This window comes from Variovorax sp. Soil_C_33 (assembly GCF_057656935.1).
This window is the reverse complement of record NZ_JBDGJK010000002.1, coordinates 106,641-161,100: the sequence shown is the minus strand read 5'-3', so window position 1 is coordinate 161,100 and position 54,460 is coordinate 106,641. Positions and strand designations below refer to the sequence as shown.

Sequence of the window (54,460 nt, the reverse complement as noted above, 5' to 3'; positions counted from 1 at the left end):
TCATCAAGGCCTGCGGCAAGGCCGACGAAGTGATCGTCTACTGCTTCAATCACGCGGCCGAGATCTGGTGGCGCGGCATCGAGAACAAGCTCACGCGGCCGCAGAACCTCAGCGTGTTCCGCGTGCCGACGGCCGCCTCGCAGTCGCTCGCCGCGCTCGCGCAGCGCTCCATGCAGCTGCAGGCCACGATCCAGGAAGGCGCGCTGATGCTGGGCGACGGCACGCACAACATCGACATCGAGCTCGTGCGGCTGAAGTAGGCGGGATTCGGTTCAGGGGGGCGGCATCATCGCGCCGCACTGCCAGCACTGCTCGAATCCGCCTTCGATGAGTTCGCCGCAGCTGCACTGCCAGCGCCGCTGCGGCCGGTGCTGCAGCTCATGGAGCAGGCGTTCGGCCAGTGCGAACTGGGATTCGTCCTCGATCCAGATCTCGGGCAGGCACTGATCGGGCGGCAACTGCCCGGCCGCGGCGCCCAGGTATTCGCGCTGCACGGAGGCCGCGACGCCGTCTTCGCGCAGCGCATGCACCCACAGCGTGGCGATCGCCAGGTTGGGGGCTTGCACGAGGCGGCGCATGGGTCTTCCTTCAGCTCGGCGCGTCGGCCGGAACCGGGTCGTCGGGCCAGACGTGCTCGGCCTCGCGCGCCCGCTCGGCGTACTTGTTGAAGCGCCAGGCACTGTCCTGCATCGTGATGCGGCGCCAGGTCGAGCGCTTCTCGCCCGGGGTCATGGCGGGCCAGTGCTGCACCTCGTCGAAGCTGCGCCCGCAGCCCTTGCACTCGTCGTCACCCTGGCTGGTGGAGCAGATGGCGATGCAGGGCGTGTCGGGCGTGCCGAGGTACCACGCCAGCCAGGCATCCCAGGCCTGTGCGGGGAAGCCGACCTCGTCGACCTCGTCTTCGTGATGAAACACCATCAGCGCGTAGACCTCGGCCAGCGCGCGCAGCTCGGGCGCGAGGGTGATGCCATCGGGCGAGGGCTTCTGCTCGCGCCAGAAGTTGATGGCGGCCTCGATGTCGGTGATGTGGATGGCGGCCATGAGGACGGAAAAAAGCGAGCGGGCATCATAGTCCGGCAAAGTCCCGAGGCGGTCGAAGGTTATGCGGCGCTACAAAATCCATAGCAACGGACTGCCGAGCAATGCCACATGCAGACGTTTTTTCTTTGAAGCGCGGGGAAATTTCGGTTGCCACGCCGGGGGTCTCGATGCTTTAATCCGGGCCACGAAGGGGAGTAGCTCCCGTCCGCTTTCGCGAAGGCGGATATCGTCAGGTCGTCAATACGAAGCACACAACACTTCCGGCCTGACGGGCAGCCATGCGCGCTGCCGAGCAAGACCTTCGATTTGAACCCGTGCAGGTTTGATCGAAGCGATTGCAAGTTCCCGGGGCCACCCGGTCCTCATTCAGTCGCTTCATCCGAGCTGCTCGGGATAGAGCAAAACGAACAGAGGACTTTATGGAACAGTTCATGGCCCCCGAATTCTGGGTCGCCGTCGGTCAAATCATCATGATCGACATCCTGCTCGGTGGCGACAACGCCGTCGTGATCGCGCTGGCTTGCCGCAAGCTGCCGCCGGCGATGCGCACCAAGGGCATTCTCTGGGGCACGGCCGGCGCCATCGTGCTGCGCGTGATCCTGATCTTCTTTGCGCTCACGCTGCTCGCGATTCCCTTCCTGAAGGTGGTCGGCGCCCTGCTGCTGGTGTGGATCGGCGTCAAGCTGCTCGCGCCCGACCATGACGATGCGCACAGCAACATCGCCGCCAGCGACAAGCTCTGGGCCGCCGTCAAGACCGTGATCGTCGCCGACCTGGTGATGAGCGTGGACAACGTGATCGCGATCGCCGGCGCCGCTCAAGGCGCGGGCCAGGGCCACCAGATGCCGCTGGTGATCTTCGGCCTGCTGGTGAGCATTCCGATCATCGTGTGGGGCAGCCAGCTGGTCATCAAGCTGATGGACCGCTTCCCGATCATCATCACGCTGGGCGGCATGCTGCTGGGCTGGATCGCGGGCACGATGGCTGTGACCGACCCGGCCGTCAGCAATCCCGCCGCCTGGACCTGGGTGCCGAAGCTGCCGCAGACCGACACGGTGCGCTACATTGCCGGTATCGGTGGTGCGCTGCTGGTGCTGGCCATCGGAAAGTGGGTTGCCATGCGCAAGCCGAAGCCCGAAAGCACCGCCACGGCCTGATCTCGCAAGAAAGAAGGAGCACCCATGGAAAAGATCATTCTTTATGTCGACGACGCGGCCTATGCGCGCGAGTTTCTCGCGAAGCTGTCGCCGGCAGCGGTCGGCACGGGTGCCCGGCATTGGGTGCTGGTGGCTTGCGCGCCGCGCATGACGCACCGCATCAGCAAGTGGGTGAGCCACAGCGCGCGCGAGAACTGGCGCGCCAAATGGTTCGCCAAGGTGCAGGAGCAGTTGCTGCCGGCGCTGCGGCTCGAAGGCGGCCAGGTCACGCCGGTGCTGGCCAAGGGGCCGCTGGCCGAGCTGACCCAGCGGCTGAAGCTGGAGCACGGCGCGGCCCAGGTGATCGATGCGCGGCGGCCGAAGATCGGCGTCGACCTCGAGCCCGTGGCGCCGGACGTGCCTTCGCCCGGCCAGTCGGGCTGGGCCGTGCCGGGCGCGGTGCTGGGCATGGGCGCGCTGCTGGTGCTGGCCAACGAGCTGTCGGAATAGGGCCCTGCCAGCGCCCCGCGTCCGACGCATGCGACTTCTCATCAAATGGCTGCTGAGCGCGCTCGCGCTCCTCGCAGTCACCTACGTCTACAGCGGCGTGCAGGTGCCGAACTTCACTTCGGCGCTGATCGCCGCGGCCGTGATCGGCCTGCTCAACATGTTCGTGCGGCCGGTGCTGGTGGTGCTCACGCTGCCGGTCAGCATCGTCACGCTGGGACTCTTCCTGTTCGTGATCAACGCCCTCCTGTTCTGGGCCGCCTCGGGGCTGCTGTCGGGCTTCCATGTCAACGGCTTCGTGGCCGCGCTGATCGGCTCCCTGATCTACTCGCTGCTCGGTATCGTCATCGAGGCGGCGCTGGGCGGCCTGTTCGCCAAGCGAGTCATTTGAGCGGCGCTTCGGCCGCCTGCTCCTTCACCAGCACCTCGACCGCCCGCGCGCGCGTGTCGATGATCGACGCCTCGTAGTGATCGATGGGCACGCCGCCCTGCCCCTCCGTGCTCTTTCGCATCAATTCCTGCGCAGCCTTGAGCCGGTCGCGCGCGCCCGCGTAGTCGAGCACGGCGACATTGGCCTCAGCATCGGCGCGCACCGCGCGCAGCGTGTCGTTCTGCGCCCCATAGAGATTGGCCAGCGTGCGCCAGCCGGTCGCGTCGCGCGGATGCTGGGCCACCCAGTCGCGCAGCGGCGCGACCATCGGCGCCGGATTGCGGGTGGCGACGGCCGCCTGCGCGGCGAGCAGCATTTCGGGGCGGTCCTTGGCCTTGGTATCGAGCAATGCGGCCGCCTTGGGGGCATCGCTCGCCGCGAGTTCGATCTCGGCCGCGAGCAGGCGCGCCAGGCGCGAGGCCGCAGCATCCTCTGACGTCCGCGCGACCAGCCGCTGCGCCAGCGCGCGTGCGGCCTTGAAATCGCGCAGCTCGTTGGCCGACAGCGCCGCCGCGTAGAGCGTGCCGGCCTGCTGGGCCGGCGAGCTGCGCGCGAATTCGCCGGCGCCGGCAGCGTTGACCCACAGCCGCAGCACGTCGACCCCGGGGCGTGAAAGCACCCGGGCGCGGGCGGCGATCATCGCGTGGTCCATGACGAGCTGCATCGCGTGCTCCGCGCCCGGCTTGAACTGGAAGCGGCCCTGCATGTCCGAGATCCGCTCGCTGTTGAGCGGATGGCTGCGCAGGTAGGGATAGGAGCCGTTGTCGTTGAGGCGCGAGGCGTACTGCAGCTTTTCGAACATCGCGGCCGCGCCCTGCGGCGCGAAGCCGGCCTGCGTCATCACGCCGAAACCGACGCGGTCGGCCTCGCGCTCCATGTCGCGCGAGAAGCCGAGCTGGCTCTGCACGAAGGCGGCCTGGCTGCCCATCATCACCGCCTGCCCGGCATCCGGATTGCGGCTCTTGCCGGCCGCGATCATGCCCAGAATCATGCCGGCGAGCAGCAGCGGCATCTGCCGGCTCTGCTTGGCCATGATGCGCGAGATGTGGCGCTGCGTGACGTGCGAAAGCTCGTGCCCGAGCACGGTGGCGAGCTCGTCGCGGCTGCCGGTGGCCGAGATCAGCCCCAGGTGCAGCCCGAGATAGCCGCCCGGCAGCGCGAAGGCATTGATGCTGCGGTCGCGCCCCAGCAGCACCATCCAGGCGAAGCGTTCGTCGAGCTCCGGCGTGAGATCGCCGCGGGTGCGCGCCGCCGCCAGCAGGCGCTGCCAGATGTCCTGCACGTACTCGACCAGGACCGGGTCGTCGATGTAGTCGGGGTCGCGGTACAGCTCGCGCGCAATCTGGTCACCGAGCCGGCGCTCGGCGCTGGCGGTCATCTCGCCGTCGCCCATCCCCGGCAGCAGCTGGGCCTGCCCCAGGGGCGGCAGGGCGAGCTGGGACGCGATCAACAGGGCAGCGCACAAGCTCCGCAGCCGAGGCTTCGGCGGTCGAATCGAAAGAGAGAAAAGAGTCAAGCGCGGCATTCCTCGTCAATGGCTCGGCCTCGTATGATGCTTCACTCTACGGAACGTTCATCCATGAGTCCACTCACCCATTTCGACGCCCAAGGCCAGGCCCACATGGTCGACGTGGCCGCCAAGCCGGCCACCCACCGCGTGGCCGTGGCGACCGGCCGCATCGAGATGCAAGCCTCGACCCTGGCGCTGATCGAATCGGGCACGGCCACGAAAGGCGACGTGCTCGGCATCGCGCGCATCGCGGGCATCCAGGCCGCCAAGAAGACCAGCGACCTGATTCCCTTATGCCATCCCCTGGCGCTGACCCGCGTGGCGGTGGCTTTCGCCATTGCCGAGGGCGGGGTGCCGCAGGTGGCCTGCACCGCCACGGTCGAGACCGTCGGGCCTACCGGGGTCGAGATGGAGGCGCTGACGGCGGTGCAGGTGGCGCTGCTCACCATCTATGACATGTGCAAGGCGGTGGATCGGGGGATGACGATCAACGGGGTGCATGTACTGGAGAAGCACGGGGGGAAGTCGGGGAGTTACGTGGCTGACGAACCCTCGGCGGGCTGAAGCAGCCCTATTCGGACGGATCGTCCACCGGCTGGTTGTCGAGCCAGCGGGCGTACTCGCGTGGAAACGCCTTCTTGAAACGCATCGCCTGCGCCAATGCTTCGTCATTCAGACCGAGCAGCATGGCGCTGTCGATCAGCTTGGTGATGACACGTGGCTCGGGCGAGAAGTGAAGAAGGTGTTGCGCCAACGCATGCACCTCGGCCGCGTTGGCGGCGCTGACCGGCGTCAGCATGAGCTTGGCGAACTTCACCTGGTTCGCGAACAACCAGGAGTCCCGGAGCTTGGCCAAGGTATCGTCGCGCCAGGCCGGGAGGCGCTCCTCGCGTGCAAGGTAGATCTGGCTGATGCGGGTGTAGTCCCAGGCGGCGTAGCCGACGGCCACCATCAGGACGCCCGCAGCAGCCAACGAAGGCCCTGCATTCCGCTTCAAGCGTGCTTTCTGCAATCCAGACCATAGAAAGCCCAGGCAGAGCCCGAAGACGAGTTGGAAGGGCCCGTACCAAAGCGGGTACTCGAGCAGGCTGTGCAAGACGATCGTGCCGAGCAGGCCCCACGCCATGAGCCGCGCCGGATCGGTCTCGCGCCAAGGCCGTGCGGCCAGCACCAGCCAGCCGAAGCCGCCGCAGATCAGCAGCGCTGCCGGAATCCCGAGCTCGACTGCGAGATGGAGCGGGAGGTTATGGGCGTTATCGAGGATCTCGACGAAGCGCGAACCGCCATAGAGCGTGCTGTAGTGCGCAAAGCTCAGCTCGCCCCAGCCCCAGCCTGTCCATGGACGCTGGGCGATAAGGTCGACGACGTTGCGCCAGAGCACCAAGCGGCTGTGCGCATCGGGCGCGCCTTCGCGCAGACGGCGCATCATGCTCTCGACCTCGGAATTGGCGAGCAGCGGCAGCAGCCAGGCGGCGGCGAAGTAAGCGGGGATCAGGGCCAGCAATAGCAAAGGGTGCGGCAACTTGTAGTCCGCGGCTTCCCCGTTCGAGCGATACCGTTCACGCCAGGCAAGAAAAGCGGCGGTGCCGCTGATCAGCAGAAACTGCAGCAGCCCGGTGCGCGAGGTGGAGGCGGCGGCTGCGAGGATCAGCACCAGCAGCCCGGCCGGCAGCAGCGCAACGCGTATGCGGCGGCCGCTTGCCGAATGCAGCCAGAGCGCGGCGATCAAGGCCATGCTGATCAACGTGGCGAACTGGTTGCGCTGGCGCAGGTTGCCATAGGCTTGGCCCAGATCAGGCGAGGTGGTCCAGGGAACCAGCGGCTCGGCGAGGCCGTAGTACTGAAGCAGGCCAAGGACGGCGCTGAGGAGGCCGGCCGGGAGCAGGCCCCAGGCCAGCGCCGAGGGCCGCGACGCCGAGGCGCGTGCCAGCCCGGCACCCACGCAGGCTGCCAGGCCGACGACCGCTACGGCGACAACCGCGGAGATATCGAGCGTCGGGTTGTCTGATCGCCTCATCAGGATCGACACACCGGCCAACGCCAACCAAAGCACCACGCCCCGCGCGGGCAGCGCTATAGGTCCTGCTAGCAGCAGCAATGCCGCACAGCTCCATGCCGCCAGTTGCTGCCAGACGTTGGCCGACGGACCGGCGGCAAATGGAAAAAGAAAAGGCAGCGCGATCAGCGCGGCAAGGGCGACGGTCGAGGTGACAACGGGTGCGGGCGCGTCCGCGCGAGCGGCAGCTGGCGTCATGCGCGGAATAGTACCTGCAGGAAAAAGTACACGAATCGCACGTTCAGAGTCGACGAACGGAAGCGGGTTGCTGACAAACGGGCAAGTCAAAAATCGTTGTATTGGTGACAATTTGTGACCATCGTAAACGTTGCGATCAAAGGTCATCACAGTGCAAAACGCTTTCCAGCCTCGTTGCCGCCAGCCAGGCTTCACGCTCATCGAAGTCATGATCGTGGTCGCCATCGTCGCAATACTTGCCGCGATCGCCCTGCCCAGTTACCGGGACTATGTGCTGCGCGGCCGGCTGGTCGACGCGCACAACGGCCTGGCCGCCATGCGGGCCGACATGGAGCGCTTCTACCAGGACAATCGCACCTACGACTCGGTCGGCACCACCTTCATTTCGCCCTGCGAGGTCGATGAAACCAAGCGCAAAGTTGGCACCTTCACGCTGTCTTGCGACGGCGACCCCACCGCCACTGCGTTCAAGCTGAAGGCGGAAGGCAGCGGCACGACCAGCGGCTTCACCTTCACCGTTGACCAGCAGAACAACCGTACCTCGACAGTCACTGGTGTATCGGGCTGGAGCGGCTGCACCAACGATTGGGTCAGCAAGAAGGGCGGCTGCTGATGCACGCTCGCCCGGCACGCAACCGACGCGCGACCGGCTTCACGCTGATCGAGCTGATGGTCACTATCTCCATCCTGGCGCTTCTGGCGATGCTGGCCATGCCGGCGTTCTCGACCTGGATTGCCAACAGCAAGGTGCGCACCATCGCCAACGCCTTGCAGGATGGCTTGCGCACTGCGCAGACCGAGGCCACGCGCCGCAGCCGCCAGGTTGTGTTTGCGCTGACGGACGACAGCAATCCCAGCGACGGCTACACCGCCAAGGCGAACGGCAAGTACTGGGCAATCAACACCATCACGCTGACGGACAGCGGCGAGACCGCAGCCTTCGTGGAGGCCGGCGTGCTCGCAGCGGCCGGCGCCAACGTCACCATCACCGGCCCGGTGGCGGTTTGCTTCAACTCCCTGGGCCGATTGGTGACCAATGCGTCCCCCGGCGTCACCAGCGCCAGTTGCACAGCCGGCGACTCCACCTATCTGGTGGAACTCGCCGGTGCCGACCGGCCGCTGCAGGTGCAGATCAAGCTCGGCGGCCAGGTGCGCATGTGCGACCCGGCCCGGACCCTTTCTGCCACTCAGCCTGATGGCTGCACCGCCTCATGAAATCCGCTCCTCGCAACCCCGCCGCGCACAGCCAGGCCGGTATCGCCTTGATCGAGGTACTCGTGTCGATTCTGCTGTTCTCGCTCGGCATCCTGGGCCTGATCGGGCTGCAGGCGCGCGCCATCAACTTCTCGGTCGATGCCGAGGATCGAAACCGCGCCGCGCTACTGGCCGACGAATTGGCCAGCACCATGTGGCTCAACAAGACAGTCGACCTGCCCAGTGCGGAAAAGGAAAAGTGGGAGGACAAGGTGGAAAGCGCCCTGCCCGGCGCCAGCGCGAGCGTGACCCCCAACGGCGGCACAGCCACCATCAGCATCAGCTGGCGCGCGCCTAGCCGCGCCGCCTCGGCGGCCGACAGCAGGCTCACGACCCAGGTGGTGCTGCCATGAAATCAACGCGCCCCTTCCGCCGCAATCCGCTGCAGCGGTCGCAACGCGGCCTGACCCTGGTGGAACTGCTGGTCGCCGTGGTCATCGGCCTGGTGGTCACGCTGGCCGTGACCAGCACCATAACCATTGGCGAGGCGCACAAGCGCACCACCACCTCGAACAACGACATCGGCCAGGCGGGCGCTTATTCGGCCAGCGTGATCGATCGCGCGCTGCGCAGCGCAGGCTCGGCTTTCACGCAGGCGTGGAGCGCAGGCGGAGTGTTCGGTTGCAAGCTCAGTGCCGATCGCGCCAACGCAGCAATTCTGCCGCGCACGGATGCCGATGGCGCCTTCAAGGCCCCTTTCGCCGGTTTCCTGGGTGATCTTGCCGGGCAGAAGGACCTGCGTGTGGCACCGGTCCTGATTGGCAAGGGCCAATCCAAGTCAGGCTCGGACGTGTTGATGGTCATGGGCAGCAACGGTGCGGCCGGCGACGTGGCACGCCCGAGCGTCGGCAACGCCGGCGGCGACCAACTCACGCTGAACACCACCATCGGCCTGCTGAAGAACGATCTGGTGCTCGTCAGCCAGAGCGGCAAGGCGGACTGTCGACTGGAGCAGGTTTCCTCGGCTGCGACCTTCGACGACAACTACACCGACAGACTCAGCCACGAGTTCGGTCGAGGCGGATTGCCCTTGGCTGGCGACTATCACAACGCTTCGAACACTACGGCACTCGTGAGCGTAGCGGACGGCTCGGGCTATCTCTCGGCACTGGGCAAGCCCGACAACATCCAGTTCCTGCTCTTCGGTGTGGGCGACAACCACACGCTCTTCAGCTATGACCTGCTGCGCACCGGGGGCACCGACGCGCCACAGCCGATCGCGGAAGGCGTCTACGGCCTCTACGCGCGCTACGGTCTGGACACCAATCTGGATGGCAAGCTCGACACCTGGGCCGCGCCCGACGCGACCGGCTGGGACGTCGCCACCGTGATGAAAACGCCCGCGACCGCACGCCAGATCGTGGCCGTGCGCGTTGCGCTGGTGATGCGCAGCACTCTCTACGAAAAGAGCAGCACCACCAACGTCAAGGTGGATGGGGAGGAGGACAAGAGCTTTGTCGCCCCATCAAAGCTCACCCTGTTCACCAGCCTGGACGCGACCTTCCAACAGGACGTGCCAGTCACCGACCGTCACTACCGCCACCGCGTCGTCGAATTCACCGTTCCGCTGCGCAACATGCTGTTGCTGCCAACCACATGACCAAGCAATCCCTTCCCAAGGCATCGCGCGAGCGCGGCGTGGTGCTGCTGTTCTGCCTGATCGTGCTGGTGGTGCTGCTGTCCGGCGGCGTCGCAGTGGTGCGATCGATGAACAGTTCCCTGTTCAGCGCCGGCAACCTCGCCTTCAAGCGCGACCTCGTCAATCGGGGCGAATTGGCAGCCTCGACGGTGCTGACGCAATTCAAGAGTGGTGCGCTGGCCGCGGTTGCCGACACGTACACCAACATGCCAGCCAGGAACTACAGCGCCGTGCAGTTGGTGGCCAATGACCGGGGCATTCCGCTGGTGCTGCTCAAAGCAGGTGCCACGCCTACCGGCAAGAACGTCGCTGGCGTCGATTTTTCGCCGACCGGTGCCGACATCAAGGACGACGCCGCTGGTGTCACCATCCGCTACGTGATCGACCGCCTGTGCAGCGCCACCGGCGAGCCCACCATCACCACCACCAACACGCCGCCCGTTTACTCCACAGCCAATGTCCACTGCGTCTCCGTTCCGTCCGACACCGACTTGATCGGCGGCGATGCGCGACGCGCCGGCAAGGACCTGGGCAACGCATTGGCGCTGGTCTATCGCCTGACAGTCCGCGTGAGCGGCCCGCGCGACACGCAGGTGTTCCTGCAATCGTCCTTTACCAATCCTCTCGAATAGCCGGGGCAACGAGCCATGAATCACCCTTTGTCGCCGCACCCGAGCCTGGGCCGCGCCGCGCGTGCCACCATCGTCTGCGCGGCCTTGCTCGGCATGCAGAATCCGATCCCTGCCGCCAGCCTGGCCGATCAACCCTGGGCAGCCACCGCCGACGTGCCCGGCAATCTGGCGCTGGCGCTCTCGGTCGAATGGCCCACGGCCTCGCGCACGGCCCACACGGCCGCCTATTCGAGCGCCAGTGAGTTCAAGGGCTACTTCGATCCCAACAAGTGCTACACCTATGTTTATGACGCCACCAGCAACGGCGTGACCAAGGCTGACAACAGCGCCACCGGCAACAAGAGCTACTTCCAGCCGGCCGGCACGGCCACCAGCCATACATGCACCGGCAGCAACGACAGCAAGTGGAGCGGCAACTTCCTGAACTGGGCTGCCACGGCCACCATCGACCCCTTTCGCTGGGCCATGACCGGTGGGCGCCGCGTAGTCGACACAACCACTGATACCATTCTTGAAAAAGGCTGGCATTCGGGCCAGGGCCTGTTTGACGACCGTGACCTGCCGGTGAGCGAGATCGCAGGCGCCACGCCCTTCACCGGCGCCAACCAGTTGACTATCAAGGTCAATGGCATGGGCTTCAAGATGCGCCTGACCGCCAACCCGCGCACGCTCAAAGGCGACTACTACAACAACACCGCGCTCAGCGGCAGCCCGACCCGCACCGTAGCGGCCGATTCAGCCGATCACAACTGGGGTTCGACCAAGCCGTTCTCGAACATCAACGCCGACAATTTCTCGGCGCGTTACACCGGCACCTTCGTCGCGCAAGAAACCGGAACCTACACCTTCCGCACCATCTCCGATGATGGCGTTCGCCTTTACATCAATGATGTGCTGCGGATCGACAACTGGACGAACCACTCTCCCACCATCAACGACGCAACGGTCACCCTGAACAAGGGCACCAGCTTCACCGTCAAGCTCGAATACTTCGACAGCGGAGCCGATGCCGTGATCCAGCTGCAATGGGCAACACCCTCGTCTCCCACGGTGTTCAGCTCTTTTGGCGGCACGGCCGGCAACGCGACGGCGGTCGACTACAACAACGAAACCGGCAGCGGCGTCTACGACCTCACGATGCGCACGAAGGTGTGCGACACCTCAGCCGGCGCCGGCGGAGTGGAATCCAATTGCAAGGCCTACGGCAGCAACTACAAGCCCGAGGGTTTGCTGCAGCAGTACGCGCAAAAGATGCGCTTCAGCGCCTTTGGCTACCTCAACCAGTCCACGGCCGCAGATGGCACAGGCAACGGCAACGCGCGCGACGGCGGCGTGTTGCGCGCGCAGCAGAAGTTTGTAGGCCCAAGCGAGCCGGTACCGCTGAAATCGGCGAAGACCAATACGGTAGGGGAGTGGAATGCTACTGACGGGACGCTTGTGCAGAACCCCGATCAAATCACCTCGGCGTTGGGCGTGACCATCGCGGATAGCGGTGTGATCAACTACCTCAACAAGTTCGGCCAATTGACACCCGGCAATTACAAGTCGCGCGATCCGGTCAGCGAGATGTACTACGCCGCTCTGCGCTACTTCCGCAATCTTGGCAATGTGCCTGAATGGACCAGCACTGCTGGCGCGTCCAACGAAACGATAAAGACCTGGGTGGATGGTTTCCCGGTCATTGCTTCCGATTGGAAAGATCCAATCCAGTACACCTGCCAACGCAACTTTGTCCTGGGCATCGGCGACATCTATACCCACGCCGACAGAAACGTACCCGGCAACAAGGCAAATCCAACCGACCTGGAGAACACCGCGCTGCCGCCAAAAGTGGCGGCGGACACGACGGTCGATGCCGTGAAGGCGACTGATAAGGTAGGTGCATTGCAAGGCCTCGGCGCCATCGGCACCAACAACACGGGTTGGGGCGGCCCGGGCCGTGGCAATTCCGCCTACATGGCCGGCTTGGCCTACGACGCCAACACCAAGGACATCCGTTCCGACGTGGACGGCAAACAGACCGTGCAGACCTATTGGGTCGACGTGCTGGAGCAGTCGTTTCAAAAGAACAACCAGTTCTACCTGACCGCCAAGTTCGGCGGCCTCAGCGTGCCCAGCGGCTTCGATCCTTACACCTTCGATCAAGCCATCCCGGACCTCTGGTGGTCCACCAGCGGCGATACGCTGACAGATACCCGTCTCGCCACAGACGCCACCCAGAAGAAGCCCGACAACTACTTCACCGCGGGCAATCCGGACGACATGATCACGGGCCTCAAGAAGGCCTTTGCAGCCATCGCCAACGCGATCGAAACCTTTACCACCTCGTTCTCGCCATCCACGTTCCAGCTCGCTTCCAGCGGCTCGGCTTCCTATGGCGCGCAGTTCAACGCCAAGTACTGGAGCGGTGTCGTCTCGGCCAGCGAATTGACCATTGCGGCCGACGGCACCCCCACCGTCACCGCCAAATGGACCACCAGCACCACCCTCGAATCGCAGCTCGCCGGCACCGGGTGGAATACGGATCGACGCGTCGTGACATGGAGCGGATCGGCAGGTATCCCGTTCCGCAAGGCCAGCCTCAGCACTACGCAGCTTGGAACCCTGGACACCAGCTATGTGAGTGGCGACGACAGCGAGAACTATCTCAACTGGCTGCGCGGCGACCGCAGCAACGAGCGCACCGAGACCACCACCACCAAGTCGTACCGGTTCCGCAAGGCACTGCTGGGCGATGTGGTCAACGCCAAGGTCACACCAGTGGCCGCGCCGTCACGCGCCTTCTCTGAAACGGTCAACGTCGGCTACAGCGACTTCAAGACCAAGTGGAAAGACCGTCCCACGATGGTCTATGTGGCAGCCAATGACGGCATGCTGCACGGCTTCAACGGCTCGCTCAATAGCAGCACCGATGCCAATGCCGGAAAGGAAGTGTTTGCCTACGTGCCGAGCGCCCTGTTCGCAAAGCCCAGCAGTTCGGACGCCGACGGCTTGCTGGCCCAGCTGGGCAACCCACTGTATTCGCACAGATACTACGTGGACACCACGCCGCTCGCCTTCGAGCTCGATTTCAACAATGCCGGCGGCGCCTTCAAGACCACCAAGGCGTCGGATTCCGACTGGCGCACCCTGCTGATTGGCGGGCTTGGCAAGGGCGGCAAGAGCTACTACGCCATCGATGTGACCGACCCGGCCTCCATGACCGACGAGGCCAAGGTGGCCGCCAAGGTGAAATGGGAGTTCACCGATTCGACCATGGGCTACAGCTACGGCGCGCCTCTGGTGGTCAAGACCAAGAAGTACGGCTGGGTCGCGATACTGACCTCGGGCTACAACAACAGCGACGGCTACGGCTACGTCTACTTCGTCAATCCCACGAATGGCGCTCTGCTCGAGAAGGTGCGTACCGGCAGTGCTTCGGACGGCCTGACGCAGGTCACCGGCTTCATGAAGGAATTCAGCGACGGTACCGTCGACGCCCTCTACGTGGGCGATCTCAACGGCCAGGTCTGGCGCTTTGACGTGACGGCGGCCAAGGACACCACTACCACTACCGCTTACCCCACTCCCCTACTGCTGGCAACGCTCAAGAGCGACGACGGCACCGCACAACCCATTACCACGCTGCCGTTGGTCGAGATTCAGCCGCTCACGCGCAAGCGCTTCGTGCTGGTGGGTACCGGGCGATTGCTCGACATCTCGGACGTGGAGTCGACCGCGCCGCAGAGCTTCTATGCCATCATGGACGGCGGCGTGAACACCTTCAACAGAGCAACCGACCTGCCGTCCAGCGCCTCGTTTCCTCTGACGCGCGCAATGCTGGACGAAGTCGATGACGTGACGAAGGGTATCTCTCTCTCCAATACTTCGATGGGCTGGTATATCGAACTGGGCGCCGATACGACCTCCGCCTGGCGGCTGGTGCCCAACAACCATCCCACGTACAGCCGCGGCATCGTGGCCTTCGCACCCTTCATGACAGCCGGCAATCCGTGCAGTCCCTCGGGTATCAGCCGAATCTATGCCATCGATATTGGGAATGGCAAGTCGACTCTGATAAACAGCAGCGATACCATCATTTCCTATGTCCAGACTACCTCGGCGGTCACCGACCTGGAGTTCGTCAAGGTGGGCAACAAGGTGCGGCTGGTAGCCGGCGATGCGACCGGCGGGGTGTCAAATCAACGCTTCACGCCGCCGCCGAGCCAATCGCTGCGGTTGCTCAATTGGCGTGAAGTGCCGACGGTGGATTGAAGTGGTGGGAGGCGCTGGGCAGTGCGCGATCAGCAAGGGCGTCGTGCGCCTCCACAGGACGCTTTCGGGCGCTGGGCGGTAAGCGCACTGACCCCTTCGTGACGATGGCCCGTCGCTGATGATAAGGCAGCAACTCTGCGGCGCGACTGATCGACTGCGTGCGTTGCTCGCGCCCGCGCGCACGTCCTTCAAGTACGCGGGCGATCTCAGGCAGGTTGCAAATGAAGAGAGCTCCACAAGCCTGCACGCACGTCGCTCGGACAAGAAGACAAGAATCGCATTGGTCGATCATCACGGTGATGGCCAGCGCGGCTGGCCGGTGAGATTTAACGCTTTACCCTGAAGGCGGTGTTCAGCGCGGGGCTTCGCCCAGCAGCTTCTTGAGCTTGGCGCTCTCCTCCTTCAGATCACGCAGTCGCTTGGCATCGGGCACCCCATGCCGCGGCACTGTGCGCGCATTCATAGAAAGTGGGAAAGTGGTGTCGCTGAAACCGCCCTTGCGACACCGCTCCTTCACAGGCAGGCAAGCCTCCAAGTTGATGGACTCTGGTACACGGGGCAAGTCAGGCGCTCGTCAATCTCGGACCTGCCAGGTGGCCGGCCGTGCATCATGCCCGCACGACATTTGGCATTGGATCCAAGTACACGCCACGGGTGTCGACGATCAACTTCGCATTCGCCTGGATCATTGGGTAGTCGAACGCGTCGTGATTCGTAGCGATCAGCACCACGTCGTACGACGCGACCGACTTCGGCGTCAGCTCGATGCTCGCCAAGTCGAAATGATGCTCACGCATCTTCGGGAAGACCGGCACCCAAGGATCGGCATACGACACCATGGCGCCCTTGGCCTGGAGGAGCTCCATCAATACAACTGCCGGTGACTCCCGCATATCGTCGACATTCTTCTTGTAGGCAATACCCAGCACCAACACGTTGCTGCCCTTCACCGACCTTTCGCCGTTGTTGAGTGCCTCCGCTATCTTTTGCATCACCCAGTGCGGCATGTCGCTGTTGATCTGCCCCGCCAACTCGATAAACCGCGTGTTCAAACCGTATGCGCGCGCCTTCCAGGTCAGGTAGAACGGATCAACCGGAATGCAGTGGCCGCCCAGCCCCGGCCCGGGGTAATACGGCACGAAACCGAACGGCTTGGTTGCCGCGGCGCGAATCACCTCGTAGATGTCGATCCCCATCCGATCAGCGATGATCTTCATCTCGTTTACTAGTCCGATGTTGACCGCACGGTGAATGTTCTCGAGCAGCTTGGTCATCTCCGCCGCCTGCGTGGAACTTACTGGCACTACCGTATCGATCACTGTTTTATACAGCGCAACGCCTGCGTTCAGGCAAGCCGGTGTGCAGCCGCCGACGACTTTCGGAATGGTTTGGGTGGTGAACTTCGAATTGCCAGGATCCTCACGCTCGGGCGAGAAGACCAAGTATATGTCCTCCCCAACCTCGAAGCCGCGCGACTCGATTCGAGGCTTGAGTTCTTCCTCTGTTGTTCCAGGGTACGTCGTGCTTTCAAGCGAGATGAGTTGGCCGCGACGGATGTGGGGCAACAAGGCTTCGATTGTGCCGATGACGAAACGCAGATCGGGTTCCCGATATTGATCGAGTGGCGTCGGCACACAGATGATCAGCGCGTCCACTTCAGCGGCACGGGAAAAGTCCGAAGTTGCCGACAACCCTTGCTGGCGGCCACGTTCAACCGCCGCATCGCCGATGTGTTTGATATAGCTTCGGCCTTGATCGATAGCATGTACTTTTTCTTCGTCGATATCAAATCCGAGGACCGGCAGTCCGACTTCGGCGAAACGCAAAGCGAGGGGGAGGCCGACGTAGCCCAGGCCGATAATTCCGACTCGAATGGTGTTTGCGATCACTAGCATCTCCAGGTTATCTCGAAGCCTACCTCAGAGCTCCCTCGCCGCTTCGAGTAAATTCCCCCCGAGTTTCGTCGACTGCAATCCACGGGAAAGGCCGCCCCTTAGTTCTGGCGAAAACGGAATGCAGCAGCGGCATCGCGGTAGATTTGGATATAGAGAGCCGCTGCACGTGCGGCGCCGAAGTGATGGTCGGCACGTTCACGGCCTGCTCGCCCCATGGATTGAGCTTGCTCCGGCCTTTCTATCAGTTCTTTGCACGCTGTTGCCACACCCGCCAGATCGCCACACGGTCTCAGAATGCCCGTCACGCCATCTGTTACCACGTCTTTCAATCCAGTTACGTTGAATGCGACAACCGGCCGGCCGCATGCCATCGCTTCGAGGGCGGTGTAGCCGAAGCCCTCATGACGGCTTAAACAAACAGTGACATCACAGTCCTGATAGAGCTTCACCAAGTCAGACTCGCGAAGACGAGACCAGACCTTGACATTGGACCCGAGCGCCTCCAAGCCGGCGGTTTGCCCTCGCCGGCCGGCCACCACGTGCAACTCGATTGCTGGGTCCAGGCACTGTCGAAAAGCCGGAAGGAGATCGCCCCCCTTGCGCAGTGACATGTTTCCGACCCATAGGACTCTGGGCGGTCTGACAGTAGGCGTGTAGGAAGGACGAAACACATTGGCATCAAGCCAGTAGTCAACTACTTCGATCTTCTTTTCTAGCCCAAAGCTCTCCTCGACCTCGGCAGCGGCTGACGCGCTGCCACAAAGCACTGCGTCCGCTCTCCGGAAGGAGAGGGCCTCAAAACGACCGATCCAGTGATCGTGATAAAGCGCCTGAAAAGGCCCTTTCCAAGCGGGGTAGCCACGCCCACGAACGCAGTGGTGCACCGTGACGATTAAGGGGCGGCCCCTTCCGGAGAATGCAAACGCGTTCCAACTGTTGGCGTGAATGATGTCAATGCCTTTCGGCATTGGCGCGGCTCGGAGCAGCCACGGCAACAATTCGCAGCGCAGCGGAAACCAAGTGACAATTGGTTCGCAGCCCACTTCAGAGAGCAACGCTGCCAATCGCTCCACGAAGACATCGCTACCGCTACTTGAACGAATGCTCGGAAGCCACACTTTCATAAACGATTCGGCTCCCGCGACAGGCGCCTAAACGTTGCTGCCATAACCTCCGCAGCATCCCGCCAAGAGCTTCCGGCGAACGGCGTCGGTTCCGGCATGGCGAGGGCATCGAGCATGCCCTGGGCAACACTGGCCGCATCCGGTCGGGTGAAGACCCCGGAAGGCCCCGCAGCCTCGCGCAATTCAGGAATGTCAGTGGCGACCACACGCGTTCCGAACGACGCAGCCTCTGCTGCAGGCATGCCAAATCCCTCATAGTGAGATGGCTGAACTAGGATGTCGGCATGCGCGAACAATGCCGCCATGTGCTGATCAGGGACGTAGCCCACTTCACGAAGCCAGTCAGGATAGGCGCCATGCAACGCTTCTAGTTTCCGCCCCCAGCCTGCAGCGCCAGCCAGGACGAGAACGTGCCGTGGAAGAAGGCCGCGCGCCTTGAGCGCTGCAAACGCGACAACGAGACTGTTGAGGTTCTTCCGCGGCTCGCGTGTTGCGACCGACAAGACGTATGGCTCTACAAAAGGACGTCTTCCGAGCGAACTCGTATCCATGCCTGACCATCTGGAGCTAGGTAACGCCACGCCGTCTGCGCAACGACCTACAAGATCGCGCAGGCGTGCCGCGGTACCTTGGGAGATCGCGATCACCTGCGCTGCACTTCGAACATCGTCGGCGAACCAACGGCGGTAGGCAAAACGGTTGACCGGCGCCATTGTTTCCGGAACCAGCAGATGATTCAGGTCATAGACCGTGGCAACGGTCTGGATATCCAACGAAGGAGCCAGAGTTCCCGCTGCCCAGAACGCGTTGAGACCATCATCGCGGGCCAATGCACCGAGGCGCATCTTTACCCATACGAGCCCAGGCAATCGACGCCACAGAGGATGCGAGTCGACAACGACCCGCCAACGTGCGGAGGGCCAGTCCAGCGCCATCGGGCGACGCGTGTACAACAGCCAATCGGCCTCGGGCAGCAGATCATGCAAACAGAGCAGGATTTCGCGTACATACCGTCCGATACCGGTGATATGGCCGGTAAGACAACGCGCGTCGACACCGATCCGCATCCGTCACCCGCCCGTTCTGTTGGGCTTGGGGATTTCAACGAGTTTGCAATCGAGGGGGCGAGCGACGAAGTCTCGCACCGAAGCGGCATTGAACATGAGCAGGTGTCTGAGGGTTTCCCAGTTGTTCCAGTACTCGTGTTCGATATTTCTCAGCGGATCGATATTCGTCGTGCCCGTGGCAAGTGAGGGGCGCTGGTCACTTCCGCAGCCGGGACGCTTGGTGACGCGCTCTAGCCAAGCGTCCGGTATGTTGACAGGCGGAGAGAAGAGGGTTCTATTCATCTGAACGTCCATAGGATCTGACTAGGTTGTTCGCTGCTCTTGGACTGAGCGGAGTCTGAGCATAGCGAAGCCGATGACCGTCAAGGTCATCGTTATGTGCGTGCCATACGTTGCGAGCACCGCACCACGCCAGCCGTGTTGTGAAACCAGAGTGATCCCCAGCAAGACGCTGGTCCCTGCGCCCACCAATTCGACCACGCCGACAAGTTTCTCGTGCCCCGATGTGGCCATGATGCTCCGGACTATCATCCAGCACGCCGTCGTGAGGGGCAGCAACGCAAGCCAGCGAGCTATGAGACCCACTCCTTGAAACTGCTCACCGAAAATCATCGGAAGAACTGGAGCGAGCACGTATGCCAGGACGCATGCCAACAACGCCATGCCGAGCAATACCAGCCATCTGCGCCAAAGCATCTTCAACGAAGTCGCCACACCTCCTTGTCCATGACGGAATAGCGCGCGCGTACTCCACTCGATCAATCCGTTGATAGGCAGAAGCATTACATCCATCATCCGGTAGGCCAACGAGTACTCGCCCGCTGTTCCGAACGTCGCCAACTTGGCAATGATGGTCTTATCAGCGTCCGCATGAATGCGCGTAGACGCCGCCGCGATAGAGAAGCCCAGCCCGGCGAAGAAGCCTCTCGAGTACGCCTCCTCGGTTCGGTTGCGCTTTCCTCTTGCGCCCATGGCCAAACCCACAACCAAACCGGCCATGGCCGCACCGCTAAGAAAACTCAGAACGCTCCAAGACTCGATGTTGACGGAACCAAACGTCATCACAAGCGATGCAAGCAGCAACATCCTCGCCAACGGCAACGCGCACATCACCAGCGCCATACGCAGGTAGCGCTCACGCCCCTGATACGAACGCACCAATAGATCGCAAGCAGGCAACCCGAGGAGATCGCCCATGACCAGCAGCAGCAGCGACAACCAGCCCACCTCCTCGCGAACGACAAGCCATGCCACAAGCACTGTCAACGTCAAGAGGACTGGCTGCGTCTTCCATATGCTCGCGTGATGGGCAACGAAACTGCCGCGCCACGCATCGGGAGCAATTGCGGTATCTCGGAGATGAAGGGCCGACGCCCCGAGACCTGCTAAGACGGAGAAAAGACCCGCGATGCTGCCAATGACAATGTACGCGCCATAGTCGGTTCTTCCGAGGAGACGAGCAAGAAGGATGGTGAGCGCCGCCTGAAATGCCGCGCGAAAACCCATCCCTGCAATAACCGTCACATAGCCGGAGCGTAGGCCATGCAAAGTCTTCTGTGCGCCACGTAGGTCCGTCGCGGTCTGTCCCTCATTCGATCCAAAGATCTCGGGCATAGCAGTGTGGCTTGAGGGAATTAAAACGAATCGCGGCAACTCTGGGTGCGACTCAAATCTATTTTCTACACAACCAATTGAGAGCCATTTGAACCGCAAATTTTTCTTAGCAACTTAGAGTATCCGGCCGCAACTACAGGCCAAGATAGTTGCCGATTCAATCTGATGCGGGCCTTAGTCACCGAATCAAGGGCTGACTTCGGATTTTCCATAACGGCGACTACTGCGTTTGCTAATGCTGCAGCGTCTAGCGGAGATATCACTTTGCCCTCACCGTCAGTGATTACGTCTTTTACGGCGGGAACATCACCCACAATCACCGGGCAGTGACATCCGATTGCCTCACCAACCACCAAACCCAAACCCTCGACATCGCCATTACTTGCGCGCACAAAGGGCGCAACCAACACTGCAGCTTGCCGATAAAGTGCAGGAAGGTCAGCTTGTCGCACGGGGCCAACAAAATGCACAACCTGGTTGAGCCCCATCCGACCAGCTTGTTCGCGCAACGACGCTTCTTCAGGTCCGAATCCCGCAATCTTCAAGCGCACCGATGGTCTAGCTGCGCAGATTGCGGGCATCGCATCGAGCAGATAATTTAGACCTTTTTTTTCTACCAATCGGCCGACGAATAAAATTTCATCCAAGGATCGCTCTGTCGCAGGATGAGGAGTAAATCGACTCTCAAAATCAATGCCCATTGGCTGCACGGTTATTTTATTCACCTCGACTTCGAGACGAGCCATATCCGATTGCATGGCACCACTTACTACAGTAATGGCATTGGCTCGTTTCGCAACAAAGCGTTTTAGCAAACTCATCAGGCGTCCTCGCAATGCATACAAATCCGCGCCATGAGAAGTCACAATAAACGGGATTTTTTTTGCAAACAGGCGACATACCAATGCAGCGATCAATCCCTGAGGAATCAACCAATGGGCATGAATTGCGTCAATGCGATGAAGCCGGGCGAGTCGTGCTGCCACGAAGAGTTGAAATAAGAAAAAACTGGGGAGCAACATTGCCATCAATGGCTTTCGCCGAAGGTTATTTACAATGCCACCATTGTTGACTAAAACCTCCCATTTTTCAGGCGCATAGCGATAGCGCACCACTTCAACCCCGTCGAGCATTTCCGTCGCCGATGCTCCAGTTGCATGAGGGCAAAGCACAATAATTCGATGCTCGAGTGATAAGCGTTTGCAGAGTTCATGAATGAAACCTGGCTCCGGATCTCCAGCCCAGCGAGGATAAGTCGACGCCAAGACCAATATAGTGAGACGACTCACGTCAGCAGGAGCTGCACACATCGTTGAACTCATTATTTGATCTTCAAATTTCATTCTAGCTGGCATCCCGCTCATTCGCTCCCGAACCTCCATACATCAACGCAGTGATCTGCTCGGAAATGAGCCCAATCAAAAAAACAATTACCGCCGCACTAAACAGCAGCACACTCATGTTAGTGAATCGATGTTGAGTGAAGAATGTATAGGCATAGTAACCAAGCCCTAACAAAAAAAATGCAAGGCCGATTGGAGCAAAGAGCTTGAGCGGCGAATAAAGCGTACCGATCTTGAAAATAATTAGCAAAAACCGCGTCCCGTCACGCCATAGTCGAATATGGCTCGTGGTTCCGGCGAGTCTAGGCTTTACCTCAATAGGTTCATAGGCTACGGCGTAGCCTGCTCTGAAGAATGCCATGGTGCTGGTTGTCGGATAAGAGAACCCGTTTGGCAAAAGATGGAGAAATTCAAGGAACCGTTTTCGCCGTACGACTCGGAATCCTGACGTGAGATCTTTCACCGGATGATTGACCATCCAAGATGCCAAGCGGTTGTAGAACGCATTAGCAAGGCCGCGATGGCGGCTGGCTTGCCCCTCTGAATTTCGCGCGCCGACGACCATCTCATAGCCCTCACGCAGGCGTGTGAGAAGGCGCGCGACATCCTGCGCCCGATGTTGGTCATCACCATCCATGAACACGATCCAATCCCGCGTCGCCGCGCGCGCGCCGGCCTTAATCGCAGCGCCATTGCCGGCACCGTAGGGGCGACGCACGACGCGCGCGCCGTGCCTCTGCGCAACGCTCACCGTGTCATCAATTGAACCGTCATCTGAAATAATGATCTCAGCCCCCGGGAGCAATTCGCAGAGGTCGGGAAGGAGGCGAGCCAATCCCTCAGCTTCATTGCGAGCCGGAATCACAATGCTAAGCTCACGTGCGACCGGCATCTTCTCATGATCGATTTGCGCAGCACAATCAGCATCTACATTCGACTGCCCCCCCGTTAAAGTGGTCTCTGCCTTTTCAATTGATTTCATATCTTGCCGCTTTATTGGTTTGCCAGCGCGTGGCGCATGGCGCTCCGCTCTTCGTCGATACGACGGCGATACACTCCTTTGCGATCCATCGATTGGGCCACATCCAGTTCAACAAGTCCATCAGCAAATTTTCCTAGGAATGCCAATGCCTGCGCATACATGATCCTGCTGGATGCTTCGTCGTTCATGGCAATGGCCGCTGAAATCAAGGCCGCGCCTCGCGGCAAATCGCCGTACTTGTTGATGTAGTATTGAGCAAGTATCTTGGTGACTTCCGCTTTTTGGTCCCGGGGGATCAGCGGATTATCGAGAGCGGCCTTGAAAATACTCAATGCCTGATCATCCGGCAGGCGGCACGTTTTTTCGATCTGGCACGCCATGAATGAATTGAGGGCTCCGGTGTTTGTATTGTAGTACGGCAGGTCTCTGAAGCGCGAAATGACTGAGTTCAGAAGACTCGGATCTGGCTCCAGTCCGCGAAAATATGCCAGATGTACACGCGCGAGAAACGGGAGAACGGTTGGCAAATAGGACTGCGTGGATCGGACGAGAGCCTCGTCCGCAAGTGCGCCAAAACGGTCATCACCTGTATTCTGGAATAGAACCATGTAATTTCTGGCCAGTTCATAGTTGGCACGAGGAGACGACGGTCGGTTTTCAGCCTCATTGGCAGCCCAATCCACTACATTCGACCATTGAAGCGAGCGATTGTAGGTGACGAAGGCCAACAAGCCGAGATACAACGTCAAAAGAACCATCGCGAGACGTCTTTTATCAATTGCTCGGATTTCCTGGAAACCAATCGAAACAAGCAAAAAGAGTCCGAACATTGCAAAGTAATTTCGATGTTCATGCACCAACTCGAGCGGAAAAATGGTCGACTCAAGAGAGTGTGCGATGAGAAACCAACCCCAAGCAAAAAGCAGCAATGGCAGACGGCGCCTGAGGACTACTGCTACTGCGCTGATCAGCGCCAACCCCCATATTGAAAATGCCGTAGTTAGCGGATCCCAAAATGAGCGCGATATTGTGAAATCGTCGTGGTACAACGAGAGCCCTGACGCCCTTGGCAAAAATATCATCTGTAAGTAATAAAACAGGACACGGGATTCGGTAAACACCCTTTCCTTCAAATCGAAATCTCTATTGGCGAATGCCGCAGGCGCCAACATCGTCGGGAGCTTAAAAATTAGAACGGCTGCACCAGCCAGCAGGAGCGCCCCCGAAATTAGTCGCTTTGCCCGCACGCCGTACAAAACTAACGGCCTATCGCGATAGCGAAAACGAAACGCGAAGTACTCGACCCAGATCAGCAGAACCACAAAAAGCAGTCCGCTTTCTTTGGTAAGGACGGACGCGGCAAGCAAGGCTAAGACGATTGGTACGCGCCCCAGCAGGGCGAGGTACGGGCGGCGACCCACTGGGCCTCTTGTTGTTGCAATTCGGTAGCGGCAGAAGATGAGCAACGCGGCGAACCCGAAGCACGCAGACAGGCTGGTCATGCGCTGTACGACGTATAGCACAGCTGTCAAATTTAGCGGATGGAGTCCCCAGATGCTGGCGACCACCCAGCCTGACCAAGCGTTGGGGTTCTGAATTGAGGTAGTCCGAGTCGATTTTTGCTCAAATGCATCGCACAAGGTTTGCGCAAGAGCGCCCACCAAGAGCACATTAACCAAGTGGATGAGCAAATTGATCAGCTTAAAATAATACGGATCGGTGCCTCCGAAGTACAGGTTCAAGGCGAAAGTAACAAGCGCGATCGGCCTTCCCAGCGGCCCAGCATCGCCTGACCAAGCAGCGGACCACAGCCCGTCCCATTGGAGGGAGTGCAGTCGCAGGCTGGAGTTCTGCAAAATGTTGACGTCGTCATCAAAGGCATATCCCCCTTTTAGCCCTGGCGCGTAGCAGGCTGCGACCGTGAGCAGGAGCAGCCCCCACTTCCACCATGTCGCATTCGAAAGTCCAACGGCCCAGGGGAGTCGGATCGTTAGGGTAGGTCTCATCGAGGGGCAGTTCGCAGAAATGAAAAAAAAGGCACATGATGTGCCTTTTTTTGGGAGCTGTTGACTATTGACTCAACGGCATTCCGACGGCAGGTACTTCGATGCCATCGCGCTCGCACCAGGCTTGCACGTCCACTTGACGCTGCCAGCATTGGCGCTCGACGGCGTCAGCGTGACGTTCTTACCGGAGTCGACCAACGTGTTGTAAGTAATGGTGATCACGCCATTGGCGCCGACCGCGACGCTGGTCACGGCATTGCCCTTGATCGAGGCAGAACTCGGCAGACCAGCAGAGGCGTTGCTGGTCGGCCACGCACCCTTAGACGCGAAATACTCGCCCACGCCAGCCTTAGCAGCAGAAGCCAGGCCTAGACCCTCCGAAACGCGAGCGCGCTTCGTGTAGTCCTGATACGCCGGCAGCGCCACAGCAGCCAAGATACCGATGATCGCCACAACGATCATCAGTTCGATAAGGGTGAAACCCTTTTGCACATTGCGTGCGATGGAACGACGGTTCATTCAAAAACTCCGGTTGATTGAAGGGGCCCGAGGAAAGCCCCCGGTGCGTTGAACCTCCGCAGCATCTGTGCCACCCCGGCTGGGCGCCTCTGAAGCAAACCTTGGTGTGCATTTGTTCACGCTGCAGTTACAAGAGGTGACACAACCCGTTGCATATGCCACACGCGGAATGACAAATTTTGTCAGTCATCCACCGACAGTGTCAGACCTGCAGCACCCCCGCCGCTTCCAGCCACCGAATGTCCCACCCCTTCGCGCCATGGGTCTGCGAGCCGGCCGCCAGCATGTCGATCTGGCTCATGATCTCTTCGGTTTCAGCCGGCTTGGTGTGAGTGATATAGATCGGGTAGCTCCTGCCGGTCGCGATATGCGCCAGTTCGTCTGCCAAAGTCGCAGGCGACAAATGCAAGCTGCGCTGGGCAAGGGCCTGCTCCCGATTGCTGAACGCCGTTTCGATCACCAGCATCCCCACATCGAGCTGGTTCACCCGCTGCCAAAAGGCCGGATTGCGCTCGGTGTCTCCGCTGAACACCCAATTCGGCCCACCCTTCGCGCAACGCACGGCGTAGCCGCAGGCCGGCACGGTATGCACAGCCGGCAGCACCTCGATGTTCTTGAGCGCCCGCGTTCCCAGTTGGAGCTGTTGGCCGACCACGATGTCGTGAAAGCTCACGAACGGCGCCTCGCGACTTGGAATGCTCGCGAAATCCGGCCAGATGACGTTGTTGAACACGTGGGCGCGCAGCGCCTCGATGGTGGCGCGCAGGGCGTGCACGCGCAGCGGTTTGCCGCGGCGGCTGGCCACGGCGTCGATCATCAGGGGCAGCGCGGCGATGTGGTCGAGGTGCGAATGGGTGAGCACGACGTCGTCGATGGCGGCCATTTCGTCCAGGCTCAGGTCGCCGACGCCGGTACCGGCGTCGACCAGCAGGTCGCTGTCGACCAGGAATGAGGTCGTGCGGCAGTCCTTGGCGATGGCGCCCGAGCAACCCAACACGCGCACCTGCATATGCGAGGCCCTTTGTTTTCTAGTTGGTTCCGAACCGGGTTGCACCATCCCAGTTCTGGTCTTTGGGCTGCAACGCCATCGAGGCTAAACGCTGTGCGTGGAGCCGGTAAAGGACTTTTTTGGCATCTGCTGCCAGCAGTGGGGTCAAGGCCGTGGCCCGTACCAATGCCTCGGCTCAACCAGCGACGAACTGCATCCGCGTGCCGCCGAGCTCGAGCACGTCGCCGTCCTGCAGGGCGACGGCCTCGTTGCCTAGCGGTTCGCCGTTGAGTTCGGTGCCGCCGTCGATGGGCGCCACCACGTAGCCGTGCAGGCGCCGCGTGACGGCGGCGACGGCCACGCCGGGCTTGCCGATGGTGGTGACGACCTTCTGCAGGGAAAGCTCGCGCCCAGCGCCGCTGCCCGACAAAACACGCATGACGGCCACGCCGGTGCCGCCGCCGAAGGGCTGGTGCACCGTGGGGGCGGAGCTGAGCGGAATCGGGCCCGACGGAGCCGGCGCGATGTGCGGCGCGGGCCCGGCGCCATCGGGGGCGCCGCTGCCCACCAGGTAGCGGATCTTGTACTTGCCGACCTCGACGACGTCGTTGTGCTCGAGCGCCTGCTTCTTGACCGCACGCCCGTTGATGTACGTGCCGTTGGTGCTGTTGAGGTCTTCCAGATAGACGTCGCCGCCGATCATGTGCAGCACGGCGTGCTCACCGCTGATCGCCAGATTGTCGATCACGATGTCGTTATACGGCCGCCGTCCCAGCGTGGTGCGGTCCTTGGCGAGCGTCACCTCCTTGATGACGACACCGTCGATCGAAACGATCATCTTCGGCATGGCCGACTCCTCGATCTCATTTTTTTGGGCTATCCGGATGCCTCGAGCGCTTCACCTGAGCCTGCTCTGGCGAGGACAACGGAAATGTTGTCCCTGCCGCCATTGTGATTCGCAGTTGAAACCAAAAGTGTTGCTTTCTCCGAAAGCCCGATATCTTGTAACAAAAGCGTGAAAAGCTGCGCGTCGGGGACCATCTCGCTCAGCCCGTCGGAACATAGCAGGAAAAGGTCACCTGGCTTCACGTTGTGCTCGTGCATTTCGAGTTCGACATGGCGTTCGATGCCGAGCGCCCGCGTGACGAGGTTGCGGTGCGGCGACAGGATGGCCTGCTCGGGCGTGATGGCGCCGGCGTCGAGCTGCTCCTGCAGCAGCGAATGGTCGCGCGTGAGCTGTTCGAGCTTTTCGTTGCGCAGCCGGTAGCAGCGGGAGTCGCCGATATGGCCGACGATCGCGCGCCTGGGCCCGAAGGCGGCCAGCACGAGCGTGGTGCCCATGCCCTGCAGCTGCATGTTCGCGACGCCGGCTTCGAGGATGGCCGCGTTGGCCTCGTCGGTACCGGCCTGCAGCGCGCGGCGCATGGCCCGCGGGTTGGCGCTCGGCCCGGCGTGGGCCAGCCAGCGGCCGAAGCTGGCTTGCAGCAAGGCGATGGCCATGCCGCTGGCCACCTCGCCGCCGTTGTAGCCGCCCATGCCGTCGGCCAGGAGAACCAGCCCGAGCGAGGCGTCGAAGGCGATCGTGTCCTCGTTGTTGGCGCGCACCCGGCCGGGGTCGGTGAGCGCGGCGAAGTCCCAGGTCAGCGAGCCGGTGTCAGGAGAAACGGATACGCCCAGGTTCGCCATTGAGTCAGTGTGGTTGAGAGGGGCCGCTCGCTCAGTGTGCGGCGGCGGCCGCACGCCTTTGCTGCCAGCGGCCGACAGCGACGACGAAAAATGCGCCGGCCGCGGCGCCTGCATAGTGCAGCCATGGGTTGGCCGCCAGGGCGGCGCGCAAGGCGACGTCGCTCACGATGGTCTCGCCGCCGACCCAGCCGATCAGCGCGGCGCCCAGCATGATGATGATCGGGAAACGTTCCATGAGCTTGATCATGAGGGTACTGCCGAAAATCACCAACGGAATGCTGATGGCCAGGCCCAGCACCAGCAGCACCATGCTGCCCTGCGCCGCGGCCGCGACCGCGATCACGTTGTCCAGGCTCATGACCAGGTCGGCCAAGAGGATGGTCCGCACGGCCGCGAGCATGCTGCCGTATTCCTTTTCTTCGCCGTTGTCGTCTTCCTCATCGCCGAGCAGCTGCACGCCGATCCACAGCAGCAGCGCGCCGCCGAGGATCTGCAGGTAGGGTAGCGCCAGCAGCTTGGCGGCGACCACGGTGAGCGCGATGCGCAGCACCACGGCCGCGCCCGAGCCGAACAGCACGGCCTTCTTCTGCTGCTGCTGCGGCAGCGAACGGGCGGCCATCGCGATCACCACCGCGTTGTCCCCCGAAAGAATGATGTTGATCCAGACAATCTTGACGAGCCCGATCCAGAAATCGGCAGTTTGCAAATAATCCATGTCTCATATCCACTGTTATGTATTGAAAAAGCGCCCGCAACGTGAATTGCGAGCGCTTTTGTTCTTGTGTGGTCGAGGAGGCGGATGTTTTAGAGCAGCGCCTTGAGGCGCTTGGCCAGCTCCGAGAAGTTGCGTGTGACCGTGAAACCGCACTCTTCCATGATGGCGAGCTTGGCATCCGCCGTGTCGGCGCCGCCGGAGATCAAGGCGCCGGCATGGCCCATGCGCTTGCCCGGAGGGGCGGTCACGCCAGCGATGAAGCCGACGATCGGCTTCTTCATGTTGTCCTTGCACCAGCGCGCGGCGTCGGCTTCATCGGGGCCGCCGATCTCGCCGATCATGATGACGGCGTCGGTGTCGGGGTCGTCGTTGAAGGCCTTCATCACGTCGATGTGCTTCAGGCCGTTGATCGGGTCGCCGCCGATGCCGACAGCGCTCGACTGGCCAAGGCCGATCTCGGTGAGCTGTGCCACGGCTTCATAGGTCAGCGTGCCGGAGCGGCTGACCACGCCGATGCGGCCCTTCTTGTGGATGTGGCCGGGCATGATGCCGATTTTGATCTCGTCGGGCGTGATCAGGCCGGGGCAGTTCGGGCCCAGCAGCAGCGTCTTCTTGCCGCCGGCGGCTTCCTTGGCCTTCATCTTGTTGCGCACTTCGAGCATGTCGCGCACCGGGATGCCTTCGGTGATGCAGATCGCCATGTCCAGGTCGGCTTCGACGGCTTCCCAGATCGCGGCGGCAGCGCCGGCCGGCGGCACGTAGATCACCGACACGGTGGCGCCGGTTTGCGTCGCGGCTTCCTTCACCGAGCCGAAGATCGGGATGCTGAAGATCGACTCGCCGGCCTTCTTCGGGTTCACGCCGGCCACGAAGCAGTTCTTGCCGTTCGCGTATTCCTGGCACTTCTCGGTGTGAAACTGGCCGGTCTTGCCGGTGATGCCCTGGGTGATGACTTTGGTGTCTTTGTTGATGTAGATCGACATGACGTTTCCTTAGGCTTTCTTGACTGCTGCCACGACCTTCTGGGCCGCTTCCGCCATGGTGTCGGCGCTGATGATGGGCAGGCCCGAATCGGCCAGCAGCTTCTTGCCTTCGACTTCGTTGGTGCCCTTCATGCGCACCACCAGCGGCACCTGCAAGTTCACGGCCTTGCAGGCTGCGATCACGCCGGTGGCGATGGTGTCGCACTTCATGATGCCGCCGAAGATGTTGACCAGGATGGCCTCGACGTTCTTGTTCTTCAGCATGATCTTGAAGGCTTCGGTCACCTTCTCGGGGGTGGCGCCGCCGCCCACGTCGAGGAAGTTGGCCGGCTCGCCGCCGAACAGCTTGATGGTGTCCATGGTGGCCATCGCGAGGCCGGCGCCGTTCACCAGGCAGCCGATGTTGCCGTCCAGCGAGATGTAGGCGAGGTCGAATTTCGAGGCTTCGACTTCGGCCGCGTCTTCTTCGTCGAGGTCGCGCAGGGCCACGATATCGGGATGGCGGAACAGCGCGTTGCTGTCGAAGTTGAACTTGGCGTCCAGGGCAATGATGTTGCCCTTGCTGTCACGGTTGAGCGGGTTGATCTCGACCAGCGAGGCATCCGTCTCCATGTAGCAGGTGTAGAGCTTCTTGAAGATGTCCACGGCTTGCGCGGTGGAATCGGCCGGGATGCCGATGCCGTCGGCGATCTGCTTGGCCTGCGCGTCGGTCAGCCCGTCCTTGGGGTCGGCGAAGACGGTGATGATTTTCTCGGGCGAGGAATGCGCGACTTCCTCGATGTCCATGCCGCCTTCGCTGGAAGCGATGAAGGCCACCTTCTGGGTCGCGCGGTCGGTGACGGCCGAGACGTAGTATTCCTTCTGGATGTCGGCGCCGTCCTCGATGTAGAGGCGGCGGACCTTCTGGCCTTCGGGGCCGGTCTGGTGGGTCTTGAGCTGCATGCCGAGGATGTCGCCGGCGAGCTTCTTGACGTCGTCGATGCTCTTGGCCACCTTCACGCCGCCGCCCTTGCCGCGGCCGCCGGCGTGGATCTGGGCCTTGACCACCCACACGGGGCCGCCGAGTTTCTGGGCGGCTTCCACCGCCTCCTGCACCGTGTATGCCGGGATGCCGCGGGGCACAGGCACACCGAACTTGGCAAGAATTTCCTTGCCCTGGTACTCGTGAATCTTCATGAGGGTGTCTCTCGGAACGAGGTTGAGAACGGGAGAATTTGGGTTGTTGTCCACGGGCCACGGCGTGTAGGCAATCGGGCGGCGGACAGCAGGCGACTGTATCATGGTGCGCCGCACCAACGGCCGGCCGCCGCTGCGGTCAATACGTAATTTCTTCTTACGCAACTTCCCAGGCAATCCGAGGCTTCCACCATGCCCAAGGTCTTCATCGACGGCGAAGCCGGTACCACCGGCCTCCAGATTCGCGAGCGGCTCCAGAAGATGCCGCAGATCGAACTCGTGAGCATCGCGCCGGAGCTGCGAAAGGACGTGGCCGCCAAGCGCGAACTGATGGCCGGCGTCGACCTGGTGGTGCTCTGCCTGCACGACGATGCCGCGCGCGAGTCGGTGGCGCTCATCGACCAGCTCGAGGGCCAGGGACGCCGCCCCAAGATCATCGACGCCTCGACCGCGCACCGCACGGCCGCCGGCTGGGTGTTCGGCTTCCCCGAACTGGCGGCGGGCCAGAAGGAGGCCGTGGCCAAGGCCGAGCGCGTCGCCAACCCCGGCTGCTACGCGACCGGCGCGATCGCCATCGTCCGCCCGCTGATCGATGCCGGCCTGCTGCCGGCCGACCATGCGATCGCCCTGCCCTCCGTGAGCGGCTACTCGGGCGGCGGCCGCACCATGATCGAGGCCTACGAGGGCGGGAAGGCACCGCTGTTCGAGACCTACGCGCTGGGGCTCAAGCACAAGCACATTCCCGAGATCATGAAGTACACCGGCCTCACGCGCCGGCCCGTGTTCATCCCCTCGGTGGGCAATTTCAAGCAAGGCATGCTGGTGCAGCTGCCGCTGCACCTGGACGAGCTGCCCGGCCGCCCCAAGGCCGGCGACCTGCAGGAAGCGCTGGCCGCGCACTACGCGAAGAGCAACACGCCCGAGAAGTTCGTGAAGGTGCTGCCGCCCACCGAGGACGGCAAGATCGACGCCCTCGCGCTCAACGACACCAACGAGCTCGAGATCCGCGTGTTCCCGAACGAAGACCACCGCCATGCCGTCGTCATCGCGCGGCTGGACAACCTGGGCAAGGGCGCCAGCGGTGCGGCGGTGCAGAACCTCAAGCTGATGCTCGGGCTCTGAGCCCCGCGGCCGCGTGCCGCGCGGCCTTCACTCGTTCGGGGCGTGCCGCAGAACCTTGGCGACGACCGCCGAGGCGAATCCGCGCGCCAGCAAAAAGCGCATCTGCTTCGCGCGCTCCGCCGCATCGTGCGGCAGCGTGCCGAAGCGCTGCCGCCACACTTCGAGCGCACGGTCGAACTCGCTGCCCGAGAGGCCGGCGAGCGCCTCGGCCACCGCTTCAGGCGCAATGCCCTTGTGCAGCAGCTCCTGGCGCACGCGCGCCGCGCCGTGGCGGGCCGCGCGCTGGTGCAGCACCGACTGCACCACCCTCGCCTCGCTGATGAAGTCTTTGGCGGCCAGCTCGTCGAGCGCACGCGCCAGCGTGCCGGGCTCTTCCTCGTACCTGGCCAGCTTGCGCTCGAGCTCGCTGCGCGAGTGCTCGCGCTGGCTCAGGAGACGGAGGGCGCGGCCCTTGAGAGAAGGAGCGCTGAAAGCCATGGCCCGAGGCTTACTTCTCGGGCGCGGCCTCGACCGCCTCGGCCAGAAGCGGAATGCCCAGCGATTCGCGCACCTTGTTCTCGATCTCGCGCGAGAGCGCCGGGTTCTCGCGCAGGAACTCGCGCGCGTTGTCGCGGCCCTGCCCGATCTTCTCGCCGTTGTAGGCGTACCAGGCGCCCGACTTGTCGACGATCTTGGCGTTCACGCCCATGTCGATGATCTCGCCCTCGCGGCTGATGCCTTCGCCGAACAGGATGTCGAACTCGGCCGTCTTGAAAGGCGGCGAGACCTTGTTCTTCACCACCTTGACCTTGGTCTCGTTGCCGATCGCCTCGTCGCCCTTCTTGATGGTGCCGATGCGGCGGATGTCCAGGCGCACCGAGGCGTAGAACTTCAGCGCATTGCCGCCGGTGGTGGTTTCGGGCGAGCCGAACATCACGCCGATCTTCATGCGGATCTGGTTGATGAAGATGACCATGCAGTTGGTCTTCTTGATGGTGGCGGTGAGCTTGCGCAGCGCCTGGCTCATCAGGCGGGCCTGCAGGCCGGGCAGCGAGTCGCCCATTTCGCCTTCGATTTCGGCCTTGGGCGTGAGCGCGGCGACCGAGTCGACCACGATCAGGTCGACCGCGCCGGAGCGCACCAGCGAATCGACGATTTCGAGCGCCTGCTCGCCGGTGTCGGGCTGGCTGATCAGCAGGTCCGACAGGTTCACGCCCAGCTTCTGCGCGTACTGCACGTCGAGCGCATGCTCGGCATCGACAAAAGCGCAGGTGCCGGCCTGGCGCTGCATCTCGGCGATGACCTGCAGCGTGAGCGTGGTCTTGCCCGAGGATTCCGGACCGTAGATCTCGATCACGCGGCCGCGCGGCAGGCCGCCGACGCCGAGCGCAATGTCGAGGCCGAGCGAGCCGGTGGAGACCACCTGGATGTCTTCCAGCGCCTCGCCTTCGCCCAGCCGCATGATCGTGCCCTTGCCGAACTGCTTCTCGATCTGGGCCAGCGCGGCCTGGAGGGCCTTGGCCTTTTCGCTGCCTGCGACCGAGATGCTGGTGCCTTTGACGAGTGCGTCCATGTGGAAATCTCCTTGAATATCAATGGGTTGTGTTGGGCTTGTCCAATCTGCTTTTAACCACAGGCTGGATGCTTGAACAGTAGTGTAGGGGTTGGTGAATTCGAGTGAGCCTATTTTTTGGTCAGTTTGCTTTACTATCGACGGCACGTGATAAACGCTGCATTTCCGATCGACCCCGACGCCTGGCGCCAGACCCACCTGGGCCGCCTGCTCGGCCATGCCATGCGCCGCTTCGACGAGCGCGTGCTGGCGCTGATGGCGCACGATGCCGACGTGCCGCTGGCGCTGTCGAACCTCGCGGCACGCGCGCAGGTGAGCGCGGCGCACATCCACATCACGCGCCATCTGTCGCGCGAAGGCTCGCGCCTGACCGAACTCGCCGAGCGCGCCGGCATGACCAAGCAGGCCATGGGCACGCTGGTCGACCAGTGCGAGGCATGGGGCCTGGTGACGCGCGGCCCCGATCCGCTCGATGCGCGCGCGCGGCGCGTGCTGTTCACGGCCGATGGGCTGGCCTGGCTGGAAGCCTTCCGCAACGCGGTCGCGCAGGCCGAGCGCGAGTTCCGCGCCAGCGTCGGCGACGAGATCGCCACCGTGGTAACCATCGGTCTCGAAGCCTATGCCGCGGCCTAGAATCCTAGCGTCTGGAGACACGCCATGCGAATACTGATTGCAGAAGACGACCAGGTGCTGGCGGATGCCCTGCTACGCAGTCTGCGCACCTCCGGCTCGGCCGTCGACCACGTGGCGACCGGTTCGCAGGCCGACGCCGCGCTGATGACCAACAGCGAATTCGATCTGCTGATCCTCGACCTCGGCCTGCCCAACATGCACGGCCTCGAAATCCTGAAGCGGCTGCGCGCCCGCGGCTCCCAGTTGCCGGTGCTGGTGCTGACGGCGGCCGACAGCGTCGAGGAACGCGTCAAGGGCCTGGACTACGGCGCCGACGACTACATGGCCAAGCCCTTCTCGCTGCAGGAGCTCGAGGCGCGCGTGCGCGCGCTCACGCGGCGCGGCATGGGCGCCACCAGCAACGCGATCAAGCACGGCCCGCTGGTGTACGACCAGGCCGGCCGCGTGGCGACCATCGACGGCAAGATGATCGAGCTCTCGGCGCGCGAGCTCGGCCTGCTCGAAGTGCTGCTGCAGCGCGCCGGGCGGCTGGTGAGCAAGGACCAGCTGGTCGAGCGGCTGTGCGAATGGGGCGAGGAGGTGAGCCTCAACGCGATCGAGGTCTACATCCACCGGTTGCGCAAGAAGATCGAGAAGGGGCCGATCCACATCGCCACCGTGCGCGGCCTCGGCTATTGCCTCGAGAAGATTCCGTGATTCGCCTGAGCCCTCGGTGAAGCTCTTCCAGCGCGCACAGCGCTCCCTTTTCGGCGAGATCCTCGATTGGATGCTCACGCCGCTGCTGCTGCTGGTGCCGGTCAGCATCGGCGTCACCTGGCTGGTCGCGCAGGGCATCGCCAATGCGCCTTTCGACCGGGAGCTGCAGCACAACCTGCGGACGCTGGCCAAGCTGGTGAACCCGCAGCAGGGCGCGGCTCAGTTCGTGCTCCCGCAAGCGGCGCGCGAGATCCTGCGCGGCGATGATGCCGACCGCGTGTACTACCAGGTGCTGGACGGGCGCGGCGAGCTGGTGAGCGGCGAGCCCGACCTGCCCTTTCCCCACACCGACGAGCCGCCGGTGATGGGCACCGTGTACCTGCGCGACGGCGAGATGCACGGCAAGCCGGTGCGCGTGGCCTCGCTCTGGGTGGCGGGCGCCACGGACGACGCCCCGCCGGTGCTGCTGCAGATGGCAGAGACGCGCGAGAAGCAGTCGGTGCTCGCCTCCGAGATCATCAGTGGCGTGCTGCTGCCGCAGTTCGCGATCCTGCCGCTCGCGGTGCTGCTGATCTGGCTCGCGCTGGTGCGCGGCATCAAGCCGCTGTCGGTGGTGGAGGCGCGCATCCGCGAGCGCCGGCCCGGCGACCTGAGCCCGCTCGACGAATCCTCGGTGCCGCTCGAGGTGGTGCCGCTGGTGCTGTCGGTCAACGACCTGCTGAGCAAGCTCAACGACTCGATCGGCACGCAGAAGCGCTTCCTCGCCGACGCGGCGCACCAGCTCAAGACGCCGCTCGCGGGGCTGCGCATGCAGGCCGACCTGGCGCAGCGCGAGGGCGCCAATGCCGACGAACTCAAGCAGTCGCTCAAGCAGATCGGCCGCGCGAGCATGCGCGCCACGCACACGGTGAACCAGCTGCTGTCGCTGGCGCGCGCGGAGAGCAGCGGCGCCAGCATCGCGCGCCAGCCCTGCGACCTGGCGCGCCTCACCATCGAGGTGGTGCGCGAGGCGGTGCCGCGTGCGATCGAGAAGCGCATCGACCTGGGCTACGACGGCGCCGAAGCGGGCGCGCCGGGCGTCGTGCTCGAAGGCAATCCGACGCTGCTCAAGGAGCTGGTGCGCAACCTGGTCGACAACGCGATCAACTACACGCCCTCGGTGCCCGAGCGGCCGGGCGTGATCACGGCCCGCGTGCTCGGTGATCCCTTCGGCCGCATCATCGTGCTGCAGGTCGAGGACAACGGCCCCGGTATCGCCGAGCACGAACGCGAGCTGGTGTTCGAGCCCTTCTACCGCGTGCTCGGCAACGAGGCCGACGGCTCGGGGCTGGGCCTGCCGATCGTGCGGGAGATCGCGCGGCAGCACTATGCGACGGTGGAGCTGGAAGATGCCCATCCGGGCCAGCGCCCGCCCGGCACGCGCTTCAGCCTGCGCTTCGACGCCGACGGGGGCGACAGCGCCTAAGCGCCAGAACCAGCTAACGCAAGATCACGTCGATAAGATCGTCAACGCCTACCAGGATCGCGAGGTTGAGGAAGGGGACTTCAACGCGTGACGATGGAGGAGATCGCTCTCAACGGCCACAGCCTGAGCATCTCGCGCTACGTCAGCACCACTCAAGTAGAAGCGGGGATCGACCTAGCGGCGAGGACGGGATCCGTGAGGCGACGACGAAGCACAATGCGTTCCATAAGGAACTTGGCCTACCCCCCGCTACCCGTCGGCCGATCCTGAGTTCGAAGAGAACGAGAGTGGTCAGGTGTGGTCTATAGGGCCTCGATCGGTCCGGCTTTTTGGGCGAGGACTGCCATGCTTCAGCACCCCGATGGGGCCGCCCAACATCTCGCGTGATTGATTGAATGAGCTCTACTGGAAGTGACCAGGGTTAGGCCCTTTTAGGCTTTCTCCCTGGTCGATCCATAGCCTGGAAGAACTCCGAGGGCTGCATGCCTAGAGCGGCAACGATCTTGAGAATGTTGATCAATGCTAAGTTGTGCTCACCGCGCTCAATGCCACCCATGTAGCTGCGATCGATTCCACAGGCATCACCAAATGCCTCCTGGGAATAGCCGCGCTCCTTGCGATACCGACGAACGCTTTCTCCAAAAAGTACCAGTTCCGGCACCTTCTTCTTGCCGGAATCGACTGCATTGACCATGCTCGAATGGTCAGGTTTGCTTGCATAAAGGACCACGGCATATATATTCCCGGGATATAGTTACCTGGCAGCTGTTATCCCATGGCCTCTGCACGACCAGCCTCGCCATTCCCGACATCCCGGCCCTTCCGTGTGCCAGCATCCGTGCGCGCGCGCCTGCCCTCGGTGGGACCGCCACCGCGCAGCAGTTCAGCTACGCGCCTCGGCCAGCAAGTACGCGCACTACGGATCGCTTCTGGCGCTTCCGGTGGCGAGCTGGCCACTTCTGCTGGCGTTTCGAGCTCCATGCTCTCCCGCATAGAGCGCGGTCTCGTGTCACCTTCCGTCGAAACCTTGGATCGCATCGCCACTGGCCTGGGCGTGCCCGTCTCACGCTTCTTCGGCGACCAGTCCAGCCGCACCGACTTCTCGCACGTACCCGCAGGCCGGGGCATCTTGGTGGATCGGGTCGGTGCTGTGGCTGGCTACCGCTATGAGCTGCTGGGCCATCAGCTCTCAGGCAACCTGTTCGTAGAGCCTTACCTGGTCACGCTGCTGCCGGAGGCCGAGCCCTACGTTATCTTCCAGCACCCGGGTGTGAAGTTCCTGCACCTTCTCTCAGGCCGAGTCTCTTATCGCTACGGCGCGAGGGTGGTGAAGCTGGGGCCAGGAGACTCGCTGCAGTTCGACGCCACAGCGTTGCATGGCATCGACGCCATTGAGGCTGGCCCGGTGACGTATCTGTCGATCGTGTTCACGATGCGAGACTAAGGCTTCGGCGCAGCAGGCGCCTCGTCCTTGCGTATCTGCAGCAGCTGCGGCCGCAGCTGCTGCGCCAGCCGTTCGGGTTCGGTCTCGCTGAAGCGCGCCGGCGTCGTACCGAACATCGCGAGCCCGCCATGGGCCCACGCGAAGTAGCCCACGTTGGCCACCAGCAGCAGAAGAACCAGTGCGCGTAGCAGCATGCCTATTGCACCGGCCGCACGCTGACTTCGGCGCTGGTGATCGTCTTCATGCCCGAGGCCGTCTGGACCAGGAGTTCGCCGCCCCAGCCCACGCCCTCGCAGCGGCCCACGGTGCCGTCGCTGAGCTGCACCTCGCGCCCGCGCAGGATGTCGCGGGCCGCGAAGCGCTCGGCAAAGGGCACGAAGCCGCGCTCGCCGAACAGCAGCACGTCGTCCACCAGCGGCACCACGATCTCACGCAGCAGCCCGGGCGCAGTGGCACGCGGGCGCCACTGCTGGATCCATGCCGGCGCGGTGCTGAGGCCTGTGGCCTCGCGCGGCCCGATGTTGAGGCCGATGCCGATCACCAGGTAGCGCTCGGCCGTGCCGTTCTGGGGCAGGGCGGTTTCGATCAGGATGCCGCCGAGCTTGCGGTCCTCGACCCACAGGTCGTTGGGCCACTTGAGCGAAATGCCTCCCGCCTTCGAGGGGTCCAGGCTTTCCGCCACGCTGACGCCGACCGCGAGCGAAAGCCCCGACCAGTCCCTGGGCAAGAGCGGCAGGCCGAGCGAGAAGGTCAGCGAGGCGGGTTCGCCTGGCTGCTGTGCGCTCTGCCAGGGGCGCCCCATGCGGCCCCGGCCGGCGGTCTGCCGCTCGGCCACCAGCAGCACCGGCGACGAGCGGCCGTCGCGGGCCCGCCGCATCAGCTCGCTGCTGGTCGAATCGATCTCGGCAACGACCTCGACCGAAAGCCCCGGAAGCAGCGGAGCCAGGGCGGCGGCGATCTCGTCTTCGAACCAGGGGGCGGCCATGGTCAGCGCTTGGCTTCCTTGCCGTTCTTCTTGGCCTTCTTCTTGTCCTTCTTTTTCTTCTTGTCTTTTTTCTTGTCGTCCGACTTGGGCGCCAGCAGGGTGCCGCGGCAGTTTTCCGAGCCGCACCAGCAGGGGAAGTCGGCCTTGAGCTTCTTCGTGTAGGGCTCGTCGATGATCAGCCCGTAGTCGTAGTTGAGCTCCTCGCCGGCCGGGATGTCGCGCAGCGCCTTGATGAAGACCCGGCCCTCGGTTTCGTCGGCCTCGCAGTTGGGCTCGCAGGAATGGTTGATCCAGCGCGCGGCATTGCCTTTCACGCCGCCGTCGATCACCCGCCCGTCATCGATGTGGAAGTAGAAGGTATGGTTCGGCTGCGCCGGATCGTGCGGATGACGGCGCAAGGCCTCCTTCCAGCTGATGAGCTCGCCCTTGTATTCGATCAGCGTCTCTCCCTCCGCGATGTCCTGCACGGCGAACACGCCGTTGCCGTGAACGCCAGAGCGCCGCGTCTGGATGCGGCGGCCGCCGGAAATAGGGGATTTGGAAGGCATCGCCGAAGTCTGTTAGTTTGAATATGTACGCATGCGCGTGCGCGTACGCACGCGAGAAGCGCCAGATTGTAAGGATGACTTGTCAATGAAGACTTTGGTAATTGCAGAGAAGCCATCGGTGGCCCAGGACATCGTGCGCGCGCTCACGCCGGTGGCCGGCAAGTTCGACAAGCATGAGGAGCACTTCGAGAACGAGAAGTACGTCGTCACCAGCGCCGTCGGCCACCTGGTCGAGATCCAGGCGCCGGAGGAGTTCGACGTCAAGCGCGGCAAGTGGAGCTTCGCCAACCTGCCGGTGATCCCGCCGCGCTTCGACCTGAAGCCGGTCGACAAGACCAAGACCCGCCTCAACGCGGTGGTGAAGCAGGCCAAGCGCAAGGACGTGACCCAGCTCATCAACGCCTGCGACGCGGGCCGCGAGGGCGAGCTGATCTTCCGCCTGATCGAGCAGTACGCCGGCGGCAAGGCGCCGCTGGGCAAGCCGGTCAAGCGCCTGTGGCTGCAGTCGATGACGCCGCAGGCCATCCGCGACGGCTTCGAGCAGCTGCGCAACGAGCAGCAGATGCAGGGCCTGGCCGATGCGGCGCGTTCGCGCTCCGAGGCCGACTGGCTGGTCGGCATCAACGGCACGCGCGCGATGACCGCCTTCAATTCGCGCGATGGTGGTTTCTTTCTGACCACCGTCGGCCGCGTGCAGACGCCGACGCTGTCGGTGGTGGTCGAGCGCGAGGAAAAAATCCGCAAGTTCGTGAGCCGCGACTACTGGGAAGTGCACGGCAGCTTCGCCGCCGAGGCGGGCGAATACCCCGGCAAGTGGTTCGACCCCCACTGGAAGAAGCCGCCGCCCGGCCCCGACGGCGTGCCCGACCCCGAGCAGCGCGCCGACCGCGTCTGGAACGAGCGCGAAGCCAAGGAGATCGCCGAAGCCGCACGCGGCAAGCCCGCCAGCGTCACCGAAGAGAGCAAACCCACCACGCAGGCCTCGCCGCTGCTGTTCGACCTGACCTCACTGCAGCGCGAAGCCAACAGCCGCTTCGGCTACAGCGCCAAGACCACGCTCGCTCTCGCGCAAAGCCTCTATGAACGCCACAAGGCATTGACCTACCCGCGGACCGACTCGCGCGCGCTGCCCGAGGACTACCTGCCGGTGGTCAAGCAGACCATGGGCATGCTGGCCAACAGCGGCATGAAGCACCTCGCGCCCTTCGCGAAACAGGCGCTCGACGACAACTACGTGAAGCCTTCGAAGCGCATCTTCGACAACGCCAAGGTCAGCGACCACTTTGCGATCATCCCGACGCTGCAGGCGCCCAGCGGCCTGTCGGAAGCCGAGCAGCGGCTCTACGACTTCGTGGTGCGGCGCTTCCTCTCGGTCTTCTTCCCGAGCGCCGAGTACCAGGTGACCACGCGCATCAGCACGGTGGAGCAGGGCGGCAAGAAATATCCCTTCCGCACCGACGGCAAGGTGCTGGTCAAGCCGGGCTGGCTCGCCATCTACGGCAAGGAAGCGCAGGACGACGAGAAGGAAGACGACAAGGACGGCAAGCGCCTGGTGCCGGTCAAGCCCGGCGAGATGGTGCGCGCCGAATCGGTGGAGACCAAGGGGCTCAAGACCCGCCCGCCCGCGCGCTACTCCGAAGCCACGCTGCTCGGCGCCATGGAAGGCGCGGGCAAGACCATCGACGACGACGAGCTGCGCGAGGCGATGCAGGAAAAGGGCCTGGGCACGCCGGCCACGCGCGCCGCGATCATCGAAGGCTTGCTCGCCGAGAAGTACATCCACCGCGAAGGCCGCGAACTCATTCCGACCGCGAAGGCCTTCCAGCTCATGACGCTGCTGCGCGGCCTCGGCGTGGAAGAGCTCTCCAAGGCCGAACTCACCGGCGAGTGGGAATACAAGCTCGCGCAGATGGAGCACGGCAAGCTCAGCCGCGAAGCCTTCATGCGCGAGATCGCCCAGATGACGGAGCACATCGTCAAGAAGGCCAAGGAATACGACCGGGATACCGTGCCCGGCGACTACGCGACGCTCCAGACGCCGTGCCCCAACTGCGGCGGCGTGGTGAAAGAGAACTACCGTCGCTATGCCTGCACCGGCAAACTGGGCCAGGAGCCCTGCGGCTTCTCCTTCGGCAAGTCGCCGGCCGGCCGCACTTTCGAGGTGGCCGAGGCCGAGTCCCTGCTGCGCGACAAGCACATCGGCCCGCTCGAAGGCTTCCGCTCCAAGGCCGGCTGGCCCTTCGTCTCGGAGATCGTGCTCAAGTACGACGAGGAGGCGAAGAACTGGAAGCTCGAATTCGATTTCGGCGACGACAAGAATGCCGAGAGCGGCGAGATCATCGATTTCAGCGGCCAGGAATCGCTGGGCCCGTGTCCGAAATGCGGCGCGCGCGTGTTCGAGAACGGCAGCAACTACGTCTGCGAGAAGTCGGTTCCGACGACCGAGCAGCCCACGCCGAGCTGCGACTTCAAGACCGGCAAGATCATCCTGCAGCAGCCGGTGGAGCGCGCCCAGGTCGAGAAGCTGCTCGCCACCGGCAAGACCGACCTGCTCGACAAGTTCGTCTCGATGCGCACGCGCCGTGCGTTCAAGGCTTTCCTGGCCTGGAACAAGGACGAAGGCAAGGTGACGTTCGAGTTCGAGCCGCGCGACAGCAAGTTCCCGCCGCGCAAGACCTTTGCGAGGGCGGCGCCGGCGGCCGCAAAAAAGGCGACCGCCGCGAAGACGAAGACGCCCGCAGCCAAGAAGGCCGCGCCCGCGAAGAAGGCCGCCGCGCCCAAGGCGCCACGCAAGCCGGGCGCCGGACTCAAGCCCAGCGAGGCCCTTGCCGCGGTGATCGGCGCGGAACCCGTGGCGCGCACCGAGGTCATCAAGAAGCTGTGGGACTACATCAAGGCCAACGGCCTGCAGGATGCGGCCAACAAGCGGGCCATCAATGCCGATGCCAAGCTGAGGCCGGTGTTCGGCAAGGACCAGGTGACGATGTTCGAGCTCGCGGGTATCGTGGGCAAGCACCTCGGCTGATCAAGAAGGAGATTCCCGTGAAGAAGCTCGTTTCCATGCTCTTGTTGACGGCAGCGCTCGGCGCTGTCGCCGGTTGCGCATCGCGGCCCGCTGCCGATGGCGACCGCTCCGCCACAACCGGCAGCAGCGGCATCACGGTGTTCGGCACCATCGACGCGGCCGTCAGCGGAAGCCGCAACCGCTAGCGCATCAGCAGCGCCTGCCGCAGCAGCCGCGCCGCACGGTTGCGGATACGGCCCGGTGCGCTGCGCAGCGGTCCCCGAGGGCTCACCTTCGCGGTTGCGCAGGCCCAGAGAAAGTCCTGCAGGATGGCCGTGTCGTCCAGGGTCTCGGTGCTGCCGTACTTGTGGAACTCCGGATGCCACTGGGTCGCGGAGATGTAGCTGCGGCCGCGATCGACCCGGCGGCGGATGGCTTCGGGCACGCGGTCGGGAACGCTCCAGGCCTCGACCTCGAAGCCGGGCGCGATGTTTTTCACGCCCTGATGGTGGATGCTGTTGACCCGCGCCCTCTCCATGCCCGGGTAGAGCTTCGAGAGGCGCGAACCCGGCGTGATGCTGATGTCGTGGAAGTTCTGGTCATAGGTCACCGGGTCGCGGTGCTTGAGGGCGTTGGGATGCTGCGCCTCGATGTCCTGGTAGAGCGTGCCGCCGAAGGCCACGTTGATGAGTTGCAGGCCGCGGCAGACGCCGAAGATCGGCTTGCCGGCCTCCTCGAAGGCCTCGACCAGCGCGAGGTCGTAGAGGTCACGGATGCGGTCGCCGACCCAGGCGTCCTTCAGCGGCACCTCGCCGTAGCTGCCGGGCCAGACGTCGGCGCCGCCGTGCATCACCACGCCGTCGAGCCATTCCGCATAGTGCGAGAGCTTGGTGTCGCCGCGCGCCGTCTCGCCGGTGGGGCAAGGCACCATCACCACCATGGCGCCGGCCGACATCAGCCAGTGCGCTATGGACTGCTCGACATACTGCAGCGTCTTGTTGGTGAACAGCGAGCGCTCCGGGTCGGCGTGGGAGAAGCAGGCGGACAGGCCGATCTTGAGGCGGCCGGAAACGGTTTGTGGCATCGCAAACAAGGCTGGCGCCGCGCGGGCCGCGCCGCCCTTGGTGAACAGAGGATCATTGTGAAACGTTCCAAAGGCCCGCGCAGAGGACAGGCCACCCCGCCGCTTCGTCGGACAGCGCCGCGGAGATAGGATCGCCTCTTTTCCCATTCGTGACCCAGGAGATCCCCATGAAGACCATCAAGGGCCCGGCCATCTTCCTGGCCCAGTTCGCGGGCGACGGCGCACCCTTCGATTCGCTCGAGGCCATCGCCGGCTGGGCGGCGGGCCTGGGCTACAAGGGTGTGCAGATCCCCAGCTGGGATGCCCGCCTCTTCGATCTCAAGACGGCAGCGGAAAGCAAGACCTACTGCGACGAAGTCAAAGGGATGCTCGCGCGGCACGGCATCGAGATCACCGAGCTCTCGACCCATCTGCAGGGCCAGCTGGTGGCCGTGCATCCGGCCTACGACGCCGGCTTCGACGGCTTCGCCGCGCCCGAAGTGCGCAACAACCCGGTCCGGCGGCAGCAGTGGGCGGTAGAGCAGCTGCAGCTGGCGGCCCGCGCGTCGGCTCATCTCGGACTCACGGCGCATGCGACCTTCTCCGGGGCCCTGGCCTGGCCCTATCTTTATTCGTGGCCGCCGCGCCCGCCGGGGCTGATCGAGGAAGCCTTCGACGAGCTCGCCCGGCGCTGGCTGCCGATCCTCAATGCCTTCGACGACGCCGGCGTCGACGTCTGCTACGAGATCCATCCGGGCGAGGACCTGCATGACGGCGTCAGCTACGAGATGTTCCTCGAGCGCGTGGGCCAGCATCCGCGCGCCTGCCTGCTGTACGACCCGAGCCACTTCGTGCTGCAGCAGCTCGACTACCTGGCCTACATCGACCACTACCACGAGCGCATCAAGATCTTTCACGTGAAGGATGCGGAGTTCAACCCGACCGGCAAGCAAGGCGTCTACGGCGGCTTCCAGCCATGGATCGACCGGGCAGGGCGCTTCCGCTCGCTGGGCGACGGTCAAGTCGACTTCAAGGCGATCTTCTCGAAGATGGCGGCCTACGATTTCCCGGGCTGGGCGGTGCTCGAATGGGAGTGCTGCATCAAGCACCCCGAGGACGGCGCCCGCGAGGGCGCGAAGTTCATCGCCGAACACATCATCCGCGTGGCCGACCGGGCCTTCGACGACTTCGCGGCCGGGGATGTCGACACTGCAGCCAACAAGAGGACGCTGGGGATTGCGTAGCCTGCGGCGCCGCCGGGCCGCCCCGAGACGGCCGCCCCCCTCGGAGGGTGGCGAAGCACAGAAGTGGCAAGCCGGGGGGCCTTAGATCCCGGAAGGCTTGCGCAGGGTCCGCATGCGATCCATGGCCTGAATGCGGATCTTGCGCGTCTCCGAGCCCTGCTGCACCGTGAGCTCCACTTCCGCGTCGGGCGCCGGCCGCTTCCAGAGCTGCTTGTAGAAGGCTTCGAGCGTGGCGACCTCGATGCCGTCGACCTCCAGCACCACGTCGCCGGGCTGAAGCCCCGCCGCCAGCGCGGGCCCTTGCCGGTCCACGCGCACGATCAGCACATGCCCGTCGCGCTCCGAGGACGAGAGGCCGAGCCAGGGCCGGATGCTCGCGCGGGTGCTGCCGGTGGACTGCATCTCGGCCAGCACCGGGCGCAGCAGTTCGACCGGCACGAACATGTTGCCGGGCAGCGTGCGATCGGCGCCCGCGGCTTCCAGCACGAACAGGCTGCCGACGCCGACAAGCTCGCCATTGCGGTTGAAGAGCGGAGCGCCGCTGTGGTTGGCCACCGGCGGGCTGGTGAACAGCGCCGATTCGATGTGGTACTCCCAATAGCCCGAGAAGGGACGCATGGCGATCAGGCGCGTGAAGCCGACTTCGGTGCCGCTGCTGCCGCCGGTGGCCACCAGCAGCGGCTCGCCCGGGGTCAGGCCGGCGACGCCTGCCATGGGCACCGGCTCGACGCCGCGCAGCGGCACCAGCGGGCGCAGCAGGCCGAAGCCGGTCGCGAGGTCATAGGCGACCTGGCGCGCGGGCAGGGTGCGATCGTCCTGCGTGATGACTTCGATGGTCTCCGCTTCCAGCAGCAGGTAGCCGATGGTCAGGATCAGGCCGTCGGGCCCGATCACCACGCCGGAGCCCGATCGGCGCATCCCCAGGCTGTCGGCCGAGGTGGCGCCCTCGGTCGCGGTGACGCGCAGCGCGACAACCGCGTCGCCCGCGCGCTGGAGGGCCTGGACCTGCGGCGACACGGCTTCGGCCTGGCGCGGCGAAGCGGCATCTGCGGGAGGCGGCATCAACAGCCAGAAGGCGCCCACGAGAAGCGCCCAGACTGCCCGACGCGATCCTTGCGTTTTCATGGCCGCGCTCCTTGGAACGATGGTTGAGTGATGGTGCGCCGCAAGTGTCCGGCTCGCAAGTGCCCCACCGCATCAACCCTACCGTGCGCCCAACGGCGGCCTCCGGGCCGCTGCGGCATCGCGTTGCCAAGCAACAGTCATACCATCTCGGTTAGAATGCAGGGTTCGTTTCGATACCCGACGAAGTATTTCGTCACTCGGCCGGCTGACCTGGAATTCCAGGCCTTCACTCAGAAGCCGGCTCACACAGTGTGTTGGTGCGCCAGACCCGGCGCCCATGTTTGCCACCACTGCCTTCGTACCGTTGAAGCGAACAGCGCGCTGTCCGCTCCGGTGGGCGCCATTTCCGGCCCGGCCTGCGCCCGTTTCACTGTTTGTTCGCGCATTGCGGCGTCGCAATGCGCAGGCGCCCGATTCGACCCATCTACACACTATTCGGAGTCCCCATGCCCAAGGAAGAACTGATCGAAATGAACGGCGCAGTCACGGAAGTGCTGCCCGATTCCCGCTACCGCGTGACCCTCGACAACGGTCACCAGCTGATCGCCTACAGCGGCGGCAAGATGCGCAAGCACCACATCCGCATCCTGGCCGGCGACAAGGTGTCGCTGGAGCTGTCGCCCTACGACCTGACCAAGGGCCGCATCACCTTCCGCCACCTGGAACGCCGCGGTCCGCCGCCGGTCAACAGCGGCAACAACTCGCAGCGCCGCTGATCCTCTTGCCGTGACGGGTTCCGCCACCGACTTCGCCGCGCTGCCGCTCACCCCGCAGACACTGGCGAACCTGAAGCAGCTCGGCTATCTGCAGATGACGCCGATCCAGGCGGCCAGCCTGCCGCCGGCGCTGCTCGGCCGCGACCTGATCGCCCAAGCCAAGACCGGCAGCGGCAAGACCGCCGCCTTTGCGCTGGCGCTCCTGGCCAACCTCAATCCCCGCCGCTTCGCGGTGCAGGCCATGGTGCTGTGCCCGACGCGCGAGCTGGCCGACCAGGTGACGACCGAGATCCGCCGCCTGGCGCGCGCCGAAGAGAACATCAAGGTCGTCACGCTCTGCGGCGGCGTCGCATTGCGCGGGCAGCTCGCCAGCCTCGAGCACGGCGCCCACATCGTGGTCGGCACCCCGGGCCGCATCATGGATCACCTCGAGCGCGGCAGCCTCGAGCTCGAAGCGCTCAACACGCTGGTACTCGACGAAGCCGACCGCATGCTCGACATGGGCTTCTTCGACGACATCGCCAAGGTCGCACGCCTGTGCCCCAAGGAGCGCCAGACCCTGCTGTTCTCCGCCACCTACCCCGAAGGCATCGCCCAGCTCAGCGCGCAGTTCATGAAGAACCCGCAGCAGATCACGGTGCAGGCGCAGCACGAGGAAGGCAAGATCCGCCAGCGCTGGTACGAGGTGAAGGACAGCGAGCGGCTGCATGCCGTGAGCCTGCTCTTGAACCACTTCCGCCCGCCGAGCACGCTGGCCTTCTGCAACACCAAGCAGCAGTGCCGCGACCTGGTGCAGGTGCTGCAGGCCCAGGGCTTCAGCGCGCTGGCCCTGTTCGGCGAACTCGAGCAGCGCGAGCGCGACCAGGTGCTGGTGCAGTTCGCCAACCGCAGCTGCTCGGTGCTGGTCGCTACCGACGTGGCCGCGCGCGGGCTCGACATCGCGCAGCTCGAAGCCGTGATCAACGTCGACGTGACGCCCGACCCCGAGATCCACATCCACCGGATCGGCCGCACCGGCCGCGGCGATGCCGAAGGCCTGGCGCTCAGCCTGGCCAGCATGGACGAGATGGGCAGCGTCGGAAAGATCGAGCAGCTGCAGGGCCGCGAATCCGAATGGCATCCGCTGGCCGAGCTCTCGAGTGCGCGGGCCGAACCCCTGCAGCCGGCCATGGCCACCCTGCAGATCGTCGGCGGGCGCAAGGAGAAGATCCGCGCCGGCGACGTGCTGGGCGCGCTCACCGGCGATGCCGGCTTCACGCGCGATCAGGTCGGCAAGATCAACGTCAACGAGTTTTCCACCTACGTGGCGGTCGACCGGCGCATCGCGCGCGAGGCCGCGCACAAGCTTTCCACCGGCCGCGTCAAGGGCAAGACCGTCAAGGTACGGCTGCTCGACGATGTGGCTTAATTACGCCCCTAGCCCTTTTTTATCCGAGCTTTCCATGACCCAGAAAATCCGCACCGAGGCCGATCGCAAAGCCACCCCCAAGCCCGTTCCGATGCCCGGCTACAACCTGCCCAAGATGGGTGGCGGCCAGAAGGTCAGCCTCGAGCGCGGCACCGCGACCCGCAGCAAGAAGAACCCCGGCAAGCGGGCCAAGAAGGGCGGCTGAACGCGCCTCGCGCTTCATTCGAGCTCCGGAACACGCGCCTTCGGGCGCGTTTTTCATGTCCGACGACTACCAGATCCATATCCCGCCGTCCTTCTTCGCGGTCTACACCGACGCGAGGCAGCGCCTGCGCGAACCGCTGGCGACCGTGCGGGCGCGTTATGAAGTGTGCGAGGACCTCGCCAACCACCTGGTGCAGCACGCGCAGCTGCTGCATCACGCCGAGGTGCCGTCGGAAGAGGAGATCCTCCTGCGCATCCATGCCGGGCTGAACTCGCCCGAGTCCGGCGTGTCGGCAGCGGAAGCCGCCTGGATCGTGCAGCGGCTGGCCGAGCTGCTCGGCTGGAACTGTCCGCTGCTCGGCGAGCCGGACTGAGCAACCGTCTTGGCAGTCATGGGTATGCATGGTCGAATCTCAAGTCGAGCCATGTTTGGCAATGGCGTTGAGCATGGTCAGCAGCTTGCGCATGCAGGCTACCAGGGCGACCTTCTTGCGCTTGCCGGCCGCCAGCAGGCGGTCGTAGCAGGCTTTGAGCGCCGGGTTGTGCCGAACCGCCGTCAGGGTGGCCATATACAGCGTGCGTCGCCCATCGGCACGACCGCCCCAGATGGAGCGCTGCCCGCGCATCTGGCCGGAGTCGCGATTCAAGGGCGCCACGCCCACCGGCGCTGCGATGCGGCGCCGGTCGAGCTTGCCCAATTCGGGCAGCTCCGCCAGCAGCACGGCCACGCTGGCCGCGCCAATACCCGGTACGCTGGCCAGTGCCTGGGGCCAACTGAGCGTGATGGCGCTGCACATGCGCGGCCACCTCGGCTTCGCTGTTGCCGAGTTCCTGCTTCAGGAAATCGATGACCCGTTCGATGCTCGGGCGTGCCGCCGCATGCCCGCCATCGGCGGAAAGGGTGGCAGCGGCCGCTGCGCCACTTCATTGGCCGCGGCGTACTCCATGCCCAGTCCGCGCAGCACGCAGGCAGCGACTTCGCGGCCATGGTTCGGCGGCGCCAGTCGCAGCGCCACGCTGCGCATGGCCTGCGCGACGGTGCCGTTGATCAGGTCCATCGCCGCCGCCTCGCTGGGAACGCGAAAGGCCTTCTGCTTCACGCCCAGGCGCAGGTCGACCAGCACATAGTCGCGGATCTCGAGCAGCAGCTCGGGCGCCGCGGCCGCCACGTCCAGCATCATCAATGCCCATTGCGGACTTTGCTCGGCCAGCCAGATGTAGCGCTGGTTACCGATGGCCATGCGCTGCGCGCCCTCGGCGATCCCATGCTGGCTGTCGGCGATGCGGCGGCACAGCGTGTCGGCCAGCAGCAGCGCGACGGCGCTCGCGACTTCCTCCTTGGTCTTGAAATGGTTGTAGACCGTGCCGGTGGTCATGCCCGCGACCGCCGCGAGTTCCTGCATCGTGGCGCCGGCGAAGCCGCGCGCCGTGAAAACCTTGATCGCCGCCTGCACCAGTTGCACGCGCGTGCGCTCGCGCTTGCCCAGGCCGGGCTGCGGCCGCCACACACTTTCGGCCAGGGCCTCTGGCAAAAGAGGTATGGACGGATCACCTAAATTCATTACATCATTCATTTTTAGACACAAGCACCATTTTTGCATCCACCATACATTTATAGAGAGTTTGCCATGTCCCCCGATCTCCGCCTCGGCTATCTGGTCTTTGAAGCGCGCCGTCCCGCGCGATGGGCAGCCTTCTGCCAGCACATGCTCGGCCTATCCGCACCCGGCGCCAACGCCGACGGCAGCCTCGGCTGGCAGATCGACGAGGCCTGCCAACGCCTGATCGTCCAGGAGGGGCCGGCCGACGACCTCGCCGCGCTGGGCCTCGAATGCGCGAACGACGAAGTGCTGGACGGCCTGCTGCAGCGCCTGCGCCAGGGCCGCATCGAAGCGACGGCAGCCGGCGCGGCGCTTCGCGATGCGCGCCGCGTGCAGCGGCTTCATCGCTGCATCGACCCTTGCGGCAACGCCGTCGAGCTGTACACGGGGCTCGCGCCGGCCGCGCAGCACTTTGCATCGCCGGCCTTCCCCGAAGGTTTCCGCACCGGCGAGCTGGGGCTCGGCCATGCCGTGCTGGTGTCGCACGACCTGGCGAAGATGGAGGCCTTCTACGTTGGCCTGCTGGGCTTCGGCGTGACGGAGCGGCTCGCGACGCGCGTGGGCCCGATGGACATCCGCGGCGTGTTCCTGCATTGCAACCGCAGGCATCACTCGATCGCGCTGTTCGACATGCCGCTTTCCAAGCGCATCCACCACTTCATGCTGCAGGCCGCGCGGCTCAGCGACATCGGTATCGCCTTGGAGCGCGCGCGCCGCCACAAGGTGCCTTTGTCGCTCGAGCTCGGCCAGCACCCCGATCCGGACGGCACCTTTTCCTTCTACGGCGCCACGCCCTCGGGCTTCGACTTCGAGATCGGCGCCGGCACGCAGACCATCGACCCCGTGGGCTGGGAGACGCAACACACCGATGTCACCAGCGCCTGGGGCCACAAGCCGAAACTGCGCCTGCAGCTGAAGATGGCTGCCGGGCTCATCAAGCAGAAGACAACCGGCGCACCGCGCCAGGCGAAGGAGCTCGCATGACGACGACGTCCAGGCGGTGGCTCAAGCGGGCTGCGCTCGCGCTGGTGGTCCTGGTCGCACTCGCCGTCGCCGCCCTGTTCGCCGGCGACCAGCTGGCCCGTCACAAGATGCAGCGCAAGCTCGACGTCCCGGTGAAGGCCGTGCCTTTCCGCGAAGACGCGGCAGCGCTCGAACGCGGCCGCTATCTCTACGCCTCGCGCGGCTGCGTCGACTGCCACGGCGCCCAGGGCAACGGCAGGATGTTCCTCGACGACGGCAAGGGCATGCGCATCGCCGGGCCCAACATCAGCCCCGGCCCCGGCAGCGTGGTCGCCGGCTACGCGCCGGAAGACTGGGTGCGCGCCATCCGCCACGGCGTCGGCCCGAACGGCCGCGTGCTGATGGTGATGCCGAGCGAGGACTACAACCGCTTCACCGACGACGACCTCGCCTCCCTGGTCGCCTACGTGCGCAAGATGGCGCCCGCCGCGGGCGGCGCGGCGGTGCTCGACCTGCCGCTGCCGGTGCGCGCCTTCTACGGCTTCGGACTGATGCACGACGCTGCTTCGAAGATCGACCACGGGCTGCCGCCCGCGCAGCCCGTGGCCGATGGCGTGAACCTCCCGCACGGCGCCTACGTGGCCAACATGTGCCTGGGTTGCCACGGCGCCAAGCTCGAAGGCGGCAAGATCCCCGGCGGCCCGCCCGACTGGCCGGCCGCGGCCAAGCTCACGCCCGGCGAAGGCACGTCCATGACCCGCTATGCCGACGCCGACGCCTTCGTGCGCATGTTCAAGTCCGGAAAGCGCCCCGACGGCACGCCGATCAAGGTCATGCCTTTCGAGTCGCTCGGCCAGATGAACGACACCGACGTGCGCGCCCTCTTCCTGTACCTGAAGAGCTTGCCACCGAGCCCGCAGGGATAGCGCACCCCGCGCTCTTTCAGGTCGCAGCTCTAATCGATCTTGGCGCCCGAGGCCTTGACCACCGCGCCCATCGCATCCCAGTCGGCGCGCAGCAGCTTCTGGAAATCCGCCGGGCTGGTGGTGCGCGCGGGCTCGATGCCCAGGCGCGCCAAGCGCTCCTTCATGGCCGGATCGGCGAGCACCTTGACGACCGCTGCGTTGATCTTGTCGACCTCGGCCTTGGGCGTGCCGGCCGGCGCCAGCAGGCCGATCCATGAATCGAACTGGTAGCCCGGCAGGCCGCTTTCGTCGGCGGTCGGCAGGCTGGGCAGGAAGGGGCTGCGGACCTTGCCGGTGGAGGCCAGCGGCTTGATGCGCGCATCGCTCTGCAGGCCGATCACGCCGATGCTGGACGAGGTCACCGCCTGCACGCGGCCGGCCAGCAGCTCGTTCACCGCCTCGCCGGTGGACTTCATCGGGATGTGCGTCATCTGCAGGCCTGCCTTGGCGAGGAAGGAGGCCATCGCGAGATGCGTGGCGCTGCCGTTGCCGGCCGAGGCGTAGTTGTACTTGCCCGGATTCGCCTTCACCTCGCGGATGAACTCGGCCGTGTTCGACACCTTCATGTCGCTCGAGGCCACGACCACGTAGCCCGCGTTGCCGATGTCGGCCACGCCGACGAAGTCCTTGAGCGGGTCGTAGGGCAGCTTGCTGTAGAGATGCCCAGCGATGTGGTGGCTGGCCGCCGCCAGCACCAGCGTGTTGCCGTCGGCCGGCGCCTTGGCGACGATGGCCGCGCCCACCGTGCCGCCCGCGCCGGCGCGGTTCTCGACGATCACGCTGGCATTGAGCGCCGTCCCCAGCTCGTTGTTGAAGGCGCGCGCCACCGTGTCCTGAACGGCGCCGGTGCCGAAGGGGACCACGATGCGGATCACGCGCTGCGCATGCGCAGGCGCCGCGGCCGCGAGGGCCAGCAGCCCTGCGGCCGCGAAGGCGGCCAGGGAACGTCGGGTGAACAGGTGGGACATCGCAGCGGCCGCTTTCGTCATGGTGGTCTTGGAAGTTCAGGTGCCGGCCGGAAGCCAGCGTTCCACCAGCTTCACGAAGTAGCTGGCGCCGATCGGAATGATCTCGTCGTTGAAGTCGAAAGACGTGTTGTGGATGATGCAAGGACCGGGCCCGTGGCCTTCGAGCCGGTGGTCGCCGTCGCCGTTGCCGAGAAAGGCGTAGCAGCCGGGCCGCGCGAGCAGCATGTGGGCGAAGTCCTCGGCGCCCATCACGGCCGGGAAGTCGTCGGTCACCATGTTCTCGCCGACCACCTCGCGCATCACGGCGGCGGCGAACTGCGCCTGCGCCTTGTGGTTGACCACCGGCGGCGAGGCGCGCACGAAGCTGACCTCGGCCGTGCATTCGTGCGCCTGCGCGATGCCCTGGGCCAGCGTGTGCAGGCGCTCCTCGATGCGGTCCAGCGCGGGAATCGAGAAGGTGCGCACCGTGCCGCCGAGCGTGGCGACGTCGGGAATCACGTTCGGCGCATCGGAGCCTTGCAACTGCGTGACCGCGAGCAGGGCGCGCTCGGTGCTGGCGATGGTCTTCGGCACCAGCGTCTGCAGCGCCTGCGCCAGCGCGACGACCGCGCCCACCGGGTCGATGCCGGTGTGCGGCATCGAGGCATGGGTGCCGCGGCCGCGCATCGTGACCTTGTAGGTGTTGCTCGAGGCCATGAGCGCGCCTTCGTTGAGCGCGAAGCGGCCGACCTCGCCGACCGGAAAGTTGTGCAGCGCGAACACCGCGTCGCACGGGAAGCGCTCGAACAACCCGTCCTGGATCATCTTCTTGGCGCCCGCCTTGCCCATCTCCTCGGCCGGCTGGAAGATGAAGTTCACCGTGCCGTCGAAGCGGCTGCCCTTCTGCGCCAGGTGCCAGGCCGCGGCCAGCAGCATCGTGGTGTGGCCGTCGTGGCCGCACGCGTGCATGCGGCCGGCGTGGGTGGACTTGTGGGCGAACTCGTTGGCCTCATGGAGCGGCAGCGCATCCATGTCGGCGCGCAGGCCGATGCTGCGCGTGCTCGTGCCCTGGCGCAGCACGCCCACCAGGCCGGTGCCGGCGATGCCCCGGTGCACCTCGATGCCCCATTCGGCGAGCAGCTTGGCCACCTTCTCCGAAGTGCGGTGCTCTTCGAAGCCGAGTTCGGGATGAGCGTGGATGTCGCGCCGGATGTCGACGAAGCGGCTAACGTCTGCGAAGGAATCGGCGAGGTTCATGGCGGCGGTCGTGGGGAAGAAGCCCCGGATTCTGACGCAGCTTGGCCCGGCACGCGTCCGGGCCTACGATCACGCATCACCGATCCGACGAGGGCCCGCCATGAGCAACGAGCTGCGCAGAAAGCTGCACGAGCTGCAGGAGCTGTCGAACAACGCGCCCGACCCCCAGACGCGCGCCATCATCGAGGCGCTGCGGCTTCAGACCGCGATTCTCAACGAGCGGCTGTTCGCCATCGAGCTGCAGCTGGCCGAGCTCGGCAAGGGCGGCCTGCCGCAGCCGGAGCCCTGAGCGCTGCGCTCAGCCGCGTGCAGCGGCATTGCGCTTGCGCGTGGCGGCAGCCTTCTTCGCCGAGGCGGAGCGCTCCGCGGCGCTGCGACCGGCGGAGGCAGCGCCGCCGATGTGGCCGCCCTTGCGCGAAGGCGCATGGTCTTCGGCCTTGCCGCGGCCCGAGCCGCTCTTCTTGCCGCCGCCGGTCTCCGCGTTCACGGTGGCCCAGGCGCGCCGCTCGGCTTCGCCCTTGGCCACGCCGCGTTTCTCGTAGCCTTCTTCGATGTGCTCGGCCTTGCGCTTCTGCTTGCCCGTATAGGACGATTTGTCACCTCTTGGCATGGTGATTCCTTTCCATTGCTTGGAGTTCGCATCGTCCACGCATTGGCGCGGCACAGGGTAGGAACGCCAAGACCCTGCGCGTCAGCGCTGTCCCGCGCGACTGCGGCGTCAGCGGCGTCAGCGGCGTCAGCGGCGCAGCAGTCTTCTCGCGGG

The 54,460-nt window shown here is 64.2% G+C and carries 58 protein-coding genes and 1 pseudogene (2 of these 59 only partly in view); 27 read left to right on the top strand and 32 right to left on the bottom strand.

Translation table 11 applies throughout. The annotated features are described in order from the left end of the window. Positions 1-260, top strand: the 3' end of a protein-coding gene (locus AC3A6B_RS03705; RefSeq protein ID WP_487835409.1) for a YaeQ family protein. 301 nt of this gene lie to the left of the window's left edge; the window shows 260 of its 561 coding nt (coding positions 302-561); its start codon lies off the left edge, out of view; it ends in the stop codon at positions 258-260. Between the two features lie 12 nt (positions 261-272). Here AC3A6B_RS03705 and AC3A6B_RS03700 read toward each other — a convergent pair whose 3' ends face one another. Both AC3A6B_RS03700 and AC3A6B_RS03695 read right to left on the bottom strand, forming a co-directional pair. After that, a complete protein-coding gene (locus AC3A6B_RS03700) occupies positions 273-578 on the bottom strand; it encodes a DUF2007 domain-containing protein (RefSeq protein ID WP_487835408.1) in 306 nt (101 codons plus the stop codon). Between the two features lie 10 nt (positions 579-588). Beyond that, the gene (locus tag AC3A6B_RS03695) at positions 589-1,041 is read right to left on the bottom strand and encodes a DUF3717 domain-containing protein (RefSeq protein ID WP_487835407.1); all 453 of its coding nucleotides are present in this window, start codon (positions 1,039-1,041) and stop codon (positions 589-591) included. A gap of 419 nt (positions 1,042-1,460) precedes the next feature. On the opposite strand from AC3A6B_RS03695, the gene AC3A6B_RS03690 reads away from it, so the two are divergent. The 3 genes from AC3A6B_RS03690 to AC3A6B_RS03680 are packed head-to-tail and all read left to right on the top strand — an operon-like array spanning position 1,461 to position 3,075. After that, entirely contained in the window at positions 1,461-2,198 is a 738-nt protein-coding gene (locus AC3A6B_RS03690) for a TerC family protein (RefSeq protein ID WP_487835406.1), read from the top strand. A gap of 24 nt (positions 2,199-2,222) precedes the next feature. Next, positions 2,223-2,687, top strand: coding sequence for a hypothetical protein (locus tag AC3A6B_RS03685; protein ID WP_487835405.1), 465 nt, complete (start codon positions 2,223-2,225; stop codon positions 2,685-2,687). Positions 2,688-2,715: 28 nt separating this feature from the next. After that, complete coding sequence (locus AC3A6B_RS03680) at positions 2,716-3,075, top strand: phage holin family protein (RefSeq protein WP_126835978.1); 360 nt, start codon at positions 2,716-2,718, stop codon at positions 3,073-3,075. Here AC3A6B_RS03680 and AC3A6B_RS03675 read toward each other — a convergent pair. Then, positions 3,068-4,639: a M48 family metalloprotease gene (locus AC3A6B_RS03675; RefSeq protein WP_487835404.1), complete on the bottom strand. Its 1,572-nt coding sequence runs from the start codon at positions 4,637-4,639 to the stop codon at positions 3,068-3,070. The two genes, AC3A6B_RS03680 and AC3A6B_RS03675, sit on opposite strands and share 8 nt — an antisense overlap. Positions 4,640-4,693: 54 nt before the next feature. Between AC3A6B_RS03675 and moaC the strand changes: the two genes are divergently transcribed. Further along, entirely contained in the window at positions 4,694-5,188 is a 495-nt protein-coding gene (gene moaC / locus AC3A6B_RS03670; protein WP_487835403.1) for a cyclic pyranopterin monophosphate synthase MoaC, read from the top strand. A 7-nt stretch (positions 5,189-5,195) separates the two neighbouring features. On the opposite strand, the gene AC3A6B_RS03665 is transcribed toward moaC, so the two are convergent. Then, positions 5,196-7,103 (bottom strand): PglL family O-oligosaccharyltransferase, encoded by a 1,908-nt coding sequence (locus AC3A6B_RS03665; RefSeq protein WP_487835402.1) that lies wholly within the window; start codon positions 7,101-7,103, stop codon positions 5,196-5,198. On the opposite strand from AC3A6B_RS03665, the gene AC3A6B_RS03660 reads away from it, so the two are divergent. The 6 genes from AC3A6B_RS03660 to AC3A6B_RS03635 are packed head-to-tail and all read left to right on the top strand — an operon-like array spanning position 7,087 to position 14,657. Continuing rightward, positions 7,087-7,491, top strand: a complete 405-nt coding sequence (locus tag AC3A6B_RS03660; protein ID WP_487835401.1) for a type IV pilin protein — start codon at positions 7,087-7,089, stop codon at positions 7,489-7,491. The genes AC3A6B_RS03665 and AC3A6B_RS03660 overlap by 17 nt on opposite strands. Next, positions 7,491-8,093 (top strand): GspH/FimT family pseudopilin, encoded by a 603-nt coding sequence (locus AC3A6B_RS03655; protein ID WP_487835400.1) that lies wholly within the window; start codon positions 7,491-7,493, stop codon positions 8,091-8,093. The genes AC3A6B_RS03660 and AC3A6B_RS03655 overlap by 1 nt, the downstream gene beginning before the upstream one ends. Next, positions 8,090-8,485 carry a type IV pilus modification protein PilV gene (pilV, locus tag AC3A6B_RS03650; protein ID WP_487835399.1) on the top strand — a complete coding sequence of 132 codons (396 nt, stop codon included), beginning with the start codon at positions 8,090-8,092 and terminating at the stop codon, positions 8,483-8,485. The genes AC3A6B_RS03655 and pilV overlap by 4 nt, the downstream gene beginning before the upstream one ends. Further along, the gene (locus AC3A6B_RS03645; protein WP_487835398.1) at positions 8,482-9,732 is read left to right on the top strand and encodes a PilW family protein; all 1,251 of its coding nucleotides are present in this window, start codon (positions 8,482-8,484) and stop codon (positions 9,730-9,732) included. The genes pilV and AC3A6B_RS03645 overlap by 4 nt, the downstream gene beginning before the upstream one ends. Next, positions 9,729-10,403 (top strand): hypothetical protein, encoded by a 675-nt coding sequence (locus AC3A6B_RS03640; RefSeq protein WP_487835397.1) that lies wholly within the window; start codon positions 9,729-9,731, stop codon positions 10,401-10,403. Before AC3A6B_RS03645 ends, AC3A6B_RS03640 begins: the two co-directional genes overlap by 4 nt. Positions 10,404-10,418: 15 nt before the next feature. Beyond that, complete coding sequence (locus tag AC3A6B_RS03635) at positions 10,419-14,657, top strand: PilC/PilY family type IV pilus protein (protein ID WP_487835396.1); 4,239 nt, start codon at positions 10,419-10,421, stop codon at positions 14,655-14,657. A gap of 608 nt (positions 14,658-15,265) precedes the next feature. Here AC3A6B_RS03635 and AC3A6B_RS03630 read toward each other — a convergent pair. The 3 genes from AC3A6B_RS03630 to AC3A6B_RS03620 all read right to left on the bottom strand — a co-directional run bounded on the left by AC3A6B_RS03630 (position 15,266) and on the right by AC3A6B_RS03620 (position 18,662). After that, positions 15,266-16,546 (bottom strand): nucleotide sugar dehydrogenase, encoded by a 1,281-nt coding sequence (locus tag AC3A6B_RS03630; RefSeq protein WP_487835395.1) that lies wholly within the window; start codon positions 16,544-16,546, stop codon positions 15,266-15,268. A gap of 104 nt (positions 16,547-16,650) precedes the next feature. Then, the gene (locus AC3A6B_RS03625) at positions 16,651-17,676 is read right to left on the bottom strand and encodes a glycosyltransferase family 4 protein (protein ID WP_487835394.1); all 1,026 of its coding nucleotides are present in this window, start codon (positions 17,674-17,676) and stop codon (positions 16,651-16,653) included. Further along, complete coding sequence (locus tag AC3A6B_RS03620) at positions 17,673-18,662, bottom strand: glycosyltransferase family 4 protein (protein WP_487835393.1); 990 nt, start codon at positions 18,660-18,662, stop codon at positions 17,673-17,675. Before AC3A6B_RS03620 ends, AC3A6B_RS03625 begins: the two co-directional genes overlap by 4 nt. Here AC3A6B_RS03620 and AC3A6B_RS03615 point away from each other — a divergent pair. Further along, positions 18,657-18,929 (top strand): hypothetical protein, encoded by a 273-nt coding sequence (locus tag AC3A6B_RS03615; protein WP_487835392.1) that lies wholly within the window; start codon positions 18,657-18,659, stop codon positions 18,927-18,929. The genes AC3A6B_RS03620 and AC3A6B_RS03615 overlap by 6 nt on opposite strands. Before the next feature lie 117 nt (positions 18,930-19,046). Here AC3A6B_RS03615 and AC3A6B_RS03610 read toward each other — a convergent pair whose 3' ends face one another. The 11 genes from AC3A6B_RS03610 to sucC all read right to left on the bottom strand — a co-directional run bounded on the left by AC3A6B_RS03610 (position 19,047) and on the right by sucC (position 30,755). Continuing rightward, positions 19,047-20,357 (bottom strand): lipopolysaccharide biosynthesis protein, encoded by a 1,311-nt coding sequence (locus AC3A6B_RS03610; RefSeq protein WP_487835391.1) that lies wholly within the window; start codon positions 20,355-20,357, stop codon positions 19,047-19,049. Positions 20,358-20,422: 65 nt separating this feature from the next. Continuing rightward, positions 20,423-21,700, bottom strand: coding sequence for a glycosyltransferase (locus AC3A6B_RS03605; protein ID WP_487835390.1), 1,278 nt, complete (start codon positions 21,698-21,700; stop codon positions 20,423-20,425). A 1-nt stretch (position 21,701) separates the two neighbouring features. After that, positions 21,702-22,682 carry a glycosyltransferase family 2 protein gene (locus AC3A6B_RS03600; RefSeq protein ID WP_487835389.1) on the bottom strand — a complete coding sequence of 327 codons (981 nt, stop codon included), beginning with the start codon at positions 22,680-22,682 and terminating at the stop codon, positions 21,702-21,704. A gap of 11 nt (positions 22,683-22,693) precedes the next feature. Further along, entirely contained in the window at positions 22,694-24,688 is a 1,995-nt protein-coding gene (locus AC3A6B_RS03595; RefSeq protein ID WP_487835388.1) for a hypothetical protein, read from the bottom strand. A gap of 72 nt (positions 24,689-24,760) precedes the next feature. After that, positions 24,761-25,207, bottom strand: a complete 447-nt coding sequence (locus tag AC3A6B_RS03590; protein WP_487835387.1) for a pilin — start codon at positions 25,205-25,207, stop codon at positions 24,761-24,763. Positions 25,208-25,409: 202 nt separating this feature from the next. Continuing rightward, positions 25,410-26,216, bottom strand: a complete 807-nt coding sequence (locus AC3A6B_RS03585; RefSeq protein ID WP_487835386.1) for a 3',5'-cyclic-nucleotide phosphodiesterase — start codon at positions 26,214-26,216, stop codon at positions 25,410-25,412. A 175-nt stretch (positions 26,217-26,391) separates the two neighbouring features. Further along, on the bottom strand, positions 26,392-27,042 hold the full coding sequence (locus tag AC3A6B_RS03580; protein WP_487835385.1) for an FHA domain-containing protein: 651 nt from the start codon (positions 27,040-27,042) through the stop codon (positions 26,392-26,394). A 29-nt stretch (positions 27,043-27,071) separates the two neighbouring features. Continuing rightward, entirely contained in the window at positions 27,072-27,881 is an 810-nt protein-coding gene (locus AC3A6B_RS03575) for a Stp1/IreP family PP2C-type Ser/Thr phosphatase (protein WP_487835717.1), read from the bottom strand. 31 nt (positions 27,882-27,912) lie between these two features. Beyond that, positions 27,913-28,596, bottom strand: coding sequence for a TerC family protein (locus tag AC3A6B_RS03570; RefSeq protein WP_487835384.1), 684 nt, complete (start codon positions 28,594-28,596; stop codon positions 27,913-27,915). Between the two features lie 89 nt (positions 28,597-28,685). Next, entirely contained in the window at positions 28,686-29,579 is an 894-nt protein-coding gene (gene sucD, locus AC3A6B_RS03565) for a succinate--CoA ligase subunit alpha (protein ID WP_487835383.1), read from the bottom strand. Between the two features lie 9 nt (positions 29,580-29,588). Further along, the gene (sucC, locus tag AC3A6B_RS03560) at positions 29,589-30,755 is read right to left on the bottom strand and encodes an ADP-forming succinate--CoA ligase subunit beta (protein ID WP_214694938.1); all 1,167 of its coding nucleotides are present in this window, start codon (positions 30,753-30,755) and stop codon (positions 29,589-29,591) included. A 192-nt stretch (positions 30,756-30,947) separates the two neighbouring features. On the opposite strand from sucC, the gene argC reads away from it, so the two are divergent. Further along, positions 30,948-31,877, top strand: coding sequence for an N-acetyl-gamma-glutamyl-phosphate reductase (gene argC / locus AC3A6B_RS03555; RefSeq protein ID WP_487835382.1), 930 nt, complete (start codon positions 30,948-30,950; stop codon positions 31,875-31,877). Between the two features lie 27 nt (positions 31,878-31,904). Here argC and recX read toward each other — a convergent pair whose 3' ends face one another. Both recX and recA read right to left on the bottom strand, forming a co-directional pair. Then, entirely contained in the window at positions 31,905-32,354 is a 450-nt protein-coding gene (gene recX / locus AC3A6B_RS03550; protein WP_487835381.1) for a recombination regulator RecX, read from the bottom strand. A gap of 10 nt (positions 32,355-32,364) precedes the next feature. After that, a complete protein-coding gene (recA, locus tag AC3A6B_RS03545; protein WP_487835380.1) occupies positions 32,365-33,429 on the bottom strand; it encodes a recombinase RecA in 1,065 nt (354 codons plus the stop codon). 147 nt (positions 33,430-33,576) lie between these two features. Here recA and AC3A6B_RS03540 point away from each other — a divergent pair, with 147 nt between their 5' ends. The 3 genes from AC3A6B_RS03540 to AC3A6B_RS03530 are packed head-to-tail and all read left to right on the top strand — an operon-like array spanning position 33,577 to position 36,223. Beyond that, positions 33,577-34,062 carry a MarR family winged helix-turn-helix transcriptional regulator gene (locus AC3A6B_RS03540; RefSeq protein WP_487835379.1) on the top strand — a complete coding sequence of 162 codons (486 nt, stop codon included), beginning with the start codon at positions 33,577-33,579 and terminating at the stop codon, positions 34,060-34,062. A 24-nt stretch (positions 34,063-34,086) separates the two neighbouring features. Beyond that, positions 34,087-34,758, top strand: a complete 672-nt coding sequence (locus AC3A6B_RS03535; RefSeq protein ID WP_086920396.1) for a response regulator — start codon at positions 34,087-34,089, stop codon at positions 34,756-34,758. A 16-nt stretch (positions 34,759-34,774) separates the two neighbouring features. Continuing rightward, positions 34,775-36,223 carry a sensor histidine kinase N-terminal domain-containing protein gene (locus tag AC3A6B_RS03530; RefSeq protein ID WP_487835378.1) on the top strand — a complete coding sequence of 483 codons (1,449 nt, stop codon included), beginning with the start codon at positions 34,775-34,777 and terminating at the stop codon, positions 36,221-36,223. Positions 36,224-36,644: 421 nt separating this feature from the next. On the opposite strand, the gene AC3A6B_RS03525 is transcribed toward AC3A6B_RS03530, so the two are convergent. Further along, positions 36,645-36,917, bottom strand: coding sequence for a helix-turn-helix domain-containing protein (locus tag AC3A6B_RS03525; RefSeq protein ID WP_487835377.1), 273 nt, complete (start codon positions 36,915-36,917; stop codon positions 36,645-36,647). Positions 36,918-36,998: 81 nt separating this feature from the next. On the opposite strand from AC3A6B_RS03525, the gene AC3A6B_RS03520 reads away from it, so the two are divergent. Beyond that, the gene (locus AC3A6B_RS03520; protein WP_487835376.1) at positions 36,999-37,667 is read left to right on the top strand and encodes a helix-turn-helix domain-containing protein; all 669 of its coding nucleotides are present in this window, start codon (positions 36,999-37,001) and stop codon (positions 37,665-37,667) included. Here the strand turns inward: AC3A6B_RS03520 and AC3A6B_RS03515 are convergent. From AC3A6B_RS03515 to AC3A6B_RS03505, 3 genes are read right to left on the bottom strand one after another with little or no spacing between them, the layout of a single operon-like run. Then, positions 37,664-37,861, bottom strand: a complete 198-nt coding sequence (locus tag AC3A6B_RS03515) for a sporulation protein (RefSeq protein WP_487835375.1) — start codon at positions 37,859-37,861, stop codon at positions 37,664-37,666. The two genes, AC3A6B_RS03520 and AC3A6B_RS03515, sit on opposite strands and share 4 nt — an antisense overlap. Before the next feature lie 2 nt (positions 37,862-37,863). Then, positions 37,864-38,652, bottom strand: a complete 789-nt coding sequence (locus AC3A6B_RS03510) for a biotin--[acetyl-CoA-carboxylase] ligase (protein WP_487835374.1) — start codon at positions 38,650-38,652, stop codon at positions 37,864-37,866. Positions 38,653-38,654: 2 nt separating this feature from the next. After that, a complete protein-coding gene (locus AC3A6B_RS03505; protein ID WP_487835373.1) occupies positions 38,655-39,200 on the bottom strand; it encodes an SET domain-containing protein in 546 nt (181 codons plus the stop codon). 85 nt (positions 39,201-39,285) lie between these two features. On the opposite strand from AC3A6B_RS03505, the gene AC3A6B_RS03500 reads away from it, so the two are divergent. Next, positions 39,286-42,225, top strand: coding sequence for a DNA topoisomerase III (locus AC3A6B_RS03500; protein WP_487835372.1), 2,940 nt, complete (start codon positions 39,286-39,288; stop codon positions 42,223-42,225). Between the two features lie 17 nt (positions 42,226-42,242). Further along, positions 42,243-42,410 carry a hypothetical protein gene (locus AC3A6B_RS03495; protein ID WP_487835371.1) on the top strand — a complete coding sequence of 56 codons (168 nt, stop codon included), beginning with the start codon at positions 42,243-42,245 and terminating at the stop codon, positions 42,408-42,410. Here the strand turns inward: AC3A6B_RS03495 and AC3A6B_RS03490 are convergent. Further along, positions 42,407-43,288, bottom strand: coding sequence for a gamma-glutamyl-gamma-aminobutyrate hydrolase family protein (locus tag AC3A6B_RS03490; RefSeq protein WP_487835370.1), 882 nt, complete (start codon positions 43,286-43,288; stop codon positions 42,407-42,409). The two genes, AC3A6B_RS03495 and AC3A6B_RS03490, sit on opposite strands and share 4 nt — an antisense overlap. Before the next feature lie 167 nt (positions 43,289-43,455). Here AC3A6B_RS03490 and AC3A6B_RS03485 point away from each other — a divergent pair, with 167 nt between their 5' ends. Continuing rightward, on the top strand, positions 43,456-44,511 hold the full coding sequence (locus tag AC3A6B_RS03485; protein ID WP_487835369.1) for a sugar phosphate isomerase/epimerase family protein: 1,056 nt from the start codon (positions 43,456-43,458) through the stop codon (positions 44,509-44,511). Between the two features lie 81 nt (positions 44,512-44,592). Here the strand turns inward: AC3A6B_RS03485 and AC3A6B_RS03480 are convergent, their stop codons facing one another. Continuing rightward, positions 44,593-45,636, bottom strand: coding sequence for a S1C family serine protease (locus tag AC3A6B_RS03480; RefSeq protein ID WP_487835368.1), 1,044 nt, complete (start codon positions 45,634-45,636; stop codon positions 44,593-44,595). A 446-nt stretch (positions 45,637-46,082) separates the two neighbouring features. Between AC3A6B_RS03480 and infA the strand changes: the two genes are divergently transcribed. From infA to AC3A6B_RS03460, 4 genes are read left to right on the top strand one after another with little or no spacing between them, the layout of a single operon-like run. After that, on the top strand, positions 46,083-46,352 hold the full coding sequence (infA, locus tag AC3A6B_RS03475) for a translation initiation factor IF-1 (protein ID WP_028249914.1): 270 nt from the start codon (positions 46,083-46,085) through the stop codon (positions 46,350-46,352). Between the two features lie 10 nt (positions 46,353-46,362). Then, positions 46,363-47,760, top strand: a complete 1,398-nt coding sequence (gene dbpA / locus AC3A6B_RS03470; RefSeq protein ID WP_487835367.1) for an ATP-dependent RNA helicase DbpA — start codon at positions 46,363-46,365, stop codon at positions 47,758-47,760. 34 nt (positions 47,761-47,794) lie between these two features. Continuing rightward, positions 47,795-47,965: a hypothetical protein gene (locus AC3A6B_RS03465; RefSeq protein ID WP_487835366.1), complete on the top strand. Its 171-nt coding sequence runs from the start codon at positions 47,795-47,797 to the stop codon at positions 47,963-47,965. A gap of 55 nt (positions 47,966-48,020) precedes the next feature. Next, entirely contained in the window at positions 48,021-48,338 is a 318-nt protein-coding gene (locus AC3A6B_RS03460) for a hypothetical protein (RefSeq protein WP_487835365.1), read from the top strand. A gap of 39 nt (positions 48,339-48,377) precedes the next feature. Here the strand turns inward: AC3A6B_RS03460 and AC3A6B_RS03455 are convergent. Both AC3A6B_RS03455 and AC3A6B_RS03450 read right to left on the bottom strand, forming a co-directional pair. Continuing rightward, positions 48,378-48,725: pseudogene (locus AC3A6B_RS03455) on the bottom strand (transposase); the annotation flags it as partial. A gap of 75 nt (positions 48,726-48,800) precedes the next feature. Next, positions 48,801-49,496, bottom strand: coding sequence for a TetR/AcrR family transcriptional regulator (locus AC3A6B_RS03450; RefSeq protein ID WP_487835364.1), 696 nt, complete (start codon positions 49,494-49,496; stop codon positions 48,801-48,803). A gap of 96 nt (positions 49,497-49,592) precedes the next feature. Between AC3A6B_RS03450 and AC3A6B_RS03445 the strand changes: the two genes are divergently transcribed. Beyond that, positions 49,593-50,549, top strand: coding sequence for a VOC family protein (locus tag AC3A6B_RS03445; RefSeq protein WP_487835363.1), 957 nt, complete (start codon positions 49,593-49,595; stop codon positions 50,547-50,549). After that, positions 50,546-51,454, top strand: a complete 909-nt coding sequence (locus AC3A6B_RS03440) for a c-type cytochrome (protein ID WP_487835362.1) — start codon at positions 50,546-50,548, stop codon at positions 51,452-51,454. Before AC3A6B_RS03445 ends, AC3A6B_RS03440 begins: the two co-directional genes overlap by 4 nt. A gap of 29 nt (positions 51,455-51,483) precedes the next feature. Here AC3A6B_RS03440 and AC3A6B_RS03435 read toward each other — a convergent pair whose 3' ends face one another. Then, positions 51,484-52,482, bottom strand: coding sequence for a tripartite tricarboxylate transporter substrate-binding protein (locus tag AC3A6B_RS03435; RefSeq protein WP_487835361.1), 999 nt, complete (start codon positions 52,480-52,482; stop codon positions 51,484-51,486). Between the two features lie 15 nt (positions 52,483-52,497). Beyond that, on the bottom strand, positions 52,498-53,697 hold the full coding sequence (locus tag AC3A6B_RS03430) for a M20 aminoacylase family protein (RefSeq protein ID WP_487835360.1): 1,200 nt from the start codon (positions 53,695-53,697) through the stop codon (positions 52,498-52,500). 100 nt (positions 53,698-53,797) lie between these two features. On the opposite strand from AC3A6B_RS03430, the gene AC3A6B_RS03425 reads away from it, so the two are divergent. Further along, positions 53,798-53,986: a hypothetical protein gene (locus tag AC3A6B_RS03425; RefSeq protein ID WP_436306060.1), complete on the top strand. Its 189-nt coding sequence runs from the start codon at positions 53,798-53,800 to the stop codon at positions 53,984-53,986. A 9-nt stretch (positions 53,987-53,995) separates the two neighbouring features. Here the strand turns inward: AC3A6B_RS03425 and AC3A6B_RS03420 are convergent, their stop codons facing one another. Both AC3A6B_RS03420 and AC3A6B_RS03415 read right to left on the bottom strand, forming a co-directional pair. Then, positions 53,996-54,307 carry a plasmid stabilization protein gene (locus AC3A6B_RS03420; RefSeq protein ID WP_487835359.1) on the bottom strand — a complete coding sequence of 104 codons (312 nt, stop codon included), beginning with the start codon at positions 54,305-54,307 and terminating at the stop codon, positions 53,996-53,998. Positions 54,308-54,433: 126 nt separating this feature from the next. Further along, on the bottom strand, positions 54,434-54,460 hold the 3' portion of the coding sequence (locus AC3A6B_RS03415; protein ID WP_487835358.1) for a hemerythrin domain-containing protein. Its footprint extends 585 nt past the window's final position; the window shows 27 of its 612 coding nt (coding positions 586-612); its start codon lies off the right edge, out of view — the gene reads right to left on this strand; its stop codon occupies positions 54,434-54,436.

Excerpts from the sequence above, each read along its gene's own strand:
- AC3A6B_RS03700 (WP_487835408.1), bottom strand. The coding sequence starts at position 578 with ATGCGCCGCCTCGTGCAAGCCCCCAACCTGGCGATCGCCACGCTGTGG.
- AC3A6B_RS03695 (WP_487835407.1), bottom strand. The coding sequence starts at position 1,041 with ATGGCCGCCATCCACATCACCGACATCGAGGCCGCCATCAACTTCTGG.
- AC3A6B_RS03690 (WP_487835406.1), top strand. The coding sequence starts at position 1,461 with ATGGAACAGTTCATGGCCCCCGAATTCTGGGTCGCCGTCGGTCAAATC.
- AC3A6B_RS03685 (WP_487835405.1), top strand. The coding sequence starts at position 2,223 with ATGGAAAAGATCATTCTTTATGTCGACGACGCGGCCTATGCGCGCGAG.
- AC3A6B_RS03680 (WP_126835978.1), top strand. The coding sequence starts at position 2,716 with ATGCGACTTCTCATCAAATGGCTGCTGAGCGCGCTCGCGCTCCTCGCA.
- AC3A6B_RS03675 (WP_487835404.1), bottom strand. The coding sequence starts at position 4,639 with ATGCCGCGCTTGACTCTTTTCTCTCTTTCGATTCGACCGCCGAAGCCT.
- moaC (WP_487835403.1), top strand. The coding sequence starts at position 4,694 with ATGAGTCCACTCACCCATTTCGACGCCCAAGGCCAGGCCCACATGGTC.
- AC3A6B_RS03660 (WP_487835401.1), top strand. The coding sequence starts at position 7,087 with ATGATCGTGGTCGCCATCGTCGCAATACTTGCCGCGATCGCCCTGCCC.
- AC3A6B_RS03665 (WP_487835402.1), bottom strand. The coding sequence starts at position 7,103 with ATGGCGACCACGATCATGACTTCGATGAGCGTGAAGCCTGGCTGGCGG.
- AC3A6B_RS03655 (WP_487835400.1), top strand. The coding sequence starts at position 7,491 with ATGCACGCTCGCCCGGCACGCAACCGACGCGCGACCGGCTTCACGCTG.
- pilV (WP_487835399.1), top strand. The coding sequence starts at position 8,090 with ATGAAATCCGCTCCTCGCAACCCCGCCGCGCACAGCCAGGCCGGTATC.
- AC3A6B_RS03645 (WP_487835398.1), top strand. The coding sequence starts at position 8,482 with ATGAAATCAACGCGCCCCTTCCGCCGCAATCCGCTGCAGCGGTCGCAA.
- AC3A6B_RS03640 (WP_487835397.1), top strand. The coding sequence starts at position 9,729 with ATGACCAAGCAATCCCTTCCCAAGGCATCGCGCGAGCGCGGCGTGGTG.
- AC3A6B_RS03635 (WP_487835396.1), top strand. The coding sequence starts at position 10,419 with ATGAATCACCCTTTGTCGCCGCACCCGAGCCTGGGCCGCGCCGCGCGT.
- AC3A6B_RS03625 (WP_487835394.1), bottom strand. The coding sequence starts at position 17,676 with ATGAAAGTGTGGCTTCCGAGCATTCGTTCAAGTAGCGGTAGCGATGTC.
- AC3A6B_RS03615 (WP_487835392.1), top strand. The coding sequence starts at position 18,657 with ATGCAAACAGAGCAGGATTTCGCGTACATACCGTCCGATACCGGTGAT.
- AC3A6B_RS03610 (WP_487835391.1), bottom strand. The coding sequence starts at position 20,357 with ATGCCCGAGATCTTTGGATCGAATGAGGGACAGACCGCGACGGACCTA.
- AC3A6B_RS03605 (WP_487835390.1), bottom strand. The coding sequence starts at position 21,700 with ATGAAATTTGAAGATCAAATAATGAGTTCAACGATGTGTGCAGCTCCT.
- AC3A6B_RS03600 (WP_487835389.1), bottom strand. The coding sequence starts at position 22,682 with ATGAAATCAATTGAAAAGGCAGAGACCACTTTAACGGGGGGGCAGTCG.
- AC3A6B_RS03595 (WP_487835388.1), bottom strand. The coding sequence starts at position 24,688 with ATGAGACCTACCCTAACGATCCGACTCCCCTGGGCCGTTGGACTTTCG.
- AC3A6B_RS03590 (WP_487835387.1), bottom strand. The coding sequence starts at position 25,207 with ATGAACCGTCGTTCCATCGCACGCAATGTGCAAAAGGGTTTCACCCTT.
- AC3A6B_RS03585 (WP_487835386.1), bottom strand. The coding sequence starts at position 26,216 with ATGCAGGTGCGCGTGTTGGGTTGCTCGGGCGCCATCGCCAAGGACTGC.
- AC3A6B_RS03580 (WP_487835385.1), bottom strand. The coding sequence starts at position 27,042 with ATGCCGAAGATGATCGTTTCGATCGACGGTGTCGTCATCAAGGAGGTG.
- AC3A6B_RS03575 (WP_487835717.1), bottom strand. The coding sequence starts at position 27,881 with ATGGCGAACCTGGGCGTATCCGTTTCTCCTGACACCGGCTCGCTGACC.
- AC3A6B_RS03570 (WP_487835384.1), bottom strand. The coding sequence starts at position 28,596 with ATGGATTATTTGCAAACTGCCGATTTCTGGATCGGGCTCGTCAAGATT.
- sucD (WP_487835383.1), bottom strand. The coding sequence starts at position 29,579 with ATGTCGATCTACATCAACAAAGACACCAAAGTCATCACCCAGGGCATC.
- sucC (WP_214694938.1), bottom strand. The coding sequence starts at position 30,755 with ATGAAGATTCACGAGTACCAGGGCAAGGAAATTCTTGCCAAGTTCGGT.
- argC (WP_487835382.1), top strand. The coding sequence starts at position 30,948 with ATGCCCAAGGTCTTCATCGACGGCGAAGCCGGTACCACCGGCCTCCAG.
- recX (WP_487835381.1), bottom strand. The coding sequence starts at position 32,354 with ATGGCTTTCAGCGCTCCTTCTCTCAAGGGCCGCGCCCTCCGTCTCCTG.
- recA (WP_487835380.1), bottom strand. The coding sequence starts at position 33,429 with ATGGACGCACTCGTCAAAGGCACCAGCATCTCGGTCGCAGGCAGCGAA.
- AC3A6B_RS03535 (WP_086920396.1), top strand. The coding sequence starts at position 34,087 with ATGCGAATACTGATTGCAGAAGACGACCAGGTGCTGGCGGATGCCCTG.
- AC3A6B_RS03525 (WP_487835377.1), bottom strand. The coding sequence starts at position 36,917 with ATGGTCAATGCAGTCGATTCCGGCAAGAAGAAGGTGCCGGAACTGGTA.
- AC3A6B_RS03520 (WP_487835376.1), top strand. The coding sequence starts at position 36,999 with ATGGCCTCTGCACGACCAGCCTCGCCATTCCCGACATCCCGGCCCTTC.
- AC3A6B_RS03515 (WP_487835375.1), bottom strand. The coding sequence starts at position 37,861 with ATGCTGCTACGCGCACTGGTTCTTCTGCTGCTGGTGGCCAACGTGGGC.
- AC3A6B_RS03510 (WP_487835374.1), bottom strand. The coding sequence starts at position 38,652 with ATGGCCGCCCCCTGGTTCGAAGACGAGATCGCCGCCGCCCTGGCTCCG.
- AC3A6B_RS03505 (WP_487835373.1), bottom strand. The coding sequence starts at position 39,200 with ATGCCTTCCAAATCCCCTATTTCCGGCGGCCGCCGCATCCAGACGCGG.
- AC3A6B_RS03500 (WP_487835372.1), top strand. The coding sequence starts at position 39,286 with ATGAAGACTTTGGTAATTGCAGAGAAGCCATCGGTGGCCCAGGACATC.
- AC3A6B_RS03490 (WP_487835370.1), bottom strand. The coding sequence starts at position 43,288 with ATGCCACAAACCGTTTCCGGCCGCCTCAAGATCGGCCTGTCCGCCTGC.
- AC3A6B_RS03485 (WP_487835369.1), top strand. The coding sequence starts at position 43,456 with ATGAAGACCATCAAGGGCCCGGCCATCTTCCTGGCCCAGTTCGCGGGC.
- AC3A6B_RS03480 (WP_487835368.1), bottom strand. The coding sequence starts at position 45,636 with ATGAAAACGCAAGGATCGCGTCGGGCAGTCTGGGCGCTTCTCGTGGGC.
- infA (WP_028249914.1), top strand. The coding sequence starts at position 46,083 with ATGCCCAAGGAAGAACTGATCGAAATGAACGGCGCAGTCACGGAAGTG.
- AC3A6B_RS03465 (WP_487835366.1), top strand. The coding sequence starts at position 47,795 with ATGACCCAGAAAATCCGCACCGAGGCCGATCGCAAAGCCACCCCCAAG.
- AC3A6B_RS03460 (WP_487835365.1), top strand. The coding sequence starts at position 48,021 with ATGTCCGACGACTACCAGATCCATATCCCGCCGTCCTTCTTCGCGGTC.
- AC3A6B_RS03445 (WP_487835363.1), top strand. The coding sequence starts at position 49,593 with ATGTCCCCCGATCTCCGCCTCGGCTATCTGGTCTTTGAAGCGCGCCGT.
- AC3A6B_RS03440 (WP_487835362.1), top strand. The coding sequence starts at position 50,546 with ATGACGACGACGTCCAGGCGGTGGCTCAAGCGGGCTGCGCTCGCGCTG.
- AC3A6B_RS03435 (WP_487835361.1), bottom strand. The coding sequence starts at position 52,482 with ATGACGAAAGCGGCCGCTGCGATGTCCCACCTGTTCACCCGACGTTCC.
- AC3A6B_RS03430 (WP_487835360.1), bottom strand. The coding sequence starts at position 53,697 with ATGAACCTCGCCGATTCCTTCGCAGACGTTAGCCGCTTCGTCGACATC.
- AC3A6B_RS03425 (WP_436306060.1), top strand. The coding sequence starts at position 53,798 with ATGAGCAACGAGCTGCGCAGAAAGCTGCACGAGCTGCAGGAGCTGTCG.
- AC3A6B_RS03420 (WP_487835359.1), bottom strand. The coding sequence starts at position 54,307 with ATGCCAAGAGGTGACAAATCGTCCTATACGGGCAAGCAGAAGCGCAAG.